This is a genomic window from Ruegeria spongiae, assembly GCF_023502395.1.
Taxonomy (GTDB): domain Bacteria; phylum Pseudomonadota; class Alphaproteobacteria; order Rhodobacterales; family Rhodobacteraceae; genus Ruegeria_C; species Ruegeria_C spongiae.
In genome coordinates this window covers 1-44,704 of sequence record NZ_JAMFMB010000032.1, presented here as the reverse complement: position 1 = coordinate 44,704, position 44,704 = coordinate 1, and the positions used below count along the sequence as shown (strand labels likewise).

General features: G+C 56.4%; 36 protein-coding genes and 2 pseudogenes. 14 read left to right on the top strand and 24 right to left on the bottom strand.

Annotated features, from left to right (window positions below; all coding sequences use genetic code 11):
- The first annotated feature begins 147 nt into the window (after positions 1 to 147).
- Genes M3P21_RS19015 through M3P21_RS19005 form a run of 3 tightly spaced genes read left to right on the top strand, consistent with a single transcriptional unit; the run spans position 148 to position 2,214 of the window.
- Positions 148 to 822, top strand: coding sequence for a phosphatidylserine decarboxylase (locus M3P21_RS19015; protein ID WP_249712584.1), 675 nt, complete (start codon positions 148 to 150; stop codon positions 820 to 822).
- Entirely contained in the window at positions 823 to 1,581 is a 759-nt protein-coding gene (gene pssA / locus M3P21_RS19010; RefSeq protein WP_373320080.1) for a CDP-diacylglycerol--serine O-phosphatidyltransferase, read from the top strand.
- A 9-nt stretch (positions 1,582 to 1,590) separates the two neighbouring features.
- A complete protein-coding gene (locus M3P21_RS19005; RefSeq protein WP_249712583.1) occupies positions 1,591 to 2,214 on the top strand; it encodes a class I SAM-dependent methyltransferase in 624 nt (207 codons plus the stop codon).
- Between the two features lie 68 nt (positions 2,215 to 2,282).
- On the opposite strand, the pseudogene M3P21_RS19000 reads toward M3P21_RS19005, so the two are convergent.
- From M3P21_RS19000 to M3P21_RS18980, 5 genes and pseudogenes are all read right to left on the bottom strand, one after another.
- Positions 2,283 to 2,468: pseudogene (locus tag M3P21_RS19000) on the bottom strand (IS6 family transposase); the annotation flags it as partial.
- Between the two features lie 179 nt (positions 2,469 to 2,647).
- Positions 2,648 to 4,042, bottom strand: coding sequence for a tetratricopeptide repeat protein (locus M3P21_RS18995; RefSeq protein WP_249712580.1), 1,395 nt, complete (start codon positions 4,040 to 4,042; stop codon positions 2,648 to 2,650).
- 57 nt (positions 4,043 to 4,099) lie between these two features.
- Positions 4,100 to 7,405 (bottom strand): glycosyltransferase family 4 protein, encoded by a 3,306-nt coding sequence (locus M3P21_RS18990; RefSeq protein ID WP_249712578.1) that lies wholly within the window; start codon positions 7,403 to 7,405, stop codon positions 4,100 to 4,102.
- Positions 7,406 to 7,437: 32 nt separating this feature from the next.
- The gene (locus M3P21_RS18985) at positions 7,438 to 9,288 is read right to left on the bottom strand and encodes a DUF4422 domain-containing protein (protein ID WP_249712575.1); all 1,851 of its coding nucleotides are present in this window, start codon (positions 9,286 to 9,288) and stop codon (positions 7,438 to 7,440) included.
- Complete coding sequence (locus M3P21_RS18980) at positions 9,288 to 10,268, bottom strand: NAD-dependent epimerase/dehydratase family protein (protein WP_249712573.1); 981 nt, start codon at positions 10,266 to 10,268, stop codon at positions 9,288 to 9,290. Before M3P21_RS18980 ends, M3P21_RS18985 begins: the two co-directional genes overlap by 1 nt.
- Before the next feature lie 143 nt (positions 10,269 to 10,411).
- Between M3P21_RS18980 and M3P21_RS18975 the strand changes: the two genes are divergently transcribed.
- From M3P21_RS18975 to M3P21_RS18965, 3 genes are all read left to right on the top strand, one after another.
- Entirely contained in the window at positions 10,412 to 12,955 is a 2,544-nt protein-coding gene (locus M3P21_RS18975) for a glycosyltransferase (protein ID WP_249712571.1), read from the top strand.
- A gap of 161 nt (positions 12,956 to 13,116) precedes the next feature.
- Positions 13,117 to 14,340 carry an NAD-dependent epimerase/dehydratase family protein gene (locus tag M3P21_RS18970; RefSeq protein WP_249712569.1) on the top strand — a complete coding sequence of 408 codons (1,224 nt, stop codon included), beginning with the start codon at positions 13,117 to 13,119 and terminating at the stop codon, positions 14,338 to 14,340.
- 453 nt (positions 14,341 to 14,793) lie between these two features.
- Positions 14,794 to 15,798 (top strand): hypothetical protein, encoded by a 1,005-nt coding sequence (locus tag M3P21_RS18965; protein ID WP_249712568.1) that lies wholly within the window; start codon positions 14,794 to 14,796, stop codon positions 15,796 to 15,798.
- Positions 15,799 to 16,256: 458 nt separating this feature from the next.
- Here the strand turns inward: M3P21_RS18965 and M3P21_RS18960 are convergent.
- From M3P21_RS18960 to M3P21_RS18880, 17 genes and pseudogenes are all read right to left on the bottom strand, one after another.
- Positions 16,257 to 16,463, bottom strand: a pseudogene (locus M3P21_RS18960) (IS6 family transposase); the annotation flags it as partial.
- Positions 16,464 to 16,513: 50 nt separating this feature from the next.
- On the bottom strand, positions 16,514 to 16,909 hold the full coding sequence (locus M3P21_RS18955; RefSeq protein WP_249712565.1) for a RidA family protein: 396 nt from the start codon (positions 16,907 to 16,909) through the stop codon (positions 16,514 to 16,516).
- A complete protein-coding gene (locus M3P21_RS18950) occupies positions 16,906 to 17,316 on the bottom strand; it encodes an acyl-CoA thioesterase (protein WP_308445972.1) in 411 nt (136 codons plus the stop codon). The genes M3P21_RS18955 and M3P21_RS18950 overlap by 4 nt, the downstream gene beginning before the upstream one ends.
- A gap of 19 nt (positions 17,317 to 17,335) precedes the next feature.
- Positions 17,336 to 18,532, bottom strand: a complete 1,197-nt coding sequence (gene kynU / locus M3P21_RS18945; protein WP_249712563.1) for a kynureninase — start codon at positions 18,530 to 18,532, stop codon at positions 17,336 to 17,338.
- On the bottom strand, positions 18,532 to 19,371 hold the full coding sequence (locus M3P21_RS18940) for a tryptophan 2,3-dioxygenase (RefSeq protein ID WP_249712560.1): 840 nt from the start codon (positions 19,369 to 19,371) through the stop codon (positions 18,532 to 18,534). The genes kynU and M3P21_RS18940 overlap by 1 nt, the downstream gene beginning before the upstream one ends.
- Positions 19,368 to 20,987 (bottom strand): AMP-binding protein, encoded by a 1,620-nt coding sequence (locus M3P21_RS18935; protein ID WP_249712559.1) that lies wholly within the window; start codon positions 20,985 to 20,987, stop codon positions 19,368 to 19,370. The genes M3P21_RS18940 and M3P21_RS18935 overlap by 4 nt, the downstream gene beginning before the upstream one ends.
- A 2-nt stretch (positions 20,988 to 20,989) precedes the next feature.
- Positions 20,990 to 22,153: an acyl-CoA dehydrogenase family protein gene (locus tag M3P21_RS18930; protein WP_249712557.1), complete on the bottom strand. Its 1,164-nt coding sequence runs from the start codon at positions 22,151 to 22,153 to the stop codon at positions 20,990 to 20,992.
- Positions 22,153 to 22,953, bottom strand: a complete 801-nt coding sequence (locus M3P21_RS18925) for an enoyl-CoA hydratase family protein (RefSeq protein ID WP_249712555.1) — start codon at positions 22,951 to 22,953, stop codon at positions 22,153 to 22,155. Before M3P21_RS18925 ends, M3P21_RS18930 begins: the two co-directional genes overlap by 1 nt.
- Before the next feature lie 14 nt (positions 22,954 to 22,967).
- A complete protein-coding gene (locus M3P21_RS18920; RefSeq protein ID WP_249712553.1) occupies positions 22,968 to 23,711 on the bottom strand; it encodes an SDR family NAD(P)-dependent oxidoreductase in 744 nt (247 codons plus the stop codon).
- Positions 23,708 to 26,005: a bifunctional salicylyl-CoA 5-hydroxylase/oxidoreductase gene (locus M3P21_RS18915; RefSeq protein ID WP_249712551.1), complete on the bottom strand. Its 2,298-nt coding sequence runs from the start codon at positions 26,003 to 26,005 to the stop codon at positions 23,708 to 23,710. Before M3P21_RS18915 ends, M3P21_RS18920 begins: the two co-directional genes overlap by 4 nt.
- 149 nt (positions 26,006 to 26,154) lie before the next feature.
- Positions 26,155 to 26,421, bottom strand: a complete 267-nt coding sequence (locus M3P21_RS18910; protein ID WP_249712548.1) for a hypothetical protein — start codon at positions 26,419 to 26,421, stop codon at positions 26,155 to 26,157.
- Positions 26,422 to 26,460: 39 nt separating this feature from the next.
- Complete coding sequence (locus M3P21_RS18905; RefSeq protein ID WP_249712545.1) at positions 26,461 to 26,958, bottom strand: MarR family winged helix-turn-helix transcriptional regulator; 498 nt, start codon at positions 26,956 to 26,958, stop codon at positions 26,461 to 26,463.
- Positions 26,959 to 27,291: 333 nt separating this feature from the next.
- Entirely contained in the window at positions 27,292 to 28,383 is a 1,092-nt protein-coding gene (locus M3P21_RS18900) for an aminotransferase class V-fold PLP-dependent enzyme (protein WP_249712542.1), read from the bottom strand.
- Between the two features lie 107 nt (positions 28,384 to 28,490).
- Positions 28,491 to 30,758 carry a DUF3604 domain-containing protein gene (locus M3P21_RS18895; protein ID WP_249712541.1) on the bottom strand — a complete coding sequence of 756 codons (2,268 nt, stop codon included), beginning with the start codon at positions 30,756 to 30,758 and terminating at the stop codon, positions 28,491 to 28,493.
- The gene (locus tag M3P21_RS18890; protein ID WP_249712539.1) at positions 30,755 to 32,353 is read right to left on the bottom strand and encodes a tripartite tricarboxylate transporter permease; all 1,599 of its coding nucleotides are present in this window, start codon (positions 32,351 to 32,353) and stop codon (positions 30,755 to 30,757) included. Before M3P21_RS18890 ends, M3P21_RS18895 begins: the two co-directional genes overlap by 4 nt.
- The gene (locus M3P21_RS18885) at positions 32,272 to 32,721 is read right to left on the bottom strand and encodes a tripartite tricarboxylate transporter TctB family protein (protein WP_249712536.1); all 450 of its coding nucleotides are present in this window, start codon (positions 32,719 to 32,721) and stop codon (positions 32,272 to 32,274) included. Before M3P21_RS18885 ends, M3P21_RS18890 begins: the two co-directional genes overlap by 82 nt.
- A gap of 29 nt (positions 32,722 to 32,750) precedes the next feature.
- Positions 32,751 to 33,737 carry a Bug family tripartite tricarboxylate transporter substrate binding protein gene (locus tag M3P21_RS18880; protein WP_249712534.1) on the bottom strand — a complete coding sequence of 329 codons (987 nt, stop codon included), beginning with the start codon at positions 33,735 to 33,737 and terminating at the stop codon, positions 32,751 to 32,753.
- 191 nt (positions 33,738 to 33,928) lie between these two features.
- Between M3P21_RS18880 and M3P21_RS18875 the strand changes: the two genes are divergently transcribed.
- From M3P21_RS18875 to M3P21_RS18860, 4 genes are all read left to right on the top strand, one after another.
- Positions 33,929 to 34,459, top strand: a complete 531-nt coding sequence (locus tag M3P21_RS18875; protein WP_249712531.1) for a MarR family winged helix-turn-helix transcriptional regulator — start codon at positions 33,929 to 33,931, stop codon at positions 34,457 to 34,459.
- 22 nt (positions 34,460 to 34,481) lie between these two features.
- Entirely contained in the window at positions 34,482 to 35,666 is a 1,185-nt protein-coding gene (locus M3P21_RS18870; protein ID WP_249712529.1) for a cupin domain-containing protein, read from the top strand.
- Between the two features lie 896 nt (positions 35,667 to 36,562).
- Complete coding sequence (locus M3P21_RS18865) at positions 36,563 to 38,749, top strand: FUSC family protein (protein ID WP_283781054.1); 2,187 nt, start codon at positions 36,563 to 36,565, stop codon at positions 38,747 to 38,749.
- Positions 38,746 to 39,618 carry an HlyD family secretion protein gene (locus M3P21_RS18860; RefSeq protein ID WP_249712525.1) on the top strand — a complete coding sequence of 291 codons (873 nt, stop codon included), beginning with the start codon at positions 38,746 to 38,748 and terminating at the stop codon, positions 39,616 to 39,618. The genes M3P21_RS18865 and M3P21_RS18860 overlap by 4 nt, the downstream gene beginning before the upstream one ends.
- Positions 39,619 to 39,782: 164 nt before the next feature.
- Here the strand turns inward: M3P21_RS18860 and M3P21_RS18855 are convergent, their stop codons facing one another.
- Entirely contained in the window at positions 39,783 to 40,541 is a 759-nt protein-coding gene (locus tag M3P21_RS18855) for an IclR family transcriptional regulator (RefSeq protein ID WP_249712522.1), read from the bottom strand.
- A 97-nt stretch (positions 40,542 to 40,638) separates the two neighbouring features.
- Between M3P21_RS18855 and M3P21_RS18850 the strand changes: the two genes are divergently transcribed.
- Genes M3P21_RS18850 through M3P21_RS18835 form a run of 4 tightly spaced genes read left to right on the top strand, consistent with a single transcriptional unit; the run spans position 40,639 to position 43,720 of the window.
- Positions 40,639 to 41,340 (top strand): SDR family oxidoreductase, encoded by a 702-nt coding sequence (locus tag M3P21_RS18850; protein WP_249712521.1) that lies wholly within the window; start codon positions 40,639 to 40,641, stop codon positions 41,338 to 41,340.
- An 18-nt stretch (positions 41,341 to 41,358) separates the two neighbouring features.
- Positions 41,359 to 41,889 (top strand): 2,4'-dihydroxyacetophenone dioxygenase family protein, encoded by a 531-nt coding sequence (locus M3P21_RS18845; protein WP_249712518.1) that lies wholly within the window; start codon positions 41,359 to 41,361, stop codon positions 41,887 to 41,889.
- A gap of 5 nt (positions 41,890 to 41,894) precedes the next feature.
- Positions 41,895 to 42,629, top strand: coding sequence for an SDR family NAD(P)-dependent oxidoreductase (locus M3P21_RS18840; RefSeq protein WP_249712516.1), 735 nt, complete (start codon positions 41,895 to 41,897; stop codon positions 42,627 to 42,629).
- On the top strand, positions 42,629 to 43,720 hold the full coding sequence (locus M3P21_RS18835; RefSeq protein ID WP_249712513.1) for a pyridoxal-phosphate-dependent aminotransferase family protein: 1,092 nt from the start codon (positions 42,629 to 42,631) through the stop codon (positions 43,718 to 43,720). The genes M3P21_RS18840 and M3P21_RS18835 overlap by 1 nt, the downstream gene beginning before the upstream one ends.
- Before the next feature lie 49 nt (positions 43,721 to 43,769).
- Here the strand turns inward: M3P21_RS18835 and M3P21_RS18830 are convergent, their stop codons facing one another.
- Complete coding sequence (locus M3P21_RS18830) at positions 43,770 to 44,513, bottom strand: SDR family NAD(P)-dependent oxidoreductase (protein ID WP_249712512.1); 744 nt, start codon at positions 44,511 to 44,513, stop codon at positions 43,770 to 43,772.
- Between the last annotated feature and the right edge of the window lie 191 nt (positions 44,514 to 44,704).

Here is a 44,704-nt window from a genome sequence, read left to right as displayed (position 1 = left end):
GACCTGACAGACGCCGCCAGAAAAACGGTCAACTGTCAGATCACATCTGAGCCACTACAACTAAACACCTAGCCGCATTTGTCACACTTGCGTTCCACGCCAATCCACTTATGAAAGTGCCGTCAATTGACCTGGGGAAAGCTTGCGATGCGCATGCGCGATACGTTCATCAAACCGATGCACCCGGAGGGTATTCGGTTTGTCGCAATCTTTGCCGCCATAACCATCGGTCTGTTTTTCCTGTCCGAGATTCTGGGCTGGATTGGCGTCGGCTTCACCATCTGGTGTTACTATTTCTTTCGCGACCCGGAACGCGTGCCACCGATTGGAGAAGGACTGATCGTCAGCCCGGCGGACGGGGTGGTTTCACTGATCGGCGCGGCGGTACCGCCGAGCGAACTTGGGATGCCCGACACACCTCTCACCCGGGTCAGTGTGTTCATGAGTGTCTTCAACTGTCATGTGAACCGGACGCCCATTGAAGGTGAGATTACCGCTGTTGCCTACCGCCCCGGCAAGTTTTTCAATGCATCTCTGGACAAGGCCAGTGCCGATAACGAGCGCAACAGCTTACGTATTCGAATGACAAACGGTCAAGACCTGGCCGTTGTCCAGATTGCCGGCCTGGTGGCTAGACGGATCGTCTGCTTTGTAAATTCAGGCGATGCGCTGCAAACCGGAGAGCGATTTGGATTGATCCGCTTCGGGTCTCGGCTGGATGTCTATCTTCCTGATGGTGTGGACCCGCAGGTGCGTGTCGGGCAAACGATGATTGCGGGCGAAACCGTCCTTGCCGATTTGAATACACCAAAAGAGAAGTAGGTGGCTGGATCAGTGACAGAACCAACCGAACAGGAAGAGACCGGGTATGCGTTGATCCATTTGCTGCCCAATGCGCTGACCATAACGGCCATTTGCGCGGGCCTGTCAGCAATCAGATTTGGCGTTCAGGGCAACTACGTGCTTGCCGTCCAACTGATAATTGCTGCCTGCGTGCTGGATGGACTGGATGGGCGAATTGCGCGTCTGCTAAGCAGTGACAGCAAACTGGGGGCCGAGCTTGACTCACTTGCAGATTTCCTGAACTTCGGAGTGGCCCCGCCGCTCGTGCTCTATTTTTGGGCCTTGCAGGATATACGCAGCGCAGCCTGGATTGCCGTTCTGTTTTTTGCGGTGTGCTGCGTCATGCGCCTTGCCCGGTTCAATGTGAGCAGCAGGTCCGAAACCTGCGATCAAGATAGTGCCTATTTTCAGGGAGTCCCGGCCCCCGCAGGGGCGCTACTGGTCATGCTGCCGATGTATCTGTCCTTCGCTTTTGCGGATGCCCATTTGCTGCCCAGTATATTGATCTGCCTCTACATGGTGATCATCGGTCTTCTGCTCATCAGCCGCATCCCAACCTGGTCCTTCAAAACCACGCGGATATCTCGCGAGAACGCGAAGTATTTTCTCATTGGTATTGCTGTCGTGGGGGCCGCTCTGCTGACATTTGCCTGGGTCACGCTGATCGCGCTTTGTGTCGGGTATGTGGGAATTGTCGCGTGGGCTTGGCTCGACAGAGAAATACCTCCCAACCGTTAAGGACTCGATATGGACATCAAGGCCGTTCAAACCTCCTATGCTCGCTGGGCACCCGTCTATGACAAGACGTTTGGGGCCGTCACCAATGTCGGGCGGCAGCGCGCGGTAGACTATATCAATAGACGCCCTGGAAGGGTATTGGAGGTTGGCATCGGCACCGGGCTGTCGCTGGAACACTACGGGCCCGAGACGCAGGTGACCGGAATTGATTTCAGTGAAGACATGCTGCAAAAAGCAAGAGACAAAGTAAAAGCCCTATCGCTGAGCCATGTCGCTGAATTGAGGCAAATGGATGCACGCACGTTAGATTTTCCGGACAATCATTTTGACACAGTTGCGGCGATGCATGTGTTGTCCGTCGTTCCGGAGCCGGAAAGGGTGATGGCGGATATAGCAAGAGTCTGCAAACCGGGCGGCAGAGTGGTGATTACCAACCATTTCCAACGAAAACATGGGCTGCTTGCATCTCTGGAACGCGTAATTGCCCCGCTTGCAAATACAATCGGCTGGCATTCCGATTTCAAAATTGAAACAGTGCTGAAAGAGGAGGCGCTTGTCGTCGAAGAGCAAAGACCTCTTCCGCCACTGGGTATGATGACATTTCTGGTATTAAAAAAATCAGTGGTCGCGTAACGGTCTCATAATGGGGTTCCGTCGCAAACCTTGGAGTTGATCAAAGCTAACGCTTTGAATGGGCGAAATTATCCAGCGGGCTCAGCAAATTGACTGAAGCCGTTTATCGAAAGCCCGAGCTGGCCCTTGCGGATCATGTTAGCTGTCTCGATCCCCGCGAGCGTCGCCGCAGCTGAGATGAAGCCTTTGAACCGCAACATCGGTCGCGTGAGCCTTTTCATGAAACGGTGATCCTGTTTGATCATGTTGTCGAGGGGTATTGGCGACAACAAACATCCTGTAACCCTGACATCAACACGGGAACTTTGCGACAGATCCGCAAATCGTCGTCAATTGCTGGCTTAGACAATACAAACACACCCGACCGCATCAGGCACTCAGCATGCGCCCGCCAGTCCCGGAAACTCTAAAACAAAATGGCAGGAAAATCGGTCTACAGAGCATGCGACACATCTGGCTTGGCTGCAGCGATACAGAAAACAAGATTTGTTTTCAGTTCGCGTTCTTCGATATCCGGGATAATCTTGCGGACCCGATTGAAGACTTCTGGTGTCAGGCGTTGCAGTGTGGAAGGTGAGGAAGGGATCTCTTGCCAGGTTTCAATGTTGAAGTATTTTTCAGTGATTGCACGGATATCGCTGAGCCGAACCCGGTTCAAATGGGTTTTGAGGTAATTGTCATCGGGTGCGCTTTCGGCAAATTCGATGTGGTTCCAGTCACAAAGCCTCAAATGCTCGGGATTGCTTTTTTCAAGCTGCTCCGGCCATGCAGGGTTTCCATGATGCCCGTTCCAGCAATAGAAATTATGGTGCGTATAGATGAGTTTGGCCCTTTCCTTGCAGAGCGTGGCTAACTCGCTGAATACCTGCTCTAGCTGCATTAGGTGTTCGGTCACATTGTGCAGGGAAACGGCGTTGAACGTACGGTCAATGGTCAGATCTTCCAGTTTGCCCTGGGTAAGACTTATCGCTGGAAGAGAGGCGCTTATTTCGCGTGGTGTTATTCCCAGATCTGCTATGCTGCGGATGCGTTTGTTGCGAGTACGTGTGCTGTCGAGGTCCATCACGGGATCCAGCCCGTTGTAGGATTGGGCACCAGCGATCAAAAATCCCATGCCATAACCGCCGAAGCCGCAGCCGACATCAAGCACTGCCCCCCCGCGGATATGGGCCTGGATGCGCTTGGGCCAGGTGATGTAGTCGAATTTAACGGAAGCGTTGATCAGATGTGGATCGTAGTTTCGCAGGGCTGACCACAGGTCGGACGCGTGGTGGAAATATGCGATCGTGGCTGCTATCGGATCATCGTTCCAACGGCTTCCCGGGGTTAGGCTAGCCAAGGTCTCAGCAGCCGCGAGCAGATCGTCATCTGGCCCGTTCTTCCGTGCTTCTAGATATCCGGCGTTCAAGGTTTCGATCGCTAAGGAGGCTGCTTTTGTGTTTAAGGCATCGTCGACTTGGGAACTTATTCGTAAGGCGCCCTTATGTTCTGCATCTTCCGCAAGGGCCTTACCCACCAGAGTCTCCGCCATTTCGATGTCGCCGAGGACTAGGGCGAGGCGGGCGTTCAGCGCAAGTGCACCAGGGTGTAGGGGGTGGCTTTCCAGGAACGCTGTCAGGTGGGATTCAGCCGCAGCGGCATGCCCGGTTTCCAGTTCGATCCGGGCCATATGAAACGAGGCTACGCTCTTCGGTTTGCGCGCGGCAATCGGTGCCAGTATGCAGCGTGCCTTCTCCCAATCATGGCGCTGCAGGGCTTCCTTTGCGTTGGACATATCTTCGCGCAAGGCGTTCGATTGGTCTGTAATTTGAGCATTTTCTAGTTGCATTGGTAATCAGCCTCTTCAAGCTAAAATTTGTTGACAGCCCGGTTGGGCATGTGACGGTCATCGCGTTCTGTGGTCCCTGCTTCCCAGGGCTTTCAGCATCCTGCGCGCGCGCATCATCAAGGGGCTGGTCTTTGTGTGACGGGCAGGACTTGTGCGGGCAGGCTGCACTTTTTCTGTGACTGATTTCAGCACGCGTGAACCGACGTCACCCGGTGCTAGATGGCCATTACGGACCGGATCGCCCGTTTCCAGAATGCGTAGAGAAAGTGTGCCGTTCCCGGGAGAAAAAAACGAGGGTAGAACTGGAATGCGGAATGCATGTTGTTCAAGCCCAGGCGTGCGGTGGCCCAAGGTCGGGTCGTGGAAGTCGGCTGGGCTAGCATATACAGGTTCTGTGCCTTGCAAAATAATGATATGAAGCAGTGTATTCGGCCTCATCCGGTCCCAGGCCCAGCCTTGCAGCCATTCGTTTTCCCGCCAGCAGCCGTTGGCAGGCAGGGCGAGGAATGACCGAACATCGCTCAGATGGTGAAAGGGTTTTTTGTCCAGATGCAGAGGCGCCATTTGTGCCAGCAGTAATTCGCTGCGTTTTTGCATGGCGAGGCGTTGCAGCTCGGGCCGGTCAGTTTCGTCGGCAAGCCGCATCAATTTATCAACAACCTGTGCAGGTGCATTGCCTAATGTGTCAGGTGCCGACGTATGCACAACTTGCTGAGGTGCGGATGTCAGGCTGTCCGGCCAGTTGTTTGGCGCTTTGGCCACTCGCGGGGATGGGTCAGGTTTGGCCGAGCTCCCAGATGTAGTCGAGGCGGAAGCGCCTTCGCACTGCCGCAGGAAGATCTGACGGAGCGCATCTTTTGTCAGAAGCGGCTTTCGTGAGGAAAGTGCGTAGGTATTTTCAGCAAGCTTACTAATGCGCAGAAATTGATTGCCTGCCTTCCTTTCACCATCGAACACGCTCCAGTTTAGCGCGTGGGTCGTTCCGACTTCCCAGCTTGCCGGAACTTGATAGCGGTGCAAGGTAATGTGATCTCCGCCGTCCGCGCTCAGGTGCTCATCCACAAGTTCTATTTGCTGGGTGGTGTCTCGGGTCATCAGGCGTCGGCTGCCAACTCCGCGCGCATAAAGCCAAAGTGTGTTCGTCTCCTCGTCAAGGCCTGCAACTAATTTTCGTTTCAATGCATCGGTAATCTCGCTCCGGTCCCAATCAGCCGGCGTCAGCCAGAGGGGACTTTCCTTTGGCCGTCCGCCGTCACGAAGGGATTTGTCACCAATGGTGCGGTTACCGCCGGTAACCAGGTGCAGGGCGCTCAGCAAAATTTTCCGCTGGGCCAATCCTGATTCATCAATAAGCGGTTTAGCTTTGAGATACGCATACACAGAGTCATCTGCCATCGCCTGCGATTCATCCATCGCCTGTGGCCAGTCCAGCAGCGGTTCTGGGCAAACCATGAGGTCGTCATTGAACTTCACAGACGCCCGAGTGACAAATTCGTGAAGGATGCCCCTCTGGACGTCATAGGGCTCAAATCGGCCAACCTTTTCATAAGTGGCGCGGCGCATAGCGAAAATCTCTGGGCCATAGGCACGTGGTGACAGAAACTGTGAGGCCACATCACTGCCCGCAGGTGTTCCATGAACATCTTTCACGGCGCTGAAAAAACTTGTGATCAGGCTGTTGGGACGATGTTCCAGCGCCGTACGAACTGCGGCAACAAAGCCCGGAGCTGGCTGAACAGAAGCACCATGTGCAATTACGATGGCATCCGCGCCTGGCAAACTGGTCAAGGCGTGGAGTGTGTCGCCTGCTGCCTGACCTATACGGGCAAGCTCCAACACCTCTAGTCCTGCATCCGTCAACGTGGCCTTTGCTTCGGCGACTAAGCTGTGCAGATTTGCATCGTTGTACGCGAGGGCAACGCTGTCAGGTCGGTCGCGCAGCAAAGCCTGCGTAAGTGCCTCCACATTATCATCACTGCGCAGAAGGACAGCATAACGGAGCGCCTTTATCGGGAGGCCTCGTGTGTCAGCGCGAGCCGTAATGGAACAAATGGCTTGCCGGGCGCCTAGTCGTTTGATCTGCTCACCAAGATAAGCGTGGAAGCCATACCAGACCTGGAGGTTCTCATCGTTGGAAAACCCCGGTCGCGCAATTCGCTGCCCGTGTTCCAGCACTTTTTCCAGCCGGTTCGCAAGCGCCGTAGAGTTCGGCTGGACAAGGCAGTCGACATGATCCCTTTGGTCTATCAGTTCGGCGGTGCCCCCGACATCAGTAGCAATAAACGGGATATTGCATTCCAGCGTTTCATAGACCGCCATCGTGGAGTTTTCGATCAGCGAGGGCATCACTGCGATCATGTCGCGCGAACACATGTGGCTCAATGCTTCGGGCTGGTTCTTGTCAGTAACAAAGCTCACTGGGAAATCCCAATTGCGTGCCTTTTCTTCGATGTAATTCTGCACCTTCTTACCGCCCTGCGTGGCAAGCAGGCCCCCCCATTTTCCCATGAAGGTCACACTGGACGGAGCGATCTGGCGTTCGCGCAGGATATCGAGCGCGTTGCACATCAGTTCGACACCTTTACGGGCTTCCAAGCGGCCAAAGAAGATAAGTTCACTTGAATTTACAATGTCACCCGGCTGACGCCCCGGGCGCTGATCGGTGACCGGTACATTGGAAAAATCCACGATGTTGGGTTGCACAAAGACATTGGCATCTGGAATCTTATAGCCAATTTGCTCCATGAAAGTAATCAGGTGGGCAGAGCCACCGATAACCGCATCAGCCAATTCGACGCACTTCTGTTCTGCATGGGCAGCAAGAACCAGATCGCGTCGTTCAATCGGCTGCATCTGGTAGTGTCGGTTCCAGATATGTGGCGAAGAGGTCTTGACCAGGAAAAGAGTGTCCTGAAAGGCAAGGCCAAGGCGCTTGGCCATCAGCGCATAGAACGTGCCGCCGCGCCATTCCGATGTGTGAACTACATCAAATCGCTCCTGATCTCGCAACCAATGGTAAGCGGCGCTGTACCGGGATTGCCAATTCGGGGCGCTGCTCCAGGCAGGGTCGCCTGGAATATCTAAATAGTGCAGCGTGACCCCGAACCCGGCGAAATGCTCTACCCAATGCTCGGGGGTTTCATCCTGAACCACGGGCCCTTTGAGGAACAAGACATGCACATCATGCCCATGTGCGGCCAGCCCTTTGGAGAGGTGATAATATGTAGAGGCAATACCGCCGTTGCGAACCGGACCGATGATTTCTTCTGTGACAATGCAAACCCTGAGCCTTTGGTTTGAACTGCTCAGTCCGAGTGACGAAATTGCTGGGTAATTCTTTACCTCAAAATTGTCGATCTGCATAAAGTCTCCATGTGTTTCAATGCCGTAGCTCGCTAACGTTTCCCGAATGTCAAAAACCGTCCACCCGAACAGGCATGGTAAAGCCTCAGCATTGGCGTTTTTAGAAATGGGATGCGTTCCGCGATTTTGCGGCCGATCCCTATGAGTTGGGCCCCCAGCGCGCGTTTGCGCCGACCACTTTTTCCCGCCAGATTGCGTACAACCTCACCATAAAACGGTGTACGGATCAGTGCCTGCCAATAGTGTTGGGCCTCTGGAACCGCATAGCCCACCCAGGGTTTGAATTCACGGTCAGCATAGTGAATGATCCAAGGGTCACGCCGGGCGGCCATCGCTTTCTCGTGGTTGTTTCGGGGCACGCGGACATAAGCCTGGACCGGTGCGGTGAAAACATTCCACCGCGCATCAAGCAAACAAACGCTGTTCTTGAAGTGAACGTTCAGGATGTCTTGATCCCTGAAAAGAAACTGCCGTTCACCGGCCATCTCGCGCAGCGTTCGACCTATTGCTTCGGGGTCTTTCATTGCAGCAAAGTTGAAGAGCAGCACCCCGGCATTGAAATACCGCCCGATTTCAGCCTCTGAAAGCCCAAGTGTCTCTCGCTGATATATGGCTAGATCCGGCACTTCGGGATCAATTGTTCTGGTGGGGCCAGCCAGGGTCCGTGCCATGATCCAGTCGGGCACCGCGGCGATTTCTGCAGAACCCAGGTCTGAATCATACAGTTTTCCAATGTCGGTTTTGACGATGAGGTCGGCATCAAGATAAAGCAGGCGATCCAGCCCGGGAAATAAAGTCAGTAGAAGGAATCTGTTGTAAGTGGCGTTGGATGGAGCCCGTGATGCGGAACGGTAGCAGCCATCAAAAATACCGTTGGCATTGATCGGGTGAAAACCGTTGCCTGGCTTCTCTTCCATCATGGCCTGCAAGTGCAACAGATCCTCGTCGTCGATATTTGAGTGAAGGAAGAAAAAATTCAGCGGTCGCGATGAATCCGTGTGATCGAGAACAGAGCGCAGCATAGCGGCGGCATGAGGAAGATAGGCACGATCGGTTGAGCAGGCGATGTTGATTGCGTCGCGTTCTTGGCGGTCTGCGGCCGACATATATGGAGATACCGCTGATCGGCTGAGGTTTAGGATCGACACTTCCTTGAGGCGCAACGATGGGTTCGTCCGGTTTTCATGATGCACAAACACAGTCAGCAGACGCTCCGACAGAAACCCCGGATAACGCGCCTGATAAGGGCTGTAGGCTTCACGATCGATTGGTGCCTCTTCTATCTTGAACAGGATATCGAACAGCCAGCTGCAATACCGGTCGAAGACAGGTTTTGCCATGAGAACGAGATTGCCCAGCCGCACCTCGTAGCCGGATGCCACAGCTTCCAGATCGGGGATGTATTCCGGGTGATCGCGCCGAACAATGTCGCACATCGCATCCCAGTCTTGTGAATTGTGGCCAGTTCGGTAATTTTCCTCAACGGTTCTGCCCATTCGGTGCAGGCGCGGTACCACAATATCCCAGTGCGTGCCTTCCTGCTTCATCCACTCTTCGGCTTCAAGACACCAGGCACGTGTATCGAACTCGTCCGGGTATTTTTCCACCGAGCCCAACAAATCACGATCCGAGAAATCCAACAACCGACGGTAGTGCATAAGTCCGGTCAGATCGCTTGCTGATGCATTCTTCCACGCCCAGTAGAGAACAGTCAGTTCGCACCAGGTATCGTTTTTTTCCGAGATGTTAACGCCTGTATCGTCGCCGCGCATTCCCGGAATCGAAGCCCGGTCGAGCACCTTGCCAGCTTGAACAGGAAGCACGCTCGTGCTCTGAAGGCGCGGCGCTGATTTGTGATATACGACATAAAGAGCAGGGCTCATCAGGCATCTTCTCCGACACTTTGGATTGCGTAGTAAGACTGTGTGTGTCGTATTCCTTCTTCCAGCGGGGTGACCTCACCGCCGAGTAGAACCTCAACATCCTCGCGAGAGGCAACAACGTCACGAGGTTCGGTTTTCAGCAATTCCTCTGCCGGGGTTTTCGTATAGCGCAGCGTCTTGCCGGTTGCCGCTTCAACGGCACGGACAACGTCCATCAAAGAACTCGAGACTCCAGCGCCCAGTGTGTTTACACGAGACGTTTCAGCACCATTCTGCACCCGCAGTGCCTGGGTGGCGATGCCACGCCCGACATCTCCTGCGTAGATAAAGTCGCGCCGCTGCTGGCCATCACCGTTTAAGAAGACCTCCGTCCCGTCCAAAACCGCGCGTGTAAAAGCGTGAATCGCGCTTTTCTTTTTCTCGGAAAAGCAGCCATACACGTTGGTCATGCGGATGACCGAATACGAACCGCCCCTCAGTTCAACCAGCTTTTCCAGAATCATTTCTTCGGCAGCCTTAGTCGCGCCGTAAAAATTCTTTGGGCAATAGGAAGAGGTGTTACGGATCTCAAACGTGCCATCGAACAGCGCGCCAGCCGTTGAAATGAGGATGAAATGATCCCCTGGCCGCACAGTTTCCAGGACAAAGCTTGCAGGCTGACGGATGTTCGCTTCAATGAAATCCAGGGGCCTGTCCTTGGATTCTGCAACCCGAGTTTCCCCGGCCAGAAACACGAAGATACGATTGGGGAATCCCTGTTCGTCGATTTCTTTCAGGAATTCCTGCGCACCCGGCTCCTCGTAGCTGCCGCAAAAGGCTGGAATATCAAGCGTTTCATGACCTGGTGCGGCGTTAGACAGGTTGTCGATCACAGCAGGAAACAGCCCGGCAAAAGCAGCGTCGTTCTGGACAGTTGCAAGGATATTGCGGCCTACGAATCCATAGCCGCCGACAAGGATGAACGCGGAGCAGTTCTTCATAAAAAAATCCTCTCATCTGTGGGTTGCGTACCCTTTATCTACGCGCGATAAAAGGCGAAATGATATGCTTCCGATCATGGAAGCGGCTGCAATGTTGTTAAGTCGATGATTGCGCGTTTTTACTGATCTGTGCGGGGTGAAGCATGGCAATACCTGGCATCAGTTTTGATTTGTCGGTAATTCTCACAGCGCACAACGAAACACTCGTAAGCGGGCCAACTGTCAAGTCCGCCGAAGATGCAATCCGCGCAGCGATGGCAAGTGGGTATTCTGTTGAGCGCATTGTTGCGCTGGACACCCCAACCGAAGAGACACAGGAATGGTTTTTTCAGTCGCGGATGGCGAATTGGCGAAAAATCAGTTTCAGCGAGGGCGATCTAGGCCGGACACGGAACGCTGCCGTGCGTCTGGCCAAGGGGCGTTGTATCGCCTTTCTGGATGCCGATGACCTGTTTTCACAGAACTGGCTCAGCGCCGGGATGAATCGCTTACAGCAGGCTGAGAAGGCGGGGCAGAGGGCGATTGTGCACCCTGAACTCAACTGGCTTTTTGACGGGGCGCATTCGGTTTTTTTCAAACCGGATCAAACGGATCCATTATTTTCACCTTATCACTTCTACTGCATGAACTATTACGACAGCCTGTGCCTTGCTCCTCGCGAAGCACATCTGGAGCACACCTACTCTGAGCGCATCATTCCAGCGGGTCTGTCTTTTCAGGACTGGCAGTTCGCTATCGAATCTATGGCAGGGGGCTGGCTGCACCTGAACGCTCCAGACACAATCATCTTCAAGCGGCGACGGGGGTCTTCGCTTGTTACTGAAAGCCGCGCGCGCAAGGCTGTTGTGCGGCAGCTGGAGCCGATGGCTGTGGATCGCGTCGCAGATCTTGGTGCCTGCGGTCATATGGTTGATCCGACGGAAAGAGCCCAAGCAGACGCAGCAGATCATTCCGCGAAGGTTCCGTACTACGGTGCGCGCTTTGCGGCGCGGGTGGAACGAGCCCGGGCACACAAGGGAAGGGTTTCGTGGCGCAACCGGCGGGTGTATAAAGTAATAAAGCCAGAGTTTGACCACGCATTCTACCTCGCCTCTTACCCGGACATTGCTGCGCTTGAGCATTTTGATCCAGTTGCGCATTTTGTGCGCGCGGGGTGGAAAGAATGCCGCAACCCGACACCGTGGTTTTCCACTCGATCCTATCTACAGAAATATCCGGATGTAGCCAGGAGCGGGGCGAATCCGTTTTCTCACTGGCTAGAAAAAGGTCGGTACAACGGGTATGTGCCCCGCCCTGTAGATGAGTTCGAAACCATCGCTGAAATGCTTGGTTGTTCTGCGGGCGATGCCTTCACGTTGTGGCGCTCCCGGTATGATGATCTTCGGCAGCGACTGGAACATGGGGGCCTGGGCGCCCAAGTGGCACACGCTGCCCTGCACGAGCCATTGATCGAACAAGGGTGGATGCAGGCTCTGAAGGTCAAAGTTCCCCCGTTTAACTCGGACATCGTGTCCGCGCGCACAGCGGCGATGTGGCGATTGAACGGTGCTGCCGGACACCGGCGCACGCGCTATGTGATTTGCGTGAACCGACCCCGCTTTGGCGCTGCGCCACGGTTTGAGGGCCATATCGCCCGAGCCCTCGCAGGCGCTAACGCGAGCGAAGTACTGGTGGTCCTAACAGAGCATTCCGGGACCATGCCGGAAGGAAAGCTGCCGAAAGGGGTCCGCGTGGTGGACTTTGCAGCGCTGACTACCGGTCTGAAAAAGGATGCGCAGATGCGGGTCTTAACGGAATTCCTGCGCGCCCTGCGCCCGGAATGCGTCTTCAACGTGAATTCCCGGCTTCTGTGGGACGCGATGATACCCTATGGAACAGCACTTGCTTCTTCGGTGCGCATATTTGCCTGCCTCTTCTGTAATGAGCAGACCGCGCATGGTTATTGGACGGGTTACCCGCTACGGCGCGTCTACCCCCATTTCCATCAGCTTGCGGGAATTCTCACAGACAGCCAGTTTCTTGCCGACGAACTGCGGGAACGCCATATGTTGCCGCGCAGGCTGGCTGGCAGGGTGCAAGCTTTGCCCAGCCCCGCAGATAGTTCGATCCCGGTTATGCCACTGCGGCCGACTGTCGCGAAACGTCGGCCTCAGATTTTTTGGGCAGGGCGGATAGACCCGCAGAAGCGGGCGGAACTGGTCTATGAAATCGCAAGCGCCTTGCCGGAAGTGGACTTCCGGATGTGGGGAGCCAGCGTGCTGAAAGGAGGGGCTCCTCTTCCGGACCGCCCCGCCAATGTGTACCTGGAGGGGGTTTATGACCACTTTACCAGCCTGCCGTTAGAAGAAGCTGATGCGTGGCTTTATACCTCGGCCTGGGATGGTGTGCCTGTCCAGCTGCTGGAAGCAGCCATGACGGGGATACCGCTAGTGGGCTCGGACGCTGGAGGTACACGCGAGGTACTGCTGCCCGCGTTGACCCACTGTCTGCCCAAGGATGCGTCGACTGAGCAATGGGCGGTCGTCATTCGCAAGGTTCTGGCCGACCCAGAGAATGCGCGTGCAAAGGCGCTGAAATTGCGAGATATCCTTTTGCGGGAACGGACAGAATCGGCGCACGCAGCAGCCCTCGTTGCGGCGATTTCCGCAGAGCCTCCTGATGCGACAAAGGCACGCGGCTATGCCTGAATTCTAAGGTGAAACGCGGCTGTGGGGCCGTATTGCAACGGCCTGATTTTGATTGGCCACCACCGCGAATCGCATTCCAGAATCACTAATGCGTTTTTCTGCTTGCGCACAATCCACGCGACACTACTTTAGCGCGTAAAGAAATTATGGGACGAACTAAAATGAAAGTTCTTATTCTCGGAGGAGATGGGTTTTGCGGATGGCCGACCAGTCTCTATCTTTCACAACGTGGGCATGAAGTTGTTATCGTAGACAACCTCTCCCGGCGTAAAATCGACTTGGAACTTGAAGTTGAAAGCCTCACGCCTATTCGGCCTATTGGCGAGCGACTGCGTGTCTGGAAAGAGCTGACCGGTAACACCATCCGCTTTGAAAACTTTACGGTCGGACAGGACTATGAACGTCTGCTCGCTTTGATCAGTGAAGAGCGGCCCGATGCAATCATACATTTTGCTGAACAACGGGCTGCGCCCTACTCTATGAAAAGTGCGGCGCACAAGCGTTATACGGTTTCAAACAACATCAATGCGACCAATGATGTACTGGCGGCAATAGTCGAGTCCGGTTTGGATACGCATTTGATCCATCTTGGAACTATGGGCGTATATGGATACGGGACTGCCGGGATCGAGATTCCGGAGGGCTATTTGAATGTGAAGATCGCAACACCTACGGGTGAGATCAAGCAGGACATCCTGTATCCACCGAACCCCGGATCGATCTACCATATGACAAAGTGCCAAGATCAGCTTCTATTCGCCTTCTACAACAAGAACGACGGTGTCAAGGTCACGGACTTGCATCAGGGAATTGTCTGGGGAACGCAGACGCCGGAAACCGAACTGGACGAAAGGTTGATCAACCGTTTTGACTATGATGGAGACTATGGCACGGTTTTGAATCGTTTCATCATGCAGGCAGCGATCAAATTCCCTGTAACCGTACATGGAACAGGGGGTCAGACGCGGGCCTTCATCCATATTCAGGACACCTGCCGCTGTATCGAATTGGTACTGCAAAACCCGCCGCAAGACGGCGACCGGGTCCAGATCCTGAACCAGGCAACGGAAACGCACCGGGTTCGCGACTTGGCTCATATGCTTCGCGAGATGATGGGTGCAGAAATTTCTAATCTCGACAACCCGCGGAACGAAATGGCCGAGAATGAGCTGGAAGTTCTCAACCAGGGTTTCATGCATCTGGGACTTGAGCCGGTCAGGTTGAAAGCAAGCCTGATGGAAGAAGTCCATGAGATTGCTCAAAAATATGCTTTGCGCTGCGACAAATCCAAGATTCCCTGTGTATCGCTTTGGAAACAACCTACCAAAAGTCGACGAGAAAACCTTTCCCCAAAAAAACATGCGTTGCTTGAAAGCGCCACCTGAAACATCGCCGTTGTTTTTGTGCCGAGCGGATTGCACCGTTCGGCCGCAACGACTTGTTGTATGGCAAAATGTATCGGCACAAGCTGGCCGATTCCCGCTGCCTCCGACGCAGGTGGCATCCGCGTTTTCCCGTACCGTCAGCATCGAATTCACCGGACCAGAAATAGCCGACCAAAAACTGCGCATGGCGGTAATTCAAGGCAGTGCTCACTTCTTCATTGAGGCCACTGACCTCAAATTACTCGCGCAAAGTTGGTGTAACCAGTGCCTTAAAACCGAAGTTGCTATTTTCGGCTCTGAAGATACCCGGCGATATAAGAAAAGGGACACAATTTCTGCAACCTTGGGAAGTTCGCGCGGCCATACCCAGATGGCTGATCCCATCCCCAATCTCGCAGGCTTGAACCGGAACAGGTTACCCTCACTAAACAGGACAGAAAAGGGCACCTTATCATGTACTTGAATATCTCCAGAGGTGTCGTCGGCAGCTCGTTTGTCGAAAAGCTCGACCTTCCCAATTTGGTGCTCAACCAACGTCAGAGCAGCGCACCGGGTATGCTATCTTACATGGAGCGGGCGATGCTGTCCGCCGTGGCTGGCAAGCTATATCGCGGTGTTGGTGTCATCATCGACGGTGGCAGCTTTTTCGGCTCCTCCCTGGTGGCCAGCGCTTCGGGGCTCCAGTCCAACCCGAGTTTTGCCGACATGGATTTCTCGAATTTTCCCGATGGCAAACCTCTGCATGGCTATGAACTGGGCTATTTGCCGCCACCGGCCAGTGAAAAGGTCGACAGAAACCGGGTCTTCAATGGAACGCCTTACACTCTGGGGGAGAGCTTTGTGCCGATCCTGGAAGAAAACGTAGCCCCGTACAAGGGTCTGATCTCGCTTCACATCGGCGATCTGAACGAGGAAAAGTGGGACGGTACCCCCATCGAAATTGCCTTTGTGGACGTCTGCAAATCCATCCGCTTGAACGCACATGTGTCGAAGCAGTTTTACCCGTCTATGATTGGAGGCAATTCTGTGTTGATCAACCAAGACTTCTTCTTTGACCGGTTACCCTGGATCAAGGTTACCATGGGTTATCTCAAGGATTATTACCGCTGGGAGGGACAGGTCTTCACTTCTTCGATCTATACCAGCATCAAGGACCTGCCACAGGACGTGGCTGATTATGATCCCTTCACCCAGGGCAGCTACGAAGAATGCATGACCTATCACGATGCAACTGGCTTTCCGGGGATAGACCGCAAATATGAGTTTTTCCTAGAATTGTCGCGCGGCTACTTGATGGCGCTCAAGGGCCGCAAGACAGACGCATTGGATTACTTGCGCGCAGTGGCCGACGGCTACCAGGATCTGATGGCGGATGAGCACACGGATCGCGGCAACCAATTCCGCATGGATCGTGCAGTGCGCCAAATCACTAATGGCAACTTATTTAAGGTGTCTTGACCGGACGTTTTCACGTTAACCGTGGTTCGGCCGCTGATGTTGGGGTTTGGACGTAGGTAGTTAACAAAATCATCGTCGATCAGCTTCAAATGCCACCGATTTCCTCCGCAGGTCATCGCCCAAGCGGTGTGCTCTATGTTCGTTTCAATCTGAACCTCCGCGCAGTTGAAGAGATGCTGCTGAAGGGTGGGGTTTCTACCGGAAGTCTGGATGCCCCACGAAGAAACGGAGCGGCTGCGCCGGGTCGTGGCGGATCGTGTGCAGTTGGTTTCCCAGATGACCCGTCTCAAGAACCGCATCCATTCGATTCTGCACGCTAACCTGCTTCCACCCTATACCGGACCATTGTTCTCAAAGCGTGGAAGGGCGTGGCCGGAGGCGCAGCCAGTCGCCGAGGATCAAAGGCGTGTCATCCTTCGGTAAGCACCGGCGTGGAGAGCCGCCGCTCAATTACTCAGAGTTTCGTCCATGCGCCAGGAAACTGCTGTTTTGACTTTCATTTCTGCGTCATCAAAGCGACCTGAGGCTCGTACTTTATGACCCATCGGTTCAGAGTCGTGTGATCGACCGTCACCCCACGTTCAGCCACAATCTCTTCCAGGTCGCGGTATGACACTCCAGAACACATATTAGAAATACACTGCGTAAAGGATCAGCGACTTCAGGAATTGAGCACCTAGCTTTCATCAACGCCAATTTTTGCGACGGAAACGCATCACCCGATACATGCGGTTGCCTCGATCTCGATCAGGGCGTCATCTTCTACCAGATCCTTGACAATCAGCATCGACATGGCCGGAAAATGCTTGCCGAAGACGCGGCGATAGGCCTGTCCGACTTCGCGCTGATTTGTCAGGTATTCCTGCTTGTCTTTGATGAACCATGTCAGGCGCGCCACGTCGGTGGCCTGACCGCCAGCGGCCTCGACAATCGTCAGGATGTTGCGCAGGGTCTGCTCCATCTGCGAGATGAGGTCCCGGGCGACGAATTCCTTATTCTCGTTCCAGCCAATCTGGCCTCCGATATACAGCGTTCCGTCCCTGGCCAGCATGCCATTGGCATACCCTAGCGCGGGTGCCCATCCTTCGGGATGAATTTCCTTCAGCGTCATTGCGTCCCCCATTTCTTGTCAGCCATTGCGTCTCTTACAGTTCGTGGCCAGGGCTGTGGGCGTCCGCCGGGTCCGACATAGACAAGTGTGGACCCCCCTTTGAGCCGGAGTTCTTCGCCGCAGGTCGCGCGGAATTCCAACGCCATGCTGGCCGTGCCCAGCCTGACAACCATCAGGTTGAATTCCAGCAGATCGCCATGGTGACTGGGAGTAGTGAAATCCACTGAAATACTTGCCGTGGGCACTGCCGCCTCCTTATGCACAGTTTCAAATGGCCAACCGATGCATTCGTCAAAGAACGTTTCGACGCAATCATTCAGCATCTCGAAATAGCGGGGATAAAAGACGATCCCCGCCGGATCGCAATGGCGAAACAGCACCTTCTGGCGGCAGGCGAACTGCATCATATGCGCAACGCTCCAAGCATCAGGTCACACGCGACTTGACGAGATATTTTGGATCGCGCCAAAGTTCGTTCTTTAGGACGTCCTCGATCACCTCTGCACCACGGACGATATCGCCCTCGTCCAGATACAATGGCGTGAATCCGAACCGCATGATATCTGGCGCGCGGAAATCCCCGATCACTCCACGGTCGATAAAGGCCTGCATCGCGGCATAGCCATTTTCGAAGGCGAACGAGACCTGCGAACCGCGTTCGTCGGCATTGCGCGGCGAGGCCAGTTTCAGTTCCGGGCAGCGTGCTTCGACTTCTGATATGAATCGTTCGGACAGGGCGATCGAGGCGGCGCGTATGTCCTGCAGATCAACCCCGTCCCAGATCCGCAAGGCCTGTTGCAGGACTGACAATTGGATAATCGGCGGTGTCCCGACCCGCATCCGTTCCGTGGACATCATGGGACGATAATTCAACTCCATGGCGAAGGGGGCCGCATGGCCCATCCAGCCGGCCAGAGCGGGTTCTATCTGCTCAATGATATCCGGCCTCACGTAGATAAAGGCGGGCGCGCCGGGACCGCCATTGAGGTATTTATAGGTGCAACCAGTGGCGAATTCCGCATTGCATCCGGCCAGATCCACGGGCATCGCTCCGGCACTATGGGCCAGGTCCCAGATCATCACGGCCCTGGCTGCATGCGCGCGTCGGGTGATGTCGGCCATGTCATGCTTGCGGCCGGTTCGATAATCGACCTCGGTCAGCATGACCACCGCCACCTCTTCTGTGATGACATCGGCCACGTCCTCGGGCGACGGAGTGCGCAGTTCGTAGTCTTTGCCGATCGTGTCGATCAGCCCCTCCGCCATATAGAGATCGGTCGGGAAATTGCCGTTATCAGACAGGATGACCCGGCGGTCGGGGCGCATCTTCAAAGCTGCAGCGAGGGCCTGATACACTTTGATCGACAGCGTGTCGCCGGTTGCCACCGACCCTTCGGGCGCGCCGATCAGTCGTGCAATCCGGTCACCGACATTTTTCGGCAACGAGATCCAGTCTGCGGTATTCCAGGCCTTGATCAACTCGCGGCCCCATTCGGACGCAATGACCTCGGTGGCGCGTTGGGCGGCATCCCGCGGCAAAGGACCCAGCGAGTTGCCGTCCAGATAGATCACATCCTCGGGAATATCGAACAGGTGCTTTCGATAAACTGAATTGCCAGGCATCAAAGCTCTCCTCGCAGGTGCCAAAGTTCGGGGAACAGTTCCACGCTGAGCATCTTGCGCAGGTAGTCGACGCCCGAGGTGCCCCCGGTCCCTCGTTTGAAGCCGATAACGCGCTCAACCGTCGTGACGTGGTTAAAGCGCCACCTGCGGAAGTAATCCTCGAGATCGACGAGCTTTTCACCAAGCTCATACAGGACCCAATAGGTGTCGACATCCTCGTAAACCTGCCGCCACCTGGCTTGCACTTCGGGCACCGATGCGTGAGGCGATTTCAGCTGAGGCTCGGGTATCTTTGCGTGAGGGCCGTCTATGGTGGTGAACAGCAGCCGAATGATGTCGTCATAAAAACTTGGCCGGGCAAGTTCATCGCTCAGCATCTTGTGGACTTCCGGCATATGTTCATGAGGTTTGAGCATGTTGGGATTGCGGTTGCCCAGGACGTACTCGATCATGCGGTACTGATAGGATTGAAAGCCCGACGACAGCCCCAGCGCTTCGCGGAAGGTGGTGTAATCAGCGGGCGTCATAGTGCGTAATACATCCCAGGCGTTGTTGAGTTGTTCGAATATGCGCGCTACACGGGCCAGCATCTTGAACATCGCAGGCATGTTGCCTGCATTCAGGGCCGCACGTGCCGCCGACATTTCGTGCAAAGCCAGCTTCATCCACAACTCGCTGGTCTGATGCTGAATTATGAACAGCATTTCGTCATGGGCGCTGGACAAGGGACATTGTTGGACGAGAAGGTGTTCCAGTTTCAGGTAATCGCCATAAGACATGGCATCCCTGAAACCCATTTTCGCGCCTTCCGCACCGGGATCATATGGATGTTTGCTCATCGCTGTGCCTTTAGCTTAAAGCGTTGGATTTTCCCGGTTTCGGTTTTAGGCAGCGTCGTGGCGAAGACGACCGAGCGGGGGTATTTGAACGGGGCAATCGTTGCCTTGACGTGATCCTGCAACTCTTTGGTCAGACCTTCGTTCGGCTCATACCCTTCAGATAATACGACATGGGCCTGCACGACAGAACCGCGCGCTTCATCAGGCGCACCGATGACGGCGCATTCCGCGACCGCCGTATGGCCAAGCAGGGCAGCCTCGACCTCGGGGCCGGCGATGGTGTAGCCGGAAGAAACGATGATATCGTCGTTGCGGGCGGCAAAATGGAAATACCCGTCCTCGTCCATGAAAAAGGCATCGCCAGATATGTTCCAGCCGTTTTGGACGTATTCCTGCTGGCGTTCTCCGCGCAGATAGCGGCAGCCGGTTGGGCCGCGCATCGCAAGACGCCCAATCTCACCTGCGGGCAGGTCCTTGCCATCGGGGCCAATGATCTTGGCCTCGTAACCTCCGACGGGTTTCCCGGTGCAGGCAGGGCGATGATCCGAGAACCGGTTGGTAATGAAGATGTGCAGCATTTCCGTGGCGCCGATCCCGTCCAGCATCGGTTTTCCGGTCTTCTGAATCCACTCGTCATATACCGGGCCGGGCAAGGTCTCGCCCGCCGAAACCGCAGCGCGCAGCGATGACAGATCGGCCCCCTCATCCATCGCCTGCAGCATCACCCGATACGCAGTCGGTGCCGTAAAGCACACCGTGGCGCGATATTTCTCGATCACATCGATCATGTTCGGCGGCGAGGCGTTTTCGAGCAGGGTCGCCGCAGCGCCGAACCGCATGGGAAAGATCGCCAGCCCGCCCAGCCCAAAGGTGAAGGCCAGCGGGGGTGATCCGATGAACACGTCCCGGGGCGTGACGTTGAGAACCTCTTTCGCGTAGCCATCCGCGATGGCAAGCAGATCGCGGTGAAAATGCATGGTGCCCTTGGGTTCACCGGTTGAGCCCGAGGTGAAGCCGATCAGCGCAACATCATCCTGCGCTGTGTCGACCGCATCAAACGCCACAGGCTTTTCCAGTGCCAGGCGATCCAGTTCGGCATCGTGATTGGCGGTTCCGTCAAACCCGACGACCGTCTTGAGGAACTGGCTGTCCTTGGCGCAGGCTGTCATCTCATCCATCAGGCGCGTGTCGCACAGCGCGTGGGTGATCTCGGCCTTGTCCACGTATTTGGCCAGTTCCGCAGCGCGCAGCATGGGCATGGTATTGATGACCACCGCGCCCGCTTTGCTCGCCGCCAGCCAGCAGGCGACCATCGCCGGGTTGTTGGCTGAACGGATCATCACCCGATGGCCCGGCTTCACCCCCAGATTGCTGACCAGCACATTGGCCAGCCGGTTGGTCCAATCTGTCAGTTCCTTGTAGGTGCGCCGCCGTCCATTGCCAATCAGGGCGGTGTGATCGCCAAACCCCTTGTCGACCATGACATCGGTCAGTTCGACCGCAGTATTCAACCGGTCCGGGTAGTCGAAACCATCCAGAAGAAAATCCGGCCAGGTGTCCTGCGCGGGCAGGTTGTCGCGCGAAAACGTGTCGGTATGGGCCGAAGTTCTGAGCATGTTTATCCTCCCTGCATGGCGTCCAGCGCCTGCCGTGCGATGATGACGCGCTGCACATCTGATGCGCCTTCGTAGATTCGGAGTGCGCGGATTTCGCGATACAGTTTTTCGACGGTTTCGTTGGATTTGACGCCATCCCCGCCATGAAGCTGGACGGCCTTGTCGATCACCTGTTGCGCGTGGTCGGTGGCAAACAGTTTGGCCATCGCGGCTTCGCGCGTAACACGGGGGGCGCCGCTGTCTTTGGCCCAGGCGGCACGATAGACCAGCAGGGCTGCCGCATCCACGTCCAGCGCCATGTCGGCGATATGTCCCTGTACCATCTGCAGATCAAAGAGCGGTGCGCCCTGAACCCGGCGTGTGGTGACTCGGTTCAGGGCTTCGTCCAGCGCCCGCCGGGAAAATCCCAATGCGGCCGCCGCCACGGTCGAACGAAACACGTCAAGGACAGACATCGCTATCTTGAACCCGGCGCCGCGGTCCCCGATCAGGGCAGTGACCGGAATGCGGCAATCGGTGAAGCGCAACGTCGCCAGAGGATGCGGAGCCATGGTGTCCAACCGCTCGACCACTTCGAAGCCTGGCAGGCCCGCGGGAACGACAAAGGCGGACAACCCCTTGGCTCCGGGCGCCTCACCGGTGCGGGCAAAGAGGGTGTAGACATCCGCGATCCCACCGTTCGAGATCCAGGTTTTCTCGCCATTCAGAACAAAATCCGCGCCGTCCTGTACAGCGGTCATCGTCGAATTGGCGACGTCCGACCCCGATTGCGGTTCGGTCAGGGCAAAGGCCGAAATCGCCTTGCCCGCGCGCGTCTGTGTCAGCCATTCGGTCTTTTGCGCATCGGTGCCGAACAGGGACAACGCCCCGGTGCCCAATCCCTGCATCGCAAACGAGAAATCGGCAAGCCCGTCGTGGCGCGCCAGCGTTTCGCGGATCAGGCACAGGCTGCGCACATCCAGTGGCGCACCTGCGTCGGGGTCGACGGCAGAGTGGGACAACCATCCGTCGCGGCCCAGAGCCGCAACCAGATCCCGGCAGGTCTGATCGGTATCACTGTAGTCGATCCCTGCCAGTTCGGACGCCGCCCATTCGTCCAACTGGGCGGCCAGATCCCGGTGACGGTCTTCGAAGAACGGCCAATCCAGATAGCTTTTATCCACCATCAGTCGCCCTCGAATATCGGTTTTTCTTTGGCCACGAAGGCGTTGTAGGCCCGGTGAAAATCCTGACCCTGCATACAGATCGCCTGCGCTTGTGCCTCGGCTTCGATGGCCTGTTCGATTGACATAGACCATTCCTGCGCCAGCATGGTCTTGGTCATCATGTTGGCAAAGTTCGGCCCATCCGCGATCCGGCGGGCCAGATCTGTGGCGGCGTCCAGCAGTTGATCCTGTGGCACAACGCGATTGAAATACCCCCATGCGGCGCCTTCTTCGGCACGCATCGAACGGCCCAGATACAGCAGCTCCGCGGCCCGACCCTGACCGATGATCCGGGGCAGAATGGCGCAGGCACCCATATCGCAGCCCGCAAGGCCTACCCGGTTGAACAGGAATGCGGTCCTGGCCTCGGGCGTTGCAATTCTGAGATCCGAGGCCATGGCGATGATCGCGCCTGCTCCGGCACAGATGCCATCAACGGCAGCAATGATGGGTTTTCCGCAATTGACCATGGCCTTGACCAGATCGCCGGTCATCCGGGTGAAGGTCAACAATTCCTTCATTTTCATCTTGGTGAGCGGGCCGATGATCTCATGCACATCGCCACCCGAGCTGAAATTACCCTCATTCGGGGCAAATATTACGGCTTTGACATCGTCGCTGTACGCAAGATCGCGGAACCAGTCGCGCATCTCCGCATAGCTTTCAAAAGACAGCGGGTTCTTCCGGTCAGGCCGGTTCAGCGCAACCGTGGCGATGCCGTTTTCGATAGTGCAGATGAAATGTGTCACATCGCTGCGCATTCTTGTCCTCTCTGTCAAATTTCGCCGCCCGACAGGCTCAGCGCATGTCCGTTGATCGATTTGGCCGCGCCCGAGCAGAGCCATACCGCCGTACCGGCCACTTCATCGGTTTGGATGAACCGCTTTTGCGGATTGTTCCGCAAGAGCGATTTGGCCGCGTCTGCGGCGCTCATCCCGGTCTTTCCCACGATGTTGGCGATGGATCGCTCCAGCATCGGGGTCTCGATGAAGCCGGGACAAATCGCATTCACGGTGATGCCGGTGGAGGCCAGTTCAAGCGCCAGCGCCCGGGTCAGGCCGACAACGCCGTGTTTGGCGGCGCAATATCCCGCGACATAGGGATAGCCTTTGAGGCCCGCAGTTGAGGCGATCGCGATCATCCGCCCCCAACCGGCATCCTTCATTTCCGGCAGAGCCGCCTTCCAGACGTTGAAAACGCCGGTCAGATTGACGCCCAACATGTCGTCAAGATCCTGTGGCGACATCTGTGCAAAGGGCACGGATGTGGCCGCGCCCGCATTGGCAACAACAACAGAGATTGGACCATGTTCCGCGCGCGCACCGTCAAAACCAGCCGATACCGAGGAAGGATCGGTCACCTCGCAGATCTGCCATGCGAGGCCCTGCGACTTCAAAGGTTCTTCTTTGCGGCCCATAATTGTGACGCGGGCCCCTTCTGCCGCGAACCGGCGAGCGGTTTGCGCGCCGACTCCGGACCCGCCGCCGGTCACGACCACATGTTTGCCGGTAAGCGTCATACCTTGCCTGCCATTTCGGCCTCACGGTCCGCGAGCCGCCAGCTCTGATCGCGGCCCGCCAGATAGGGCAGGGGCCAGTCAGCTTGACGGTCGCCGATAGAGGCGCCCGCGTGCAGCGTCCAATAGGGATCGGCAAGATGCGGGCGTGCAAGGCAGACCAGATCGGCGCGCCCCGCCATCAGGATCGAGTTCACGTGATCGGCCTCGTAGATATTGCCGACAGCCATGGTTCGGATCCCGGCTTCGTTGCGGATGCGATCGGAAAGCGGCGTCTGGAACATTCGGCCATAGACGGGTTTGGCGTCGATGGTCGTTTGCCCTGCCGAAACGTCGATGATATCCGCGCCAGCGGTTTCAAACGCCTGTGCGATCATCACGGCCTCTTCTGGTGTCACGCCATCTTCTCCAACCCAGTCGCTCGCCGAGATCCGCACGGCCATGGGCTTTTTCCCGGGCCAGGCTGTGCGCATGGCAGAAAACACTTCCAGCGGGTAACGCAGACGATTTTCAAGGCTTCCGCCATATTCATCATCGCGTGTGTTGGAAACCGGCGAGATAAAGGACGAGATCAGATAGCCATGCGCGGCATGCAGTTCGATCATGTCAAACCCTGCCCGTGCGGCCATCCCGGTTGATGCCACAAACTGTGCTGTGACCTCGTCCATATCGTCCCGCGTCATTTCTCGCGGTGTGGCGTTGTCGGGGGACCAGGGGATTGCTGATGCCGACAACAAATCCCAGTTGCCATCCGCCAGAGGCTTGTCCATGCCTTCCCAACCCAGTCTGGTCGAACCCTTGCGACCCGAGTGACCGATCTGGCAGCAAATCCTGGCATCGGTTTCCGCATGGATGAAATCGATGATCCGTTTCCACGCCGTTTCATGCTCGGGCTGATAAAGCCCCGGACAGCCCGGAGTGATGCGGCCGGTATCAGACACGCAGGTCATTTCAGTATAGACCAGCCCGGCCCCACCCTTGGCGCGTTCGCCCAGATGAACAAGATGCCAATCCGTGGGGTTGCCGTTGACGGCCTTGTATTGTGCCATCGGAGAGACGACGATCCGGTTGTTCAACTCCATGTCGCGCAGTTTATATGGCGCAAACATCGGCGCACGCGCAGGTGCATCCGCCCCGGCACCGGCCTGGGTCTGAAACCAGCGCTCGGCCGAGGCCAACCATTTCGGGTCGCGCAACCGCAGGTTTTCATGACTGATCCGCTGCGAACGCGTCAGCAGCGAGTAGTTGAACTGCACCGGATCGAGGTCCAGATATCGTTCGACATCCTCGAACCACTCCAGCGAGTTGCGCGCCGCCGATTGCAGGCGCAGAACCTCGAGCCGTCGTTCATCCTGATAGCGTTGAAAGGCAGCTTCCAGGGTGGGCTCCGAATGCAGGTAACTGGCCAGCGCGATCGCACTGTCGAACGCCAGGCGCGTACCGGAACCGATCGAGAAATGCGCCGTGGCTGAAGCGTCACCCAGCAGAACGATGTTCTCGTGATACCATTTTTTGCACAGAACCCTCGGGAAGTTCATCCAGACCGTCGAGCCGCGCAAGTGATCGGCGTTCGACATCAGGGCATAGCCGCCAAGGTGGTCGGCAAAGACCTTTTCGCAGGTTGTGATGATTTGTTCCTTGGACATGCCCTCAAAGCCGAACTTGTCCCAGGTGTCTTGCGCGCATTCCACAATGAAGGTCGCGGTATTCTCGTCGAACTGGTAGACATGCGCCCAAATCCAGCCATGCTGGGTCTTTTCGAAGATGAAGGTAAAGGCATCGTCGAATTTCTGATGTGTTCCGAGCCAGATGAATTTGCAGGCGCGCACATCCACATCTGGCCTGAAATGCTCGGCATAGGCCGCGCGCGTGCGCGAGTTGATGCCGTCGCAGGCCACCACAAGGTCATAGTCGTCCATGAAATCTGCCGCCGTGTCGAACGCGCTCTCAAAGCGCAATTCGACGTCCAGTTCCCGCGCGCGCTTCTGCAACAGGGTCAACATCTGCTTGCGGCCAATCCCGGCAAATCCATGGCCGCCCGAAACCGTGCGCACGCCATCATGAACGACGGCGATATCATCCCAATTGGCAAAATGATCACGGATGGCCTGCGCGCTTGCCGGGTCGTTTTCCTGAAGGTTTTCCAGCGCGTCGTCCGACAGCACCACACCCCAGCCAAACGTGTCGCTGGCGCGGTTTCTCTCGATAACCACCACCTCGTGGGCCGGGTCGCGAAGCTTCATCGAAATAGCAAAATAGAGGCCTGCTGGTCCCCCTCCCAAACAGGCAATTCGCATTTGCCCCTCCATGTGACGTTGGCGTTGCATATTTTGCGAGTGATGCATCGACCGTAGTTCATCTCTGGAAATACTTCAAGCTTAAAAATTTAAGCTTGAAGTAATATTGTCTTTGGACCTGAAACCACATCAAAGAGAAGCCGAATTCATCACAGCAGAAATCCGACGCCCAGCCATGAGGTCGAGGCGCTGATCCTGTCGGATTCTTGGCGCAAGGGCATTCCCCGTGTGACCATGAACCCCGAGAAAATCATGGGTCGAATACCGGTCGCATGCAATCCGAAGGGCAGGCCATCCTTAACGAAGGAATTGAGCGGCGTGCACAGGACATAGATGTGGCGATGGTGAATGCGACTGGCTTCCCGCGCAGGAAGGGCGGCTCGATATACCTTGCTCAAGTCGACGGTATCGAACAATCGTGAACCCATCAAGGGGTCGGAGCGGGCGGTTGTTCCTCAGACGACCCGCGCGCCCGATCCGCTTGCCTGCAAATCCGTGTCGGTATCGGATTGGCGCTTACTTTCGACTTTGCACAGGAGATCACGCACCAGATCAAGGTCATCGTCATCGAATTTACCGAACAGGATATTAACTTCAGCCTCATGCGCGCGGGCCATTTCTTCGAATTTCTGCCGCCCCTCATCCGTGAGTGAAACCAGTACACTGCGGCGGTCGTCGGGGCTTTTCGAGCGTACCGTCAGCCCATCCTTCTCCATCCGTTCGACAACAGCGGTTACATTGCCATTCGACACCAGCAATAGCTTGCCGAGTTCGCTCATTTTCATGGGCTTCGCTTGCCGATGTAACGCCGCCGCGACGTCGAAACGCGGCAATGTGGTGTCGTGATGCGTGCGCAGGAACTCTCTGAGATGGTTTTCGGTCGCGCGCGTGGCGCGCAGAAGCCTGATCCAGGCCTTCAGGCGTCGTCGCTGCAGTTTTTCGTCTTCAATCATCAACCCGACGGCCCCATCGTTTGAATTCCAACATGATGCAGATTCAGCAATAACGTCATTATGCTAGCCGGAACTGCTTCAAACTTAAAGCTATGTTGATCCTTTTGGCTTGACCTTGGCTCTGTTTGCACAAGCTGCTTTATGGATTCACTGTTTGAATCCAGCATGATAGCTGAGGGATATGAGTAAATGAGACCCTGCGACGTGCATGACCACGAATTGGGGTTCTGACGGCATGGACACCCGCTGATCTCTCCGCTGGTGGGTATGGGGTATGGTAGGCGTCAAAGCCCTCCGCCACCGGTAGTGAGCGGCGTTCGCAGTGACTTACCCTCAAAGTGTCACATGTGCGCGTCGTCCAGACGGTTTTCTGCGATCATTGATTGTTTCGACGATCACATCGAAGAGTGGGCCGATGGCGTCCTCATGGCTAATGTAGCCCGGGGACATCCGAAGGATCGAGCCACGAAAGTCGACGGAGTATCCTTCAACCTTCAATGCCGCGACGATGGCCTCTGCCTCTGCTTGATCCGAGAGTTGCAACATGACCGACCCACCGCGCTGGCAGGCATCCCGAGGAGAGTTCAACGGCAGAGCAATTGCATCGGCTTTTGCGATGATCTCATCCACAAGCCGCCGGTTCTCTGTCGCCAGAGCTGTGTGATCCTGCGCTGCATGCCATTTCAACGCAGGAAGGGAGGCCATCGCGGCGACGGAGCCCGGTGTGCCGTTGTCAAAGCGGCGGATGTCGCCGGCATAGGCGAATTTATCAAGGCCCCAGGAGAATGGATTGTCTTGCGAGAACCAGCCCCGCACTTCGGGCCGCATCCGGGGAATGATCTGAGGATCGACATAAAGCATCCCCGCCCCGGGTGTGCCGCACATCCATTTCAAACTGGTTGATACGGACATATCTACGCGGGGGGTCGAGACGTCGAAAGGCAACAGCCCCGCGCCTTGGGTGATATCAACACCAATCAGACTTCCCATGTCGCGGCCATGCGCCAAGAGCGCGTCAAGATCGCAACGCGCCGAGGTCGTCGAAGAAATCCACGTGATCAGTGCAAAGCCGACGTCACTTTGCCAGCTTTCGATGACGTCCGAGGTCTCGACCCAGGACTTGCCCGCGCTAAGCGGCACGGTGTCAAGAGTGAACCCGATCTTGTCCGCCAGTCCGGCAAGCAGGAAATGAACGGAGGGAAAGCAATTGGCCGCGACGAGCACGCGTTTGCCCTTCAGCTTGCCTTCAGGCAGGGATCGCAGGAAGCTGTGAACGCCTTGCGTTACACTTTCGCAGGTCGTGACTGTCCCTTCGGCGGCACCGATGATGCCGCGCCAATTGTCGACGAACTCTTGCCGTCTGCGCAGCACATATTCCCATTGCCCGTCATTGGGCGCGCTCCAGATACACGAAAACTCTGCCATTGCTGCCGCAAGGTCGGCCTTTTTGCTCGGGTACATTCCAATGGAATGATAGAGGAAGTACCGGCCGGCATCCGTGATTTGTGCGGACTGGGTTGTCTCCGGTGTGTTCATGGCAATAGATATATTGGCGATGACCACGCCTGATGACCATCGGTCTGGGTCACCCGGGCGAAAAGCCGTCTTTCGGTTTTGCCGTCCAGAGATATTTCAAAGTCGTGTCTCGCCTTTGTGGTGTTGCGCGTTTCATCGATGAGGGACACGCGAACATCCGCACCCAGCCCCTCGACATCGACGACGTGATCCGCACCGGGTTTCAGGTGGGCCAGATCGAGCTCAAATTCGACCTGCTGTGTCGAGAACTTCAGAACGCCGGTACCGGATTTGGCCAGCATCAGGTCAAGCCCTTGCAGGTTGCCCGCCGTCAACCCTTCGAAAACCACGCTATGCGCCGTTTCCAGTACTGGCTGAACCTCCGGCCCCCAGAAGTTTACCGCGGTCACTTGCTCGATCTCGTTTCCTTCGATCTGTACGCATCCCTCGCGCCAGGGCATATTGCGGCCGCGCCCGCGATACTTCGCTCCGCGCCAGATAACCCGCACGCGCTTCGTCGACCCATCGGGCACGTTCGGTTGCAGTGTCTCAATCACTTTTCCTGCATCCAGAATATCGAGCCGCTCGATCGGGGCCGAACCGGTCACGTCAACGTTGAGCCATACCCGGTCCTCGCCGGAAGCGAGTTGAACGATGTCGCCCATGTCAGCCACCCGAGCAACATCGCAGCCGACATCCGTACCAAACACCGCCGGATCCTGGTGGTAGATTTTGGCCGGGTTGTCGAAGGTGGCTTGAACGGACATGTATAGCCTTGTCCCGGTCGTCCCGTAGTGGCGCCTGCTGCGCATGGCGCCGAACAACTCGTCACGCGTTAGCGCGTTCATCAAATAGCAGGTGTAACCCCCTTTGGAGGTGAAAAAACTCTGCCCCGGATAACTGGCGCCGGGTCTGCCCTTGTGGCCATCGCTTTGCCCAACAATTCCTACGCGGTGATGGCAATCAAAGGCGTCCTGCAAGATCCACTCGAACGTGCCCCATGCGGAATGGATTTCGACCGAGTTTTCCACCCGACCATCATGGGCAACAGTGATATCCGCATACCGCCCGCCGCAGTGAGCACCCACAGCCACGTCGGTGCCCTCGGCAACGAATGTGTCAAAGAGGTCTTGGGCCGTGTGGCAATCGGTTTCGGGGTTTTCGGCCTCATCGACCAAAGCCCGGTGCGCGCGGCGAATGACTTCCCCTTCGGAGCGAAACCAGATGTTCCGGTCGCCACCAACCGTGCTGTTTCCTGACCATTCGTAACCCGGGATCGCGAGGAACCTCCCTGGCGCGTCAAATTCCCTGGTGATGTTGTTGAGCTCTTGCCAGAAGGCATCCGAAATCTGAAAGTCATTGCCCTGATGGCTGCAAATGTCCATGAACGCCTTGTCACGGGCGAATTCAAAGTAACGCCAAGCCGAATTTGTGCCGATGGTCTCGCCCGACTGCCCATGCAGGTCACCCCAGAAATGGCCATGCGACCGCTCGGATTGAATCCGCAAAGGATTTGTCTGGCAGGACATGCCCGTCTTCGGACATGTCACCGAAATTGTCAGATCACCCGCCTGATCGGTCTTGATATCCTCCAGGATAAGGGCGAATTTCCCTGCTTCCAGTTGTGCGGTTGCCGGAAGCCCGTGGACAGGCAGCGACGGTGTCAGCGTAAGATCAAGTGCGGTCTTGTCTGTCGGGTTGCCCCAGATGTCTTCCGCTTTCACGCTCAGGCGGAATTTCTCTCCGACCTGGCGAACCGTCGGCAGGACGGCGACAAGCCGGTGCGCAACGGTCGGCCCGACCGTTATTGTCGGCATCTGCTCCATCTCGCGGAACTGCTGGGTCGAGAACGGGTTAATCATCGCCCTGAATTTGAACTCGTCCTGACAGTAAGTTTGCATGCGAAACCCCGGGCTGCCCTGACTGGTATCACCCAGCGTGACAAAAATCTTGTCCCCGGGGCGCAAACCGCCTTCGACCAACCGGACCTCAAGCGTATTGAACCAGGGCCGTTCGGAAAGGAAAGGATGCCAGGCCACCTCGAGCGCCTTGCCGCTAGAGGTGCGGGCGGTAACGTAGCCCGGCGCTGTCGGGTCTTCTGTCTGTGGTTCTGAATAATCCTTCGCACCGTGGAACACAAAGCGGACAGAGCCCTTGTCGTCCATCCCGAACACACCCAGTTCCACCGTCAGATCAAACGTCTGATAGGACGCGACCTCAAAAGTACCGCTTTGTGCGACCAAGAATTTCCCGAGCAAGGACGGGCTCACATTGGGGGTCATCAAACTATTTCTCCATTGTCCTCTCCGCCGCCAGATGGGCGCCGCCGCATCACAAGGGGTCGGAGAATAATGATCAGGGCCAGTAGATAGAGTGCCAGGGCCACCGGGTAGTCGAGCAGCCCGGCAAGTGAGGCGTCTGTCAGCACGTAGGTCTGGCTGAGGGAGTGTTCGAGCATCGGCCCAAGGATGAGCCCAATGATGAAGGGCACGACCGGGATGCCGAATTGGCGCATCAGATAACCGACGATGCCGAAAACCAGGGTGATTCCAACCGCAAAGAGGCTTTGCTCGTTAATGTAGCTGCCGACAACGCACAGAAAGACAATCGAAGGGAATGTGATATACGCGGGAATGCGCAACACCATCGCGAAATATCGCAGGAACAGGTTCCCGACTATCAGATTCATACAGGTCGCAAACACCATCGAAATGAACAGGCCGTAGATCAGCACCGGCTGCTCTTCAAACAGCCAGGGGCCGGGCACAATGCCGTGAATGATAAAGGCGCCGACAAGCAAGGCGGCGGCGATGTTTCCCGGAATGCCAAGCGCAAGCAGTGGAATCAAGTTGGCGCCAACTACGGCACTATTTGCGGCCTCCGCACCTGCGACGCCTTCGATGTTGCCCTTGCCAAAGGACTCAGGCGTCTTCGAGGATCGGCGCGCGGCGGAATACCCCAGGAATGCGGCCAATGTTGTGCCCAGGCCCGGCAATGCTCCGACCACGGTTCCAATGACTGCGGACCGACCGATCGTCGGCGCGATTCTGCGCAGATCTTTGCGGGTAAACCGGTCGTCGCTGGATTTGCCGAATTCCAGCGGTTTGTCTTCGATGGTGCGGGTGCGACGGAAACGGCGTTCAAGCTGCACGAGCACTTCCGATAGCGCCAGGATACCAATCCCGACCGACATGAGCGGTACGCCGCCTTGCAGATCAATCGACCCGAAGGTCATGCGTGGAATGGCCATTGTGGGATCGGCACCGACCGAAGCGACCAGCAATCCGAAACCGACCGCGATGAGCCCCTTGGAAGGAGATTTCGCCAGTAGTTCCGACACAAAAGCCAATGCCACCACCACCAAGGCACCGATTTCGACAGGGCCGAGTTTCAGCGCAAAAAGCGCGAGTGGCGCTGCCACGAGGATCAGAACCAGATCGCTGAAGAAATCGCCGCCATTGGATGCAAAAAGGGCGGCCCGCAAGGCGCGGATCGGTTGCCCTTTCTTTGCGAGCGGGTAGCCATCCAGCGTTGTTGCCGCCGCCTCGGGTGATCCCGGGGTATTCAGAAGAATGCCCGAGATTGCTCCGCCAAATGTCCCTCCCTTGTTGACACTGATCAGGAATGCGAGGGCTGTTAGCGGGTCCATGTAAAACGTCAGCGGCACTGCTATTGCGATTGCCATCGGGGCCGACAGACCCGGAATCGCGCCGACAATAATGCCGAGCATGACACCGGCGAAGATCATCAGAATATTGAAAAACGAGAAGGCCTCGAAGAAGGCTGTTGCAAGATCACTCATGGCAAGACCAGCCCCAGCCCGTACCTGATCAAGAGCGCCATAACCGAGGGAAACAACAGCGCCAGAACGGCAATCCAAATTGCTTTGCGATGATTGAAAGCCAAACCGACTGCCGCAATCAGCGCCGCGCCTCCGAGGATGAAGCCAACCGTATCGAGGACAATGAGAGCGACAACAAAGATGGCGACGCCAAGACCGCACACCGCCCAAAACACCCGATCTGCTGGCACCTCCAGAACCTCCCCTTCCGTTGGCGGTGCATAGCCGACCCGCAAGGAATGGATCGACCGGAACAAAAGAGCGACCGAAGAGAGAAGAATAAGCGTGGCTGCCGCATAGGGCATGACCGCCTGCGAGAATTCACCTTCGAAGCCTTCAGTCGTTTGACCTGGAATGACGAAAAGCAACACGATGGCAGCGCTGATAATCAGGGCCAGCGCGACCATCACATCGTTGCGTATCGCTTGCACCCGACTTACTCGGACAAGGCTTGCATCATTTCGCGATTGCGCGCTTCTTGCGCGGCAATTGCGTCAACGATTTCGTCACCCGTTGCGGGTGCCGTGAAATAAGGCGTTTTGGACATGTACTCACCAAACGCATCAGAGTCGCGGGCCGCCGAAACCGCCTCTGCAAGCTTTGCCTTCACGTCATCCGGCGTGCCTTTTGGGGCCACAATAAAGAAAACGTTTCCGAAATCGATCGGGTATCCGAGCTCGGTCAGGCTGGGAACATCAGGCGCATCGCGCAGGCGTTCAGGGCGCAGGCTTGCCAGAAACTTGATTTCGCCACGTTGGTACTGCTTGAGGTGGTTCCCACCGGTGAATGACAGGTCCGTGTGCCCGCCAAGGATGTTCTTGATCGCTTCCGAACCGCCCTTGGTAGAGATGTGTTTGATGTTGATGCCTTCTTTCCTGTTCAGGTATTGGATCAGGATTCTATCAAAAGGCGTCTGGCCCGAGTACGTCAGATCGTTACCGGCCTTTGCGTAGTCGATCATCTCCTGGAATGTGTCATAGGGTGCATCGGCGCGCGCCATGATCGCTTCACCAGATCCAACAAGGCCGACGATATAGTCGAAGTCTGCCGACGTGTAAGGCGTTTTGTCGGGAATAACGACTGGGTTGAACGCAAAAGTTGACGTGGCACCCAGCGCGATTGTGTAACCATCCGGATCAGCTTCTTTAAGAAGCGATGCAGCCTTTGCGCCGCCACCGCCGGGCTGCATGGATTTCACAACAGGCTGACCGAGCGCTTTCTCGATCTCGGGGATCAGAATCGAGGCAGTCGTGTCCATTCCGCCGCCCGCACGAAAGCCGATCATGAGTGTGACAGGCTTCTCAGGAAACGACTCGGCCATCGCCTCCCCAACCAGAACAGGGACCGGCGAAAGAGTAAGGAGCGTGGCAAGCGCCGCGGGCGCGAGGCAATAGCTTTGCAGGCTTTTGAGTAACAGTTTCATGTTCTTCTCCCATGTTTTGGTGCCCCGGAAGGAGCAGTTAATCAGTCCGGGCGTCTTTCGTGAGGCCATCTTATTATTAGTGTTGCAACTAATTTCACTTTCAACAAGTTGACAGTGAAGATGCCTTCCCATACCTTTTTTTGTCAAGGGGCACGAGTATCCCCTCACATGCCGATAGGTCAGTTGAAGTCATGAACAAGCAAGAACAGCTCGCCGCACTGGAACCGAATAGTCTGAAGAACTTCCTGAGTGTCAGGCTCACCAACTTGTCACGAAAGTTCATGCGCGGCGGGATCGCATTCTATCAGGATCGATACGAGTTTGGCCCCCGGGAATTTCGGATCATGCTTCTGCTGAACTGCGATCATCAACTGACCTCGTCAGAGCTTGCCGATAAGGCAAACATGGACAAGGCGACGATCAGCCGGGGCGTGAGCGGTTTGCGCAAACGTGGCCTAGTGACCGCGCGCGCGTCCAAGGACGACCTTCGATCCAGCAATCTGGTACTGACGAAGGCGGGCAAGAAGATCGCGAATGCCTGCTTTGCCGATGCACAGGCCAGAATGTACTCGGTGCTCGAAGTGCTGGATCCCCTGGAACGAGAGCAATTGTCGGGGTTGTTGAGCAAGATCGACCGCCGACTTGATGAACTGAATCTTGCAGCCGAAAACTTCAAGCCAACCGCCAAGACCGCAACTGCGCGTGAAGCTGCTTTGAATTGAACCACCTGAGGAACGACCGAAAATGGCCGATAACTTCACAGCTCTTCGCGCGAACCTGGCGGCAGCAGAGCAATCCAAGGACTCTGAAGCACATGTGCCTGACCCAAAACAGGCCGCGCCCCGGATTTTCGCAGAAGTGAGACTTCCGACAAAAGAGCTCGTCAAAGACATCCCGTTCTTCACCAGAACATTGAAGATGCGAATGGATACGATTTATCCGGCCGACAACCCGCGCGTGGCGACATTCTCTGGCCATGGGCTGCGCGTTGAGGTCAATGCCGATGCAACCGAAAGCCCGGGCACATTGCGGTTCCGGGTCGAAAATCCAGATAGCTTTGCCGAAGGTGAACGCGTTCTGATCGCTCCGAACGGGACACGAATCGAGGTCGAGGAACTTCACCCGCCGCTCGTGATGCCGAAAACAGAACACAGCTATGTGGTACACCGGCTCAAGGATTCCGCGCCTTGGATCATCGGTCGCGCGGGCATGCAGTATCGCGATCTCATCCCGACGCGTTTGGGAGGATCGATCATCGCGAGTCACATCCGAATCCCGAATGGCGGCAAGGTACCTGATATGGTCCATTTTCACCGCGTCGGCTTTCAACTGATCTTTTGCTATCGCGGTTGGGTAAAGGTCGTCTACGAAGACCAGGGAGAGCCCATCACCCTACAGGCTGGCGATTGTTTCATCCAGCCACCCGAGATTCGGCACCGGGTGCTGGAAGCAAGCGACGGGATCGAAGTGGTCGAGATTGGCGTGCCTGCCGAACATGTCACCGAGATTGACCATGACATGGAATTACCCACTCCGCATCTGCGCCCGGACCGCGAATGGCAAGGCCAACGCTTTGTTTACAACAAGGGCAACGAAGCCACCTGGCACCCCTTCCGCATCCCCGGCTTCGAGTGTCGCGATACTACGATCAACGAAAACACCAAGGGTGTGGCCGGGGTGCAAGTCGTCCGGAAGGTTGCGGGCGCCGAGGGTGTTTGGACAAGCCACGACACCGACATTCTATTTGCTTTTGTCATGGAAGGCCGCATGACGATAGAAGGAGAGGACCGCAACCCGTACCAACTGGAACTGGGCGATGCATTTGTCATACCGCCCAGCTTCAAGAATCGTTTCTCAGATGTCTCGGACGACATCGAAATCTTGGAAGTCTCACTGCCCGGGTCGTTCGTGACTGAATTGCACCCGTGAGGGTGTTATCACGTTAACCACCCTACGGTTGCTCGTATCTGGATTTGGAGGTAGGTGGCATCGACCAATTTGTCGCTTATCAACTACAAGCATCACCGATTTCCTCCTCAGATCATTACCCACGCGTTGTGGCTTTACGTTCGCTTCAATTTGAACCTGTCTGTTTTTCAGAGCAGGGTTCTAGAGCCAGCACAAAATCAGGTCACCTTTTTTCGGTTGAGCCAGGCAACCCCATCACTTCAGTAGACGGGTTCATATTCCGCATGACCGAGAGATGTTATGCGGTTGTGGACCTGCTAATTGAAGTTGTGCACCGCATCGCCACACGGTCCAAACGCATTGTGATCAGTAGAATTGCTGCCGACCTTAACAAGGTACACGGCAGGGAACGGTTGCAGGTGGATACACAGAAGCGGTCTTGTGTCCGGCGTGATTGGGTAGTTTTAACCGCTGGCCATGATCGGATCAGCGGATCAGGTTCCTTGCTGCTTGGTCCGGTCCCAATCCGGATGATCAGAAGGGATTACCTGAGTAATTTCGTGGAACAGGACCACCCTTTCGTCAAAAGTAAACCCATCCGGTGCTCGCATTCAGATCCTATGTCTCAACCGCGGCTTCCTTGGCTGGCAGCGAGACTGCGCACATGATCCGCAAAAGTCAGCTTGGATCCTCGACAAACGGATTCCGTCATTTTGCAGAGCTGATTGGGTAATTTCGCCCAGTCAGCGCACATGTTTCGATTAACATCAAAGTTTGCGACAATGTCGATTTGGTGCGTTTATTCGGCGCGATCAAAGTTACAAAACCGCACCCAACTTGCCAATGACCGTTTCGAGAGCGACCGTTTATTGTTACCAATTCCAAGCAACTAGAGCGGCGGATAGATCGATACTTGAATGTTGAGTTTGAATGATCAGATCAAACGTCTTCGTGTTATCACAGCGCTGCGTGTAGCAATTGTGATGGTGTTGTGTATAGCGTTGGCGGCGCTGTTGGGCGCGCAGACCGGTGTGTTTGTTATTTTTCCGGTCCTGGTGATTGCGTTCCTGATGCATGATGAATCGCCAAAGGCGGGGTTTTTACTGGTCGCCGGATCCGCCTTGGGCACGGTCATTTCATTTGGCACAATCGATCTCTTCCTGACTGCCCGTCCCCTGTTCATGCTCGCCACACTCATTGTGACCTGCATTTTGGGCTATTGGGCGGCTCAGGGCTTTCGTGGGCGCTGGCCGGGGGCGTTTGCAGCCTTCTTTGCAAACCTGATCGTTGTCGGCGCTGCTTTTGCAGCCATCGGGGGGGCGAAGCTGGGTGAGCAGGTCGCTTTTTACTGGACGTTGGAAATCGTCCTTGGACTGGCGGTGACCTGGCTGGTGATGCTGTGCCTCTGGCCCGCGCCAAGCACGCGCGATCTTGACAACCTGTGCTCTGGGATTGCGCAGGAATGTGCCGTGTTGCTGGACCGAACCGCAGACCGCCTAACGGCCGGGCAGGTGATTTCCTATCATCCCAGCCCGGTCAGCCTCATGAATTTCGGCAAGTGGCGGCATCAGGTTGATTGCCTGAAATGGCGTTACCGAGGTGAGCAGCAGCAATATGACGCTGTCCGCCAGCGTATGCGCAACCTGATGCTGGCCTATGTCAATGTCCGCCATATGGAACGCACCCTGCAAGATATGCCGCAGGGCGACGAAGTGGCGAAGGTCTGCGCTGCCATGAATTCGGTCCTGCGTGGGCTTGCCCAGGGCATGAAAGACCCCGCAGGTTTGGGTGGCCTGGATGCGCCCCTAAGGGTCATTGACCGCCACAGGATCATCGCAGCGGAGAACCTGCAGGAACCCGACATCGAATTGCGGCGGTTGCCGTCCAAATTGGCTGCCTTCACGACTGCCGTGCGCGAACTGCAAGAAAACCTAATGGCACTTGCCGACCCCGAGATGTCCGAGGTGCCGATCCCCGTCGAGCCCTCGCCAGCAGGGCAGACTGCGTGGATTGCACAGGACAGCGCAAAAGCCGCGCTCAAACTCACATTGGGTGTTGCCGTGGCGCTGCTGCTTCATCTGAGTTCCTTTGTGCCGGCTGGTGCATATCTGGTGCTAGGGCTGGTTGTGGTGATGGTGCAACCCAACCTCGGAAAGTCTCATCTGCGGGTCCGCCTTTGGTTTCCGGGTGTGCTGGCGGGCTCGGCCTACAGTCTCTTGGGGTTGGGGCTGATCTCTGTTGCGCCCCATTTTCCGCTGTTGTTGGCATGGCTTGCTACGGGGTTTCTGATCGGGGCCTATATCGGTGCGGGGCATGACCGGATTTCCTATTCCGGATTTCAGATTTGCATTGGTATTGCCGTCATTCTCGGCACCGCGGCCTTTCCCGTCGCGACGGTGGTTCCCGCCGAGGAGCGGGTGTTAGGTGCCGTTTTGGGATTTGTCGTGGCACTTGTGATCGGACAAAACCTCTGGCCGGAGCATCCGGCAGATATGCTGCGAAAGAATGTGGCCGACAATCTGCGGGCCTTAACGCCCGCCCTGCAGCGCATATCTTCGGCCAAGGACCCCGATCCGGCAATGCTGAACGCGCATCTGCTGCGCCTGCAGACAGACGTGCAGACAGATTTTGCGCTTCTATATGACTTCAGCTACATGTTGCGCGGAAAGATCCGCGCAAAATACGACTATGGTGGCATGACTCATGCAACCGGCAACATGTTTCACCAGATGTGGACATTGCATCAGGCCTTGCAGCGTATCAAAGACCCCGAAATCAGCCGAGCAATGATCGCGCCGACCACCGGCGCCCTCGAACAGGTGGGACTGTTGGTCGAAGCATTGGCAGACGAGTTGTCTGCGGGGCGCGCTTTGGAGGACGGAACAATTCGTGCGCGGCTCGCCGCTTTGGATGTAGCAATAGAAGAGGTCAAGTCGATGCCGATCAAAGCAGGAGAGAGCCAGCGCGCGTGGCTCTTTGGTGTCAATTTCATTCGCGAGATGCGCCACCAGCTGGCATTGGTGGTCACGTCGATAGAAGCAGAAAACACGCCGATCCTGCCGGACACTTCGAAATTGGCGCTCACATATGAAGGGATAGGATGATGGCGGCACTGAGGCATGGCAAGACAACCATCAGATTCTGGGTAACTTCGTTGTTTTGCCTGATCATCTTGCTTTTCATCTACTACATTGCATCCGATCGCTTCACGCCGATGACGCGGGACGCCTATGTGCAGGCTGCCGTTATCCCTGTCGCCCCGCAGGTGCCGGGTGAGGTGGTCGAGGTTCTTGTCGAAGAGGGTGCCAAGGTCAAAGTAGGTGACCCTCTGTTCCGTATTGATCCAGAGGCCTATCAAATCGAAGTGGACCGTCTGCAGGCCAAGCTCGACCATGCGGAACTGGCGCTTAATCAGCAGGGTACGACAGATTGGGAGCGCGCTGAACTTCGGCAGATCAAGTCAATGCTCGCCAAGGCCAATCTCAGCTTGTCGCAAACGACGGTGAGGGCACCGGCAGGCGGGCTTGTCGACAACCTGCAGCTTCATACAGGCGCTTACGCAACTGTCGGCCGGGCCGTGATGACGCTTGTAGATGCAGAGAATTGGTGGATCGTCGCAAATTTCGAAGAAAACGCGTTGTCGGTCATTCGGGACGGCCAGAAAGTGGAATTTGGTCTTTATTTGTATCCCGGGCAGGTGTTTGCAGGACGCGTGGAAAGCATTGGTTGGGGCGTGGAAAGAGGGCAGGGCATAGCCTCGGGTCGTTTGCCGCAGGTTGGCAACCCCTCACGATGGGTCAGTTTCTCGCAGAGGTTTCAGGTGCGCATAACACCGGAAGGTCCGGTTGCAGGGCAGCCACTCAGAGTTGGCGCGACGGCGCGGGTGGTCGTTTTCTCTGGAGACCAAGGTTTGATGAACTTGCTTGCGCAGTGGTTGATAAGGCTGTCTGCAACAACCGACTACCTTTATTGAATAAGGTATCCCGCGGACTCTTAAGGTGTAGATGCCCCCGCTGGCCTGGCGGTGCAATTGTGGATTTGCAACAACTTGAATGGGAGGGTCATTGTTGCACGAACACCATCTGTTCTGGTAGCTGAAGGTTTTGTTTCTGATCTGGACACCATCAAACCGTGGGATCAAACACCTAATCGGTTGGAGATGTTGTTGACACATTCCAAAAGAGGACCGGTATATCTTTTCTGTTCTTTGCTTAGCCGAAAAAGAGGAACTGAAACGCTGACAGCGGCAACCGGGTCGTCCCTGTCGCCAACTATGGCAGCTCCATAACACGCAATGCCGGCTTCGTTCTCTTGACTATCGAACACATAGCCTTGTCTCCGACAGGTTTCGATCTGTTCTTCCAAAGCCGCAGGATCGGTCGTGGTATATGGGGTGATAGCTTCAAGGGTCATGTTCGCAAGCAGGGATTGGAAACTCTGCACGGGCAAGGCCGAGAGGTAGGCTTTGCCAACGCCACTGGAGTGAAGGGGGACAAAGGTGCCGATGGTCGAGCTCATACGCACTGTTTCATGGCTTTCGATCTTGTCTATGTAAACCAGACCGTCCCCGCATCGGATCGCCAGGTGCACCGTTTCCCCGGTTTTATCCCGCAGAGTTTCCAGCAGGTCACGAGCGGTTTCGCGAATGTCTGTTTGCGCCAGCGAATGTCTGGCGAGGTTGATCAGGCGTGGCCCGGCCTTGTAGCGCCGATCAGCTGTCTGAACGATCAAGGCTTCCGCTTCCAGGCCTGCCAGCAGGCGATAAATTGTCGGCCGCGTCAGGCTTCGTTCCTCGACCAGATCCCGAAGTGAGGGCGGCTCGGATCGGTCGACGATATGCTGCAACAATTCAATGCTGCGCGAAAAGCTCTGCGTTCCTTGAACCTGTTTGGTCATGCGTGGCCTTTGAGTGATTGACACGATGGTTGGATATCGTATGTAGTCCATATATTGAACTGTGCATCCACACTATGGACAACTCGAGAATTGCGCAATGGCTGACACTCAAAGAGCTGCATTGGTCACGGGTGGGACTGGAGGGTTGGGTCTTGCAATTGCGCAGGGGTTCTTGCAGGCCGGGTTTCGCGTACAGGCTGCGGGGCTTGGCGAATTGCCAGCGTCGGCGACCGATCTGACTTTCCACAGTCTTGACGTGACCGATGACGCCGCAGTGCGGGCGCTGGTTGCAGACATTCCAAGGTTGGATGTGGTTGTGAACGCCGCCGGTGTGATCCGCCGAAGCGAAGAGTTGGAGCCAGAGGTCTTTGCGCAGGTCGTGGACATCAACCTGACCGGCACGATGCGGGTCTGTGCCGCTGCACGCGGCAAGCTGGCGCGGACCAACGGGTCGATCATAAACATCGCCTCAATGCTCAGCTATTTCGGAGGCGGGTTGGTGCCCGGCTATGCGGCCTCCAAGGGTGGTATTGCACAACTGACCAAGTCGCTGGCGATCGCCTATGCGCCTGACGGCATCCGGGTGAACGCGCTGGCGCCGGGCTGGATCGCCACACAACTCACGGAAAATCTGCAAAACGACCCCGACCGGAGCGCCGCCATTCTGGCGCGCACCCCGATGCGCCGATGGGGCCAGGCCGAAGATCTGGTCGGTCCGGCGCTGTTCCTTGCCTCGGAAGCTGCCGACTTTATTACTGGAACACTCTTGAATGTCGATGGCGGATACGCCGCTGCTTAGTCACGAAAGGAAGCTTGAATGCCACTGGTCAGTGAAGACGAAAATCCCCGGGTGCCCTACAAGCACCCGATGCCACAGGACGCCTTGCCGGACATCGTTGTGAAGGACGCACTCTCTGAAAATGACCCGCGCATGTGGGTGCAGCAGACCGAAACCGTGTTCTTCCGCCCACTCTGCCTGAATGTTTCCCAGGGCTATTGGATGAACCTGTTGAAAGTCACCAAGGCCGGTGTCCTGTCGCGCCACCGCCATCCCAACCCGGTGCATGGGTTCGTGCTGAAAGGTCGCTGGCATTATCTCGAGCATGACTGGGAAGCCGTGGAAGGCAGCTATGTCTACGAGCCTCCTGGTGAGACGCACACGCTGGTCGTGCCCGATGATGTGGATGAGATGATCACTTATTTTCAGGTGAACGGCGTCATGTACTATGTCGACCCGGACGGCAATCACCTTGGATACGAGGACGTCTTTACCAAGATTGATATGTGCCGCGCGCATTTCGAAAAGGTCGGCCTGGGGGCTGACTATGTGAAAACCTTTATTCGGTAGGTATCATGAGCAATGTGAGTTTTGACTTCTCGGATCGCGTCGCCGTCATCACCGGCGGCGCGGCCGGGATCGGGGCCGAGATCGCCCGTCACTATGCTGCGGCAGGGGCCAAGGTGGCGATCTGGGACATGTCCACGCCTGACAATGCACCTGACGGGGCGATCGCCTGTCACGTCGATATCAGCGACCCCAGCCAGATCGCCCAAGCCGTGGCTGATACGCGCGCGGCTTTTGGTGGGATCGACTTTCTGTCGCACAACGCTGGATTTGCGGGGCCAACCCTGCCGGTGGTCGACAACGACCCTGCCACCTGGGCCAAGGTTATCGAGGTCAACCTGACCGGCACCTTCTATCTGGCCCACGCCGTGGTGCCGGTGATGCAGGAAAAGGGCTTTGGCCGGATCATCAACATGGCCTCGCTCGCCGGTAAGGAGGGCACGCCCAATGCCTCGGCCTATTCGGCTGCCAAAGCCGGTGTGATCGGTTTTACCAAGTCACTGGCCAAGGAACTCGCGCTGACCGACATCCGCGTCAACTGCATCGCGCCCGCAGCAGTCAAGACCGCCATTCTGGACCAGATGACACCGGAGTTTGTGCAGATCATGATCGACAAATCCCCGATGAAGCGCCTGGGCACGGTCGAGGAAACTGCGCGGCTTGTCATGTGGTTGTCCTCCGACGATTGCACCTTCAACTCGGGCGCCGTCTTTGACCTGTCCGGCGGGCGGGCGACCTACTGATGGCACGCATTCGAAACTTCACACCGGGGCCGGTCGAGGTCTCGGAAAAGGTGCTGGCCGCGCAATACGGATCGCAGGGCCTGCACGTGGGCCCAGAGTTTTCGCAGGCATACGTCCGCGCGACCCGGAACCTGCAACCGGTGTTCGGCACCGATGGATATGTTGCCATTGTCCCGGGATGCGGGACACTGGCCAACGAGATGGCGGTGCGCGCGTTGCTGGACGAAGGCCAGACAGCGCTGATTCTTGACGCGGGCTATTTCAGCAATGTGCTCAGAAAGTCTGTCGAGGGATGCGGTGGGATCGCCGTTTTGCTGCCTGTCGAGCCGGGCAGACCTGCGGACCCGGATCAACTGCGCTCTGCACTTGGGCAACAGCAAATTGATCTTGTCTGTTTCACCCATGTCGAAACCTCGACCGGACTGCTGAACCCGGTCGAAGCCTTGGCCAAAGTGGCAAGCGAGGCGGGTGTGCCGGTTCTGGTGGATTCCGTCAGTGGTCTTGGAACAGCGGCCTCTCACATGGATGACTGGGGTGTCACCATAATGACTTCGGGTTCGCAAAAGGGGCTGGGGTCCGTACCCGGGCTTGGTCTTGTTGCTGTGTCCGATGCGGCCTGGCCCCGGATCGCGCAAAAAAAATCCCCCCGGGGCGGATTCACCGATATCCGCCGCTGGAAAGAACAGCTTGAGGCCGCACCCGACTGGCACCCGAGCCTGACCACCATGCCGGTCGGCGTGGTCCATGCGCTGGACGTTGCTTTATTGGAAATGCAGACCGAGGGGTTGGAAACACGCTACGCCCGGCATGAAGACGCACGCGCTTTTCTGTGTGACGCGATGGAAGGGGTGGGATTGGAACTCCAGATCGAAGAGGGCTCAAGATCGCCGGGCGTGACGGGGGTGAAAACCAGTGGGGCATTCCGTTCCTCAGACCTTGTGCGGTATCTGATCGAATACCACCAGATTCGCATTGCAGGTGGTTTCGGTGCGAACAAGGAAGAGGTGTTCCGCGTGGCCCACATGGGCGACAATGCCTGCCGCGCCGCCCTGCGCCCAGTCATCGCAGGCGTCAAAGCGTTTCTGGATTGACTACTCTGAATTGACACTGTGGGTCGGCAATTCTGTTCACCTACAGTTGCTAGGAAAAAAGCATGCCACCGTTGAGATCTATATTTGCGCCCGTGATGAAAGCGCTGTCCTCGCAGGCAAGGAATAGAACGAGGTTCGCTGCATCATCGACATGACCTTGACGCTTGAGCGGCGCGTTGGCCTCAAAGCCGCGGCGACCTGCATCCGGCGTGTGAACGTTGTGAAAATCGGGATCGATCATGCCGGGACAAAGCGCATTTACGCGAATGTCGGGACCAACTTCCTTTGCCAAACCGCGTGTCATGGTCATGACCGCGCCTTTGGCCGTGGCATATGCGACGGCGCCCGGCCCACCACCATCGCGCCCGGCTTGACTGGCGAGGTTGACGATGGTTCCGGACGTCATCCTGGACAGACACGCCTGCGTCATCAGGAATGTGCTGGTCAGATTCAGGCTCATCACAGCGTCCCAATGCTCAACGGACATTTCCGCAATGGTTTTGCGGGCGATCAGACCGCCAGCGTTGTTGACCAGAACGTCAACGCCACCAAAGGCTTCGACCGTGCGAGACACCAGCGCGTCAACATCCGCCTTCTTGTTCAGGTCGCCCTGCAGGGCAATCGCTTTACCGCCATTGCCTTCGATTGCAGCAACGTTTTCCGCCGCGCCATTCGAGCTGGAAAAATAGTTGATCGCAACATTTGCGCCTTCTGAGGCGAGTTTGATCGCAACAGCGCGGCCAATATCGCGGCCTCCTCCGGTCACGATGGCGGTCTTACCTGCAAGTTTCATATCGATCCTTCCTGTTGCGACGCGCGAGCTTCGCATTTGTCATGGGGTTAACTTGGCTGCCCTCGGAATGCGCTCATAGCGCAACTCGAGACGCCACTAGCGGAATGCCCCCGGCATAACTGTCTTTGGGAGCCACAGTATGATTTCGGGAAACGCTGCCAACAGAATGAGGATGACCAGCATTGGGGCAA

Coding starts and splice junctions, on each gene's coding strand:
- M3P21_RS19015 (WP_249712584.1), top strand. CDS start 148: ATGCGCATGCGCGATACGTTCATCAAACCGATGCACCCGGAGGGTATT.
- M3P21_RS19005 (WP_249712583.1), top strand. CDS start 1,591: ATGGACATCAAGGCCGTTCAAACCTCCTATGCTCGCTGGGCACCCGTC.
- M3P21_RS18995 (WP_249712580.1), bottom strand. CDS start 4,042: ATGCAACTAGAAAATGCTCAAATTACAGACCAATCGAACGCCTTGCGC.
- M3P21_RS18990 (WP_249712578.1), bottom strand. CDS start 7,405: ATGCAGATCGACAATTTTGAGGTAAAGAATTACCCAGCAATTTCGTCA.
- M3P21_RS18985 (WP_249712575.1), bottom strand. CDS start 9,288: ATGAGCCCTGCTCTTTATGTCGTATATCACAAATCAGCGCCGCGCCTT.
- M3P21_RS18980 (WP_249712573.1), bottom strand. CDS start 10,268: ATGAAGAACTGCTCCGCGTTCATCCTTGTCGGCGGCTATGGATTCGTA.
- M3P21_RS18975 (WP_249712571.1), top strand. CDS start 10,412: ATGGCAATACCTGGCATCAGTTTTGATTTGTCGGTAATTCTCACAGCG.
- M3P21_RS18970 (WP_249712569.1), top strand. CDS start 13,117: ATGAAAGTTCTTATTCTCGGAGGAGATGGGTTTTGCGGATGGCCGACC.
- M3P21_RS18965 (WP_249712568.1), top strand. CDS start 14,794: ATGTACTTGAATATCTCCAGAGGTGTCGTCGGCAGCTCGTTTGTCGAA.
- M3P21_RS18955 (WP_249712565.1), bottom strand. CDS start 16,909: ATGACGCTGAAGGAAATTCATCCCGAAGGATGGGCACCCGCGCTAGGG.
- M3P21_RS18950 (WP_308445972.1), bottom strand. CDS start 17,316: ATGATGCAGTTCGCCTGCCGCCAGAAGGTGCTGTTTCGCCATTGCGAT.
- kynU (WP_249712563.1), bottom strand. CDS start 18,532: ATGCCTGGCAATTCAGTTTATCGAAAGCACCTGTTCGATATTCCCGAG.
- M3P21_RS18940 (WP_249712560.1), bottom strand. CDS start 19,371: ATGAGCAAACATCCATATGATCCCGGTGCGGAAGGCGCGAAAATGGGT.
- M3P21_RS18935 (WP_249712559.1), bottom strand. CDS start 20,987: ATGCTCAGAACTTCGGCCCATACCGACACGTTTTCGCGCGACAACCTG.
- M3P21_RS18930 (WP_249712557.1), bottom strand. CDS start 22,153: ATGGTGGATAAAAGCTATCTGGATTGGCCGTTCTTCGAAGACCGTCAC.
- M3P21_RS18925 (WP_249712555.1), bottom strand. CDS start 22,953: ATGCGCAGCGATGTGACACATTTCATCTGCACTATCGAAAACGGCATC.
- M3P21_RS18920 (WP_249712553.1), bottom strand. CDS start 23,711: ATGACGCTTACCGGCAAACATGTGGTCGTGACCGGCGGCGGGTCCGGA.
- M3P21_RS18915 (WP_249712551.1), bottom strand. CDS start 26,005: ATGCGAATTGCCTGTTTGGGAGGGGGACCAGCAGGCCTCTATTTTGCT.
- M3P21_RS18905 (WP_249712545.1), bottom strand. CDS start 26,958: ATGATTGAAGACGAAAAACTGCAGCGACGACGCCTGAAGGCCTGGATC.
- M3P21_RS18900 (WP_249712542.1), bottom strand. CDS start 28,383: ATGGCAGAGTTTTCGTGTATCTGGAGCGCGCCCAATGACGGGCAATGG.
- M3P21_RS18885 (WP_249712536.1), bottom strand. CDS start 32,721: ATGGTCGCGCTGGCCCTGATTATCAGCGCTGCCATCGTGTTGCTTTTC.
- M3P21_RS18880 (WP_249712534.1), bottom strand. CDS start 33,737: ATGAAACTGTTACTCAAAAGCCTGCAAAGCTATTGCCTCGCGCCCGCG.
- M3P21_RS18875 (WP_249712531.1), top strand. CDS start 33,929: ATGAACAAGCAAGAACAGCTCGCCGCACTGGAACCGAATAGTCTGAAG.
- M3P21_RS18870 (WP_249712529.1), top strand. CDS start 34,482: ATGGCCGATAACTTCACAGCTCTTCGCGCGAACCTGGCGGCAGCAGAG.
- M3P21_RS18865 (WP_283781054.1), top strand. CDS start 36,563: ATGTTGAGTTTGAATGATCAGATCAAACGTCTTCGTGTTATCACAGCG.
- M3P21_RS18860 (WP_249712525.1), top strand. CDS start 38,746: ATGATGGCGGCACTGAGGCATGGCAAGACAACCATCAGATTCTGGGTA.
- M3P21_RS18855 (WP_249712522.1), bottom strand. CDS start 40,541: ATGACCAAACAGGTTCAAGGAACGCAGAGCTTTTCGCGCAGCATTGAA.
- M3P21_RS18850 (WP_249712521.1), top strand. CDS start 40,639: ATGGCTGACACTCAAAGAGCTGCATTGGTCACGGGTGGGACTGGAGGG.
- M3P21_RS18845 (WP_249712518.1), top strand. CDS start 41,359: ATGCCACTGGTCAGTGAAGACGAAAATCCCCGGGTGCCCTACAAGCAC.
- M3P21_RS18840 (WP_249712516.1), top strand. CDS start 41,895: ATGAGCAATGTGAGTTTTGACTTCTCGGATCGCGTCGCCGTCATCACC.
- M3P21_RS18835 (WP_249712513.1), top strand. CDS start 42,629: ATGGCACGCATTCGAAACTTCACACCGGGGCCGGTCGAGGTCTCGGAA.
- M3P21_RS18830 (WP_249712512.1), bottom strand. CDS start 44,513: ATGAAACTTGCAGGTAAGACCGCCATCGTGACCGGAGGAGGCCGCGAT.